The 45909-nt window shown below is 68.7% G+C and carries 42 protein-coding genes and 1 tRNA gene (1 of these 43 running past the window's edge); 28 read left to right on the top strand and 15 right to left on the bottom strand.

From position 1 onward, the window contains the following. Positions 1 to 247: 247 nt before the first annotated feature. From HNP48_RS29075 to HNP48_RS29060, 4 genes are read left to right on the top strand one after another with little or no spacing between them, the layout of a single operon-like run. Positions 248 to 724, top strand: coding sequence for a Spy/CpxP family protein refolding chaperone (locus tag HNP48_RS29075; protein WP_184863851.1), 477 nt, complete (start codon positions 248 to 250; stop codon positions 722 to 724). 16 nt (positions 725 to 740) lie between these two features. Next, the gene (locus HNP48_RS29070; RefSeq protein ID WP_184863849.1) at positions 741 to 1040 is read left to right on the top strand and encodes a hypothetical protein; all 300 of its coding nucleotides are present in this window, start codon (positions 741 to 743) and stop codon (positions 1038 to 1040) included. 17 nt (positions 1041 to 1057) lie between these two features. After that, the gene (locus HNP48_RS29065; protein ID WP_184863847.1) at positions 1058 to 1750 is read left to right on the top strand and encodes a response regulator transcription factor; all 693 of its coding nucleotides are present in this window, start codon (positions 1058 to 1060) and stop codon (positions 1748 to 1750) included. Further along, on the top strand, positions 1747 to 3240 hold the full coding sequence (locus HNP48_RS29060; RefSeq protein WP_184863845.1) for a HAMP domain-containing sensor histidine kinase: 1494 nt from the start codon (positions 1747 to 1749) through the stop codon (positions 3238 to 3240). Before HNP48_RS29065 ends, HNP48_RS29060 begins: the two co-directional genes overlap by 4 nt. Before the next feature lies 1 nt (position 3241). On the opposite strand, the gene HNP48_RS29055 is transcribed toward HNP48_RS29060, so the two are convergent. Further along, positions 3242 to 4174, bottom strand: coding sequence for a LysR substrate-binding domain-containing protein (locus tag HNP48_RS29055; protein WP_184863843.1), 933 nt, complete (start codon positions 4172 to 4174; stop codon positions 3242 to 3244). Positions 4175 to 4270: 96 nt separating this feature from the next. Here HNP48_RS29055 and HNP48_RS29050 point away from each other — a divergent pair, with 96 nt between their 5' ends. The 15 genes from HNP48_RS29050 (at position 4271) to hutG (ending at position 21289) form a co-directional block, all read left to right on the top strand. Beyond that, positions 4271 to 5494 (top strand): CaiB/BaiF CoA-transferase family protein, encoded by a 1224-nt coding sequence (locus HNP48_RS29050; protein ID WP_184863841.1) that lies wholly within the window; start codon positions 4271 to 4273, stop codon positions 5492 to 5494. A gap of 18 nt (positions 5495 to 5512) precedes the next feature. Further along, on the top strand, positions 5513 to 6661 hold the full coding sequence (locus HNP48_RS29045) for an acyl-CoA dehydrogenase family protein (protein ID WP_184863839.1): 1149 nt from the start codon (positions 5513 to 5515) through the stop codon (positions 6659 to 6661). Between the two features lie 298 nt (positions 6662 to 6959). Continuing rightward, positions 6960 to 7925 (top strand): ABC transporter substrate-binding protein, encoded by a 966-nt coding sequence (locus HNP48_RS29040; protein ID WP_184863837.1) that lies wholly within the window; start codon positions 6960 to 6962, stop codon positions 7923 to 7925. 28 nt (positions 7926 to 7953) lie between these two features. After that, positions 7954 to 8790, top strand: coding sequence for an ABC transporter permease (locus HNP48_RS29035; protein WP_184863835.1), 837 nt, complete (start codon positions 7954 to 7956; stop codon positions 8788 to 8790). Continuing rightward, the gene (locus HNP48_RS29030; protein WP_184863833.1) at positions 8787 to 9569 is read left to right on the top strand and encodes an ABC transporter ATP-binding protein; all 783 of its coding nucleotides are present in this window, start codon (positions 8787 to 8789) and stop codon (positions 9567 to 9569) included. The genes HNP48_RS29035 and HNP48_RS29030 overlap by 4 nt, the downstream gene beginning before the upstream one ends. A gap of 23 nt (positions 9570 to 9592) precedes the next feature. Then, the gene (gene hutC, locus HNP48_RS29025; RefSeq protein ID WP_184863831.1) at positions 9593 to 10387 is read left to right on the top strand and encodes a histidine utilization repressor; all 795 of its coding nucleotides are present in this window, start codon (positions 9593 to 9595) and stop codon (positions 10385 to 10387) included. Between the two features lie 62 nt (positions 10388 to 10449). Beyond that, positions 10450 to 12024, top strand: coding sequence for a histidine ammonia-lyase (gene hutH, locus HNP48_RS29020; protein ID WP_184863829.1), 1575 nt, complete (start codon positions 10450 to 10452; stop codon positions 12022 to 12024). A 51-nt stretch (positions 12025 to 12075) separates the two neighbouring features. Then, the gene (gene hutU, locus HNP48_RS29015; protein WP_184863827.1) at positions 12076 to 13809 is read left to right on the top strand and encodes a urocanate hydratase; all 1734 of its coding nucleotides are present in this window, start codon (positions 12076 to 12078) and stop codon (positions 13807 to 13809) included. Between the two features lie 19 nt (positions 13810 to 13828). Next, positions 13829 to 14587 (top strand): IclR family transcriptional regulator, encoded by a 759-nt coding sequence (locus tag HNP48_RS29010; protein WP_184863825.1) that lies wholly within the window; start codon positions 13829 to 13831, stop codon positions 14585 to 14587. Between the two features lie 66 nt (positions 14588 to 14653). After that, positions 14654 to 15250 carry a HutD family protein gene (locus tag HNP48_RS29005; protein ID WP_184863823.1) on the top strand — a complete coding sequence of 199 codons (597 nt, stop codon included), beginning with the start codon at positions 14654 to 14656 and terminating at the stop codon, positions 15248 to 15250. 12 nt (positions 15251 to 15262) lie between these two features. Next, on the top strand, positions 15263 to 16525 hold the full coding sequence (gene hutI / locus HNP48_RS29000) for an imidazolonepropionase (RefSeq protein WP_184863821.1): 1263 nt from the start codon (positions 15263 to 15265) through the stop codon (positions 16523 to 16525). 4 nt (positions 16526 to 16529) lie between these two features. Beyond that, positions 16530 to 17921, top strand: a complete 1392-nt coding sequence (locus tag HNP48_RS28995) for an FAD-binding oxidoreductase (protein ID WP_184863819.1) — start codon at positions 16530 to 16532, stop codon at positions 17919 to 17921. Continuing rightward, positions 17918 to 19054, top strand: a complete 1137-nt coding sequence (locus HNP48_RS28990; RefSeq protein WP_184863817.1) for a histidinol-phosphate transaminase — start codon at positions 17918 to 17920, stop codon at positions 19052 to 19054. Before HNP48_RS28995 ends, HNP48_RS28990 begins: the two co-directional genes overlap by 4 nt. Further along, positions 19051 to 20436: a formimidoylglutamate deiminase gene (locus tag HNP48_RS28985; RefSeq protein WP_184863815.1), complete on the top strand. Its 1386-nt coding sequence runs from the start codon at positions 19051 to 19053 to the stop codon at positions 20434 to 20436. The genes HNP48_RS28990 and HNP48_RS28985 overlap by 4 nt, the downstream gene beginning before the upstream one ends. A gap of 34 nt (positions 20437 to 20470) precedes the next feature. Continuing rightward, positions 20471 to 21289, top strand: coding sequence for an N-formylglutamate deformylase (gene hutG / locus HNP48_RS28980; RefSeq protein ID WP_184863813.1), 819 nt, complete (start codon positions 20471 to 20473; stop codon positions 21287 to 21289). A gap of 8 nt (positions 21290 to 21297) precedes the next feature. Here the strand turns inward: hutG and asd are convergent, their stop codons facing one another. The 8 genes from asd to HNP48_RS28940 form a co-directional block, all read right to left on the bottom strand. Next, positions 21298 to 22146, bottom strand: a complete 849-nt coding sequence (gene asd, locus HNP48_RS28975) for an archaetidylserine decarboxylase (protein WP_184863811.1) — start codon at positions 22144 to 22146, stop codon at positions 21298 to 21300. Positions 22147 to 22198: 52 nt separating this feature from the next. Beyond that, entirely contained in the window at positions 22199 to 23413 is a 1215-nt protein-coding gene (locus tag HNP48_RS28970) for a hypothetical protein (RefSeq protein WP_184863809.1), read from the bottom strand. Between the two features lie 106 nt (positions 23414 to 23519). Continuing rightward, a complete protein-coding gene (locus HNP48_RS28965; protein ID WP_184863808.1) occupies positions 23520 to 24245 on the bottom strand; it encodes an ABC transporter ATP-binding protein in 726 nt (241 codons plus the stop codon). 1 nt (position 24246) lies between these two features. Then, positions 24247 to 25032, bottom strand: a complete 786-nt coding sequence (locus HNP48_RS28960; RefSeq protein ID WP_184863806.1) for an ABC transporter ATP-binding protein — start codon at positions 25030 to 25032, stop codon at positions 24247 to 24249. Beyond that, positions 25025 to 26017 carry a branched-chain amino acid ABC transporter permease gene (locus HNP48_RS28955; protein WP_184863804.1) on the bottom strand — a complete coding sequence of 331 codons (993 nt, stop codon included), beginning with the start codon at positions 26015 to 26017 and terminating at the stop codon, positions 25025 to 25027. Before HNP48_RS28955 ends, HNP48_RS28960 begins: the two co-directional genes overlap by 8 nt. Before the next feature lie 55 nt (positions 26018 to 26072). Then, entirely contained in the window at positions 26073 to 26936 is an 864-nt protein-coding gene (locus tag HNP48_RS28950) for a branched-chain amino acid ABC transporter permease (RefSeq protein WP_184863802.1), read from the bottom strand. Between the two features lie 31 nt (positions 26937 to 26967). Continuing rightward, positions 26968 to 27606 (bottom strand): LysE family translocator, encoded by a 639-nt coding sequence (locus HNP48_RS28945; protein ID WP_184863800.1) that lies wholly within the window; start codon positions 27604 to 27606, stop codon positions 26968 to 26970. A 140-nt stretch (positions 27607 to 27746) separates the two neighbouring features. Then, positions 27747 to 28934 carry an ABC transporter substrate-binding protein gene (locus tag HNP48_RS28940; RefSeq protein WP_184863798.1) on the bottom strand — a complete coding sequence of 396 codons (1188 nt, stop codon included), beginning with the start codon at positions 28932 to 28934 and terminating at the stop codon, positions 27747 to 27749. Positions 28935 to 29436: 502 nt separating this feature from the next. Between HNP48_RS28940 and HNP48_RS28935 the strand changes: the two genes are divergently transcribed. The 6 genes from HNP48_RS28935 to HNP48_RS28910 all read left to right on the top strand — a co-directional run bounded on the left by HNP48_RS28935 (position 29437) and on the right by HNP48_RS28910 (position 37304). Then, positions 29437 to 30585, top strand: coding sequence for an HPP family protein (locus HNP48_RS28935; RefSeq protein ID WP_311773871.1), 1149 nt, complete (start codon positions 29437 to 29439; stop codon positions 30583 to 30585). Between the two features lie 277 nt (positions 30586 to 30862). Then, on the top strand, positions 30863 to 31111 hold the full coding sequence (infA, locus tag HNP48_RS28930; protein ID WP_184863794.1) for a translation initiation factor IF-1: 249 nt from the start codon (positions 30863 to 30865) through the stop codon (positions 31109 to 31111). A 247-nt stretch (positions 31112 to 31358) separates the two neighbouring features. Next, positions 31359 to 31435, top strand: a tRNA-Pro gene (locus HNP48_RS28925). Positions 31436 to 31738: 303 nt separating this feature from the next. Next, positions 31739 to 32584, top strand: a complete 846-nt coding sequence (gene imuA / locus HNP48_RS28920; RefSeq protein ID WP_184863791.1) for a translesion DNA synthesis-associated protein ImuA — start codon at positions 31739 to 31741, stop codon at positions 32582 to 32584. Next, entirely contained in the window at positions 32544 to 34025 is a 1482-nt protein-coding gene (locus HNP48_RS28915) for a DNA polymerase Y family protein (RefSeq protein WP_184863789.1), read from the top strand. Before imuA ends, HNP48_RS28915 begins: the two co-directional genes overlap by 41 nt. A gap of 12 nt (positions 34026 to 34037) precedes the next feature. Continuing rightward, on the top strand, positions 34038 to 37304 hold the full coding sequence (locus tag HNP48_RS28910) for an error-prone DNA polymerase (RefSeq protein ID WP_184863787.1): 3267 nt from the start codon (positions 34038 to 34040) through the stop codon (positions 37302 to 37304). Positions 37305 to 37316: 12 nt separating this feature from the next. Here HNP48_RS28910 and HNP48_RS28905 read toward each other — a convergent pair whose 3' ends face one another. The 3 genes from HNP48_RS28905 to HNP48_RS28895 form a co-directional block, all read right to left on the bottom strand. After that, positions 37317 to 37832, bottom strand: a complete 516-nt coding sequence (locus tag HNP48_RS28905; RefSeq protein ID WP_184863785.1) for a M23 family metallopeptidase — start codon at positions 37830 to 37832, stop codon at positions 37317 to 37319. 82 nt (positions 37833 to 37914) lie between these two features. Further along, complete coding sequence (locus HNP48_RS28900; protein ID WP_184863784.1) at positions 37915 to 40332, bottom strand: AsmA family protein; 2418 nt, start codon at positions 40330 to 40332, stop codon at positions 37915 to 37917. A 120-nt stretch (positions 40333 to 40452) separates the two neighbouring features. Beyond that, entirely contained in the window at positions 40453 to 41427 is a 975-nt protein-coding gene (locus HNP48_RS28895) for a YafY family protein (protein WP_184863782.1), read from the bottom strand. Positions 41428 to 41540: 113 nt separating this feature from the next. On the opposite strand from HNP48_RS28895, the gene HNP48_RS28890 reads away from it, so the two are divergent. Both HNP48_RS28890 and HNP48_RS28885 read left to right on the top strand, forming a co-directional pair. Continuing rightward, positions 41541 to 42191, top strand: a complete 651-nt coding sequence (locus HNP48_RS28890; RefSeq protein WP_260420419.1) for a LysE family translocator — start codon at positions 41541 to 41543, stop codon at positions 42189 to 42191. 17 nt (positions 42192 to 42208) lie between these two features. Continuing rightward, positions 42209 to 43120, top strand: a complete 912-nt coding sequence (locus tag HNP48_RS28885) for an RluA family pseudouridine synthase (protein ID WP_184863778.1) — start codon at positions 42209 to 42211, stop codon at positions 43118 to 43120. On the opposite strand, the gene HNP48_RS28880 is transcribed toward HNP48_RS28885, so the two are convergent. From HNP48_RS28880 to HNP48_RS28870, 3 genes are read right to left on the bottom strand one after another with little or no spacing between them, the layout of a single operon-like run. Continuing rightward, on the bottom strand, positions 43117 to 43797 hold the full coding sequence (locus HNP48_RS28880; RefSeq protein WP_184863776.1) for a GntR family transcriptional regulator: 681 nt from the start codon (positions 43795 to 43797) through the stop codon (positions 43117 to 43119). The two genes, HNP48_RS28885 and HNP48_RS28880, sit on opposite strands and share 4 nt — an antisense overlap. Positions 43798 to 43847: 50 nt before the next feature. After that, entirely contained in the window at positions 43848 to 44621 is a 774-nt protein-coding gene (locus tag HNP48_RS28875) for a glutathione S-transferase family protein (protein WP_184863774.1), read from the bottom strand. Positions 44622 to 44642: 21 nt separating this feature from the next. After that, on the bottom strand, positions 44643 to 45626 hold the full coding sequence (locus tag HNP48_RS28870; protein WP_184863772.1) for a quinone oxidoreductase: 984 nt from the start codon (positions 45624 to 45626) through the stop codon (positions 44643 to 44645). Positions 45627 to 45757: 131 nt separating this feature from the next. Between HNP48_RS28870 and HNP48_RS28865 the strand changes: the two genes are divergently transcribed. Further along, positions 45758 to 45909, top strand: partial view of an extracellular solute-binding protein gene (locus tag HNP48_RS28865; protein WP_184863770.1) — the beginning only. 892 nt of this gene lie beyond the right edge of the window; only the first 152 of its 1044 coding nucleotides appear in the window; the start codon lies at positions 45758 to 45760; the stop codon falls past the right edge of the window.

Below are 45909 nucleotides of genomic sequence, written 5' to 3'. Positions count from 1 at the left end.
ACGGGCAGCGGGGTCGTCTTTTCTTGGCCTACCTTCTTTTGACGAAGCAAAAGAAGGTAGGTGCGCCGCCGGGCGCACATCCCGGCTCCCGCCCTCGGCAAAGGCATGCAGCAGGCACGGAAAGCATGGGTGGGCAGGCCCCATAGATACATTCTGAAATAAACCGAAACTGCCCCGAGACCCCCCCAAACCCGCCCAGGCGCACCATAAGACCCATGTTCAACACCGTCCATGAAAGGACTGCACCATGAAACCCTGGATCCAAAAAACCCTGGCCGGCGTGTTCGGCGCCACCATCGTCCTGGGCGGTCTGACCGCGTGCGCTGGCGGCCACCGCCACGGCGAGATGGGCCCCGAGAAGATCGCCGAGATCCGTGGCAAGGTCGTCAACCGGGTGAGCAGCAAGCTGGACCTCGATGATGCGCAAAAGGCCAAGCTCAATGCTCTGGCCGATACCCTGCAGGCCCAGCGCGCCGCGTTCAAGGGCAAGACCCCTGACCCGCGCGCCGAGGCGAAGGCCATTGTCGCGGGCGAGAAATTCGACCGTGCACGCGCCCAGGCCCTGATGGAAGAGAAGACCCGCGCCGTGCAGACCGCCAGCCCCGAGGTGATCGCGGCCCTGGCCGATTTCTACGACAGCCTGAACCCCGCGCAGCAGCAGAAGGTGCGTGAGATGATGGACAAGCGCGGCCGCCACGGCGGCGGCTGGATGTCCCGCGGCTGAGCGCAGGGAGCCACGCATGTCCCCCGCACTGCAACCCATCCACACGCTGACCGAGCGCGTGCGCCTGCACGGCCCCCAATTGCTGGCGGGCCTGCCGGATCCCCATGACGAGCTGATGTCGCTGGTCTGGGGGCCCCGGTTCGACCGCGAGCATGCCATGGGCCTGCTGGCGCGGCAGCCCGAGCACGCGGCCCTGACGCTGCCCGCGTTGCTCGATGCGGCCGACCGCTTCGACGCCCTGCACACCGGCGCCAAGCACCGCCTGCGCCAGCTGATCGTGCGCCACCGCGCCCTGGGCGGTGCTCTGGACAGCTGACCTTCTTAGAATCGGCCATGCACCGGATCCTGCTCATCGATGACGACGCCCAGCTCGGCCCCCCGCTGGCGGTCTATTTCCAGCGCTTCGAGCTGGAGCTTACGCATGCCCTCAGGCCCAGCGAGGGGCTGGCACAGCTCTCGGCGGGCGGCTTTGATGCCGCCATCCTGGACGTGATGCTGCCCGAGATGGATGGCTTCGAACTGTGCCGCACCATCCGCAAGCAGGGGGACCTGCCCATCGTCATGCTCACCGCGCGCGGTGACGTGATGGACCGGGTGGTGGGGCTGGAGCTGGGTGCCGACGATTACCTGCCCAAGCCGTTCGAACCGCGCGAATTGGTCGCGCGCTTGCAGACGGTGCTGCGCCGGCGGCGCAGCGACGGGCCGGGCCATGGGCAAGGCCAGGGGCCGCTGGAATTTGAAGGACTGCACATTGATGCCGCACGCCGCAGCGTGCTGCGCCAGGGGGTGGCGGTGGAGCTGACCGGCACCGAGTTCGATCTTTTGCACCTGCTGGCGCGCGAGCCGGGCCGCGTGTTCAGCCGCGACGACATCCTGAACCAGCTGCGCGGCCACGAGGCCGAGCTCTACACCCGTGCGGTGGACATCGTGGTCAGCCGCCTGCGCAAGAAGCTCGAGCCGCTGGACTGCATCAAGACGCTGCGCAACGCGGGCTATTCGCTGGCCCTGAGAAAGGCAGCACCATGAGGCGCTGGGGGCAGCAACGCGGCGCCGCCGACGTGACTGGCGCCCCGCCGCCCCCAGGCGGGCGCCGGGGCTGGTGGCGCCACCACCATCGCCACCATGGCGAGGATGGCCAGCCCTGTCCCTGGCACCGGCGCGCACGCGATGCGGTCGGGCACTCGCTGCGCATCCGCCTGGTGCTGCTGTTCCTGGTGCTGGCCTGCATGACCACCATCACCTTCGTGGGGGGGGTGCAAAAGGCCTTGTCGGTCGGCTGGCGCGAGGCGGCGCGGCCGCTGCTCATGGACTATGTGGACCGCCTGACCGGCGAGATCGGTACCCCGCCGAGCGTGGAGCGTGCCCAGGCCATCGTGCAGCGCCTTCCCATCCACCTTCGCATCGAGGGGCCTACCGTGAACTGGGTCTCGCACCCCGACATCCAGCGCCCGGACTGGATGCGCGACCGCAACCCGCGCAACCCCAAGGAGCGCTGGCTCGACGATGGTGACGAGGGCCACCGCCTGCTGCAGCGCACCACGGCCGATGGCCACTTCATCGAGTTCGGCCTGAACGCCATGACCTGGGAGCAAAAGCCCCGGGTGGCCTGGGTCACGCTGTCAGTGCTGCTGCTGCTCACCGGGCTGTCGTACGTCTATGTGCGCCACCTGCTGCGCCCGCTCGACGACATCCGCCGTGGGGCCCGGCGTTTCGGCGAAGGGGATTTCGGCGAGCCCATCCCCGTGCGCCACGCCCACCGGCCCGATGAGCTGGGCCAGCTGGCGGCCACCATCAACACCATGGGCGAGGACATCCACCAGATGCTGGAGGCCAAGCGTGCCCTGTTGCTGGCCATGAGCCATGAGCTGCGCAGCCCGCTCACGCGCGCCCGCCTGAACACCGAGCTGCTGCCCGAGAACCCCGACGTCGTGCCCCAGCGCGATGCGCTGATGCGCGACCTGGGCGAGATGGCGCACCTGATCTCCGACCTGCTGGAAAGCGAGCGCCTGGCGGGCCGGCACGCGGCCCTGCACCGCGAGCCGACCAACCTGCCCGAACTGGCGCGCGAGGTGATCACCGAGCTGGAGGCGCGGCACGACTGCGCCGGCGACATCGTGGTCATCGCCGACCCGGCCCTGCCCGTGCTGGCGCTGGACCGCGGGCGCCTGCGCCTGGTGCTGCGCAACCTGCTGGACAACAGCCTGCGCCACTGCGAGCCCACGGCATCGCCGCCCGAGCTGCACCTGCGCAGCACCCCCACGGGGGTGGAACTCGAGGTGCGCGACCATGGCCCCGGCGTGCCGCCCGAACACCTGGCGCGCATGGCACAGGCCTTCTACCGGCCCGATGTGGCGCGCCAGCGCGCCACCGGGGGCGTGGGTCTGGGCCTGTACCTGTGCCGCCTGGTGGCCCAGGCCCATGGCGGCCAGTTCGAGCTGCGCAATGCCTCGCCGGGTCTGTCGGTGCGCATCACCCTGCCGGCCGAGCCTGCACAGGTGGCACCCACCAAGGGCTGAGCTAGCGCGAAGCCGCTCCGGGCGTGGTCATATCGTCGCGCTGCTGGGCAAAGGCGGCCTTGGCGATGCGCGCGAACAGTGCCGAGCGCGGGTTCTCGTGCCCCTGCTGGCCGGGGGTGGCCATCACCACAGACTGCGCTGTGAGCGGCCCGCGCAGGCGCCGGCAGGCCACGCGCTTGCCGTCGTAGCTCCAGTCGCGCACCGGCCGTGTGGTGAGCAGCGACACCCCCAGGCCATTGGCCACCAGCGAGCGCACCATCTCGATCGACGGGGTCTCGTGCGCGATGCGCGGCGCCACGCCGGCCTGGCGGAACAGCGAAAGAAAATACTCGCGGCTGTGCGGCAGGTTGATCAGGATGAAGGGCTCCTGCGCCAGGGTGGACAGCGCGAGGCTGCTGCGCGCCGCCAACGCATGGCCGGCTGGCAGCAGCGCATAGGGCACGAAGGAGGTGACGGCCTCCAGGCGCACGGCGCGCGCCAGGCCCAGGTCGTAGAGCAGGGCGGTGTCCAGCGCTCCGCGCTCCAGCTGCTGCACCAGCGCCTCGGTGTCGGCCTCGTGCACTTCGATCTCCACCTGCGGGTGCTTGGCGCGCATGCGCACCAGGATCTCGGGCAGGTAGCGCGGCGCCAGAGTGGTCAGGCAGCCCACGCGCAGCAGGCCGGCTTCTTCCTCGCGCCGCGGGCCTTCGAGCGCGCGCGCCTTCTCCAGCAGCGCCTGGGCCTCGCGCTGGCGCAGTCGGCCCGCGGCCGTGAGGTCCAGGCCCCGCGCGTGGCGGCGCACGAAGAGCACCTCGTTCCACAGCGATTCCAGGTCGGCAATCGCCTTGGAGATGGAGGGCTGCGACACGCTGAGCGCGTGCGCGGCCCGCGCGGCCCCGCCGTGCTGGGCCGCGGCCACAAAGTATTCGAGCTGGCGCAGGCTGATATTGATCAAGATGGTTGATCCATTGCATCAAGATTGAATATTTTATTTTGATGCAGAGATGGGCAACCATGGGGTCTCTTGCCTACTTCCACGGAGATCCCTGCGATGACCGCAACCACCCGCCCGCTCGACGGCGTGCGCATCCTCGACTTCAGCCGCGTGCTCGCGGGCCCGCTGTCCACGGCGCTGCTGGCCGACCTGGGTGCCGAGGTCATCAAGGTCGAGCCGCCGACCGGCGACGACTACCGCCACATCGGCCCCATGCGCGAGGGCATGAGCAGCCTGTTCACGGCGCTCAACCGCAACAAGAAAAGCCTGGTGCTCGATCTCAAGCACCCCGATGCTGCGCAGACCATCGCGGCCCTGGCCGCCACGGCCGATGTGGTGGTCGAGAACTTCCGCCCCGGCGTGGCCGAGCGCCTGGGCGTGGGACCCGAAGCGCTGCGCCGCGTGAACCCGGGGTTGGTCTATGTGAGCGTGTCGGGCTTTGGCCAGACCGGGCCGCTGGCCCACCTGCCGGCCTACGACATCATCGTGCAGGCCATGAGCGGGCTGATGGAGTCCACGGGCGAGCCGGGTGGTGCGCCCACCATGGTGGGTGAGGCCGTGTCCGATGTGATCGCCGGCCTGTTCGCCTCGTGGGCCACGCTGGCCGCGCTGCTGCAGCAGCGCCGCACGGGTGAGGGCCAGCATGTGGACGTGGCCATGTTCGATGCCACGCTGGCCTTCCTCGTCACGGGCGTCGGGCGTTACCTCTTCACCGGGCAGAGCCCGCGGCGCAGCGGCAACCGGCATGCGTTTTCGGCGCCGTTCGGCGTGTACCGCGCGCAGGACGGGCATTTCGCCCTGGCCGTGCTCAACCACAAGCTGTTCGCCGCGCTTGCGCAGCTCATCGGCCAGCCTGGCTTTGCCACGGACGCGCGTTTTGCCAGCGACGAACTGCGCCATGCCAACGAGCCTGTGCTGGCCGCCGCCATCGAGGCCTGGGCCGGGCAACGGCCGGTGGCCGAGGTGGTGGCCGCGCTGGAGGCAGCGGGCGTGCCCGGTGGCCCGCTCTGGACCACGGCCCAGGCGCTCGAATCCGAGCAGGGCAGGGCGCGCGGCCTGCTGTGCGCGGTGCACGACCCGCGCCTGCCCGGCCTGCGCGTGCCCACCCAGCCCGTCAAGTTCGGCGGCGCGGCGCCCAACCTTGCCGAGCCCGCGCCTGCGCTGGGTGAGCACACCGATGAGCTCATGGCCGCACTGCTGCACTGTGGTGGCGAGCGGCTGGCCGCGTTGCGCGAAGCCGGGCTGTTCGGCCCGGCACACGCCTCTGTCCCATCCCATTGAATCCCAAGGAGCTTTGCCATGACCACCATCCACCGCCTGGGTGTGACCCCCGAGGACCAGGGCGTTGCCGACGCCGTGGCCCGTTTCGCCAGCGAGGTGCTGGCGCCGCGCGCCCGCGAGATCGACGAGGCGGGCCTGTCCGTCACCTGCCATGTGCCGCAGCTGGCCGCGCTGGGCGTGATGGGCATGAACCTGCCCGAGCACCTGGGCGGCGCCGGTGTCACGCCCACGGCCATGCTGCTGTCGCTGGTGGAGATATCGCGCGCCTGCGCGGCCACCTCGTCGATGATCGGCGCCCACTACCTGGGCACCGATGCACTGCTCATCGGCGGCAGCGCCGGGCAGCACCAGCGCTTTCTGCCGCGCGCGGCCAGCGGCGAATGGCTGGCAGGCTTTGCGCTCACCGAGCCGCGCGGTGGCTCGCACCCGGCCGACATGCGCACGCGGGCCGTGCGCGAGGGCAATCATTACCGCATCGACGGCGTCAAGCACTTCATCTCCAACGCACGCGAGGCGCAGTTCCTTGTGGTCTTTGCCAAGACCGACCCTGAGGCTGGGGCGCGCGGCGTCAGTGCCTTCGTGGTCGAGACCGGCACACCCGGCATCACCATCTCCTCGCCCGAGAAGCTCATGGGCATCCAGGGCGCGCATGCCTTCGAGGTCGCATTCGATGGTGTGCGCGTGCCGGCGGAGAATCTCCTGGGGGCAGAAGGTTCAGGCTTCAAGATCGCGATGAAGGTGCTGGACAACAGCCGCCTGGACGTGGCGGCCACGGCCCTGGGCATTGCCGAGGCGGCGATCGCCGACGCCACGCGCTGGATGAAGGAGCGCCTGGTCGGCGGCGAGCCTCTTGCCGGCAAGCAGGGCCTGCAGTGGATGCTGGCGGACATGAAGCTCAGGCTGGAGGCTTCCTGGGGCCTGACCCTGCAGGCCCTGGCGCTGCGCCAGGCGGGCCAGCCCTTCACGCTGCAGTCGGCCATGGCCAAGCTGCATGCTTCCGAGATGGTGGGCTTCGTCGCCGATGCGGCGCTGCAGATCCATGGCGGCTATGGCTACACGCGCGAGATGCCGCTGGAGCGCTATGTGCGCGATGCGCGCATCCTGCGCATCTACGAGGGTTCTTCGGAAGTGCAGCGCAACATCATTGCGCGCACCCTGCTGGGCTGATGGCTGGCCGCGCACCTTTCTGGTGCAAATTGGTGGGCCGGTACTGGCCCGCAATTTGCTAAATTCCCGGGCCGGTGAAGCACCGGCCAGCGCCCCGAGCGGGCCCGACCATGGGATGGCCCTCCGGGCGTTCCCAAGAGACGGGAAGCGGGGCGGTTTCTTGGGCCCTGGAGGTCGGTTTCCTAGCGTTAACCCTGTATAGACAGGTACGATAGAGCCACCATCATCGGCACCAGGAAGCACGGCCTGCTTCCCTCCGGATGAACAAAAGTACTTTTTTCCCCTACAGGAGCTGATGATGAGCCGAACGGTTGTGAAGATGGCGTCGCTGGCAGCGGCGGTTGCATGTGTGGTGGGGCTGGCCGCACCGGCCCAGGCCCAGGAAACCAAGATTGCCCTGGGCATGTCCGGCTGGACGGGCTTTGCCCCGCTGACGCTGGCAGACAAGGCCGGCATCTTCAAGAAGAACGGTCTGGACGTGGAACTCAAGATGATCCCCCAGAAGGACCGCCACCTGGCGCTGGCCTCCAAGGCCATCCAGTGCGCGGCCACCACGGTGGAGACCCACGTGGCCTGGAACACCAACGGCGTGCCCATCGTGCAGATCTTCCAGATGGACAAGTCCTACGGCGCCGACGGCCTGGCCGTGCGCAACGACGTCAAGAGCTTCGCCGACCTCAAGGGCAAGTCCATCGGCGTGAGCGCGCCGGGCACGGCCCCGTACTTCGGCCTGGCCTGGATGCTGTCCAAGAACGGCATGAGCCTCAAGGACGTGAAGATCGTCTCGCTGGAGCCCCAGCCCGCCGCCCAGGCCTTCGTGTCGGGCCAGAACGACGGTGCCATGACTTACGAGCCCTACCTGTCCACCGTGCGCGCCAACCCCGCCGCAGGCAAGATCCTGGCCACCACCATCGACTACCCCATGGTGATGGACACCGTGGGCTGCGACCCCACCTGGCTCAAGGCCAACGCCAAGGCCGCGCAGGCGCTGACCAACTCGTACTTCGAGGCGCTGGAGATGATCAAGGCCGACCCCGTCAAGTCCAACGAGATCATGGGCGCGGCCGTCAAGCAGACGGGCGAGGCCTTTGCCAAGTCGTCGGCCTTTCTGCGCTGGCAGGACAAGGCGGCCAACCAGAAGTTCTTTGCGGGTGAGCTCAGCGCGTTCATGAAGGACGCCGGTGCCATCCTGCTCGAAGCCGGTGTGATCCGCAAGGCGCCCGAGAACTTCCCTGCGATGTTCGACGACAGCTTCATCAAGTAAGCAGTAATAACCACCAAAGGATAGAACCATGAGTCGCGTGATGGGTGTTGCACCTTCGCTGGAGCCAGAGCGGCCGCGCCGCCGGGCCCTGGCCCCGCTAGAACCTGTGAGCACCCGCACGCGGCTGGTCCTGGGAGTGGCGTTTTTCATCCTGTTCTTCGCCGTCTGGGCCGTGTTCACGCTGGGGGGCTTCGTGTCGCCCACGTTCCTGGCCAGCCCCATCACCATGGCCAAGGAAGGCTGGCTGCTGTTCACCGAGTTCGGCTTTCTGCACGACATCGGCATGACCGTGTGGCGCGTGCTGGGCGGCTTCATCCTGGCGGCGGTCATTGCGGTGCCTCTGGGCATTGCGATGGGTGCACACAAGGGGGTGGAGGCCTTCCTCGAGCCCTTCGTCTCGTTCTGCCGCTACCTGCCGGCCTCGGCCTTCATCCCGCTGCTCATTCTGTGGGCGGGCCTGGGCGAGCTGCAAAAGCTGCTGGTGATCTTCATCGGCTCGGTGTTCCAGATCATCCTGATGGTGGCCGTCATCGTCGGCAATGCCCGCAAGGACCTGGTGGAGGCCGCGTACACGCTGGGCTCCAGCCCGACGGGCATCGTGCGCCGCGTGCTGATCCCCGGTGCCGCGCCCGACATTGCCGAAACCCTGCGCCTGGTGCTGGGCTGGGCCTGGACCTATGTGATCGTGGCCGAGCTGATCGGCTCGTCCTCGGGCATCGGCCACATGATCACCGACAGCCAGGCGCTGCTCAACACCGGCCAGATCATCTTCGGCATCATCATCATCGGCCTCATCGGGCTGGTGTCGGACACCGTCTTCAAATTCGTCAACCGCCGTCTGTTTGCCTGGAGTGCCCTGCGATGAGCCCGCTGCTGTCCATCCAAGGTGTCTCGCGCACCTTCGTCAGCCCCAAGGGGCAGACCACCCAGGCCCTGCTGCCCGTGGACTTCGATGTCGCCGAGAACGACTTCGTGACCATCCTGGGCCCCTCGGGCTGCGGCAAGTCGACCATGCTGCGCATCGTGGCCGGGCTCGACCACCCCACCTCGGGCCGCGTGCTGCTGGGCGGCCGCCCCGTGGAAGGCCCGGGCGCCGACCGCGGCATGGTGTTCCAGAGCTACACGCTGTTCCCCTGGCTCACCATCGAGCAGAACATCCGCTTCGGCCTGCGCGAGCGCGGCATGCCCGAGGCGCAGCAAAAGGAGCGTGCTGCCTACTTCATCGCCAAGGTGGGGCTGCGCGGCTTCGAGCAGCACTTTCCCAAGCAGCTGTCGGGTGGCATGCAGCAGCGCACGGCGATTGCCCGCGCGCTGGCCAACGACCCCAAGATCCTGCTCATGGACGAGCCCTTCGGCGCGCTGGACAACCAGACCCGCGTGCTCATGCAGGAGCTGCTCTTGGGCATCTGGGAAGCCGAGCGCAAGACCGTGATGTTCGTGACCCACGACATCGACGAAGCCATCTTCATGGCCAACCGCGTCGCGGTGTTCAGCGCACGCCCAGGCCGCATCAAGACCGAGCTGGCGGTGGACCTGCCGCACCCGCGCCATTACACGATCAAGACCTCGCCCGAGTTCATGGACCTCAAGGCGCGCCTCACGGAAGAGATCCGCGCCGAATCCATGGCCGCGGACGCCCACTGAGCCGGCCCATCCGACCGTTCACCATGCCCGCTGCCTCCCCCGCCCGCGCACCCCGTTCCAAGGCTTCGCCGCCCCCCGCGGTGCAGCCCGAAACGTCTGCGCTGGCGCTGTACCAGCAGATCAAGGACCACATCGCGCGCAAGATCCAGGACGGCTCCTGGAAGGCCGGCGACCGCCTGCCGTCCGAGAACGACCTGGTGACCCAGTTCGGCATGTCGCGCATGACCGTGAACCGCGCGCTGCGCGAGCTGGCCGAGCAGGGCCGCATCGTGCGCGTGGCCGGTGTGGGCAGCTTCGTGGCCGAGGACAAGCCCCAGTCCACGCTGCTGCAGATCGCCAACCTGGCCAGCGAGATCCGCCAGCGCGGCCATGACTACCGCTGCAAAGTGCTCACGGTGGAGCGCGTCTCGGCCACCATGGAGGTGGCCGCGGCGCTCGACATGCGCACCGGCGAGTCGGTGTTCCACGCCGTCTGCGTGCACCTGGAGGACGGGCTGCCCGTGCAGCTCGAAGACCGCTATGTGAACCCGCGCGTCGTGCCGCAGTTCGCGCAGCAGGATTTCACCCAGCTGCAGCCCTCCGAGTTCCTGGTGCGCAACGTGCCCTTCGACCAGGTCGAGCATGTGGTGGACGCCGTGCTGCCCACCATCGACCAGGCCCAGCTGCTGGAGATGGACCCGGCCCAGCCCTGCCTGCTGCTCACGCGGCGCACCTGGAGCCGGGGTGTGCCCGTGACCATGGTGCGCTGCCTGCACCCCTCGTCGCGCTACCGATTGGGCAGCCGCTTCCGAGCGGACGGCAACCCCGTTTTCGAGTGAGGTCTGCCCTGGCAGCCTTCCATTTTTTCGCTTGTGCCAACTTGTATATACAGGACTAACCAATGACCACTGCAAACTCCAACACCCTGGTGCTGCGCCCCGGCCACGTGAGCCTGGCCGAGCTGCGGCGCGTGAGCGCCGGCGGCGTGCGCCTGTCGCTCGACCCCTCGGCCCTGGCCGGCATGCAGGAATCCGAAGCCACGGTGCAGCGCATCGTGGACGAGGACCAGGTGGTCTACGGCATCAACACCGGTTTCGGCAAGCTGGCGAGCACCAAGATCGCCCATGACCGCCTGGCTGAGCTGCAGCGCAACCTGGTGCTCTCGCACAGCGTGGGCACGGGTGAGGCGCTGCCCGACCCGGTGGTGCGCATGGTGCTGGCCACCAAGGCCGTGAGCCTGGCGCGCGGCCATTCGGGTGTGCGCCCCGCGCTGGTCGATGCGCTGCTGGCCCTGGCCAATGCCGATGTGCTGCCCGTGATCCCGGCCAAGGGCTCGGTCGGCGCCTCCGGCGACCTGGCGCCGCTGGCCCACCTGGCCTGCGTGCTGATCGGCGAGGGCCAGGCCAAGGTCGATGGCAAGGTGGTCTCGGGCCGCGAGGCCATGGCCGCCGTGGGCCTGGCGCCCTTCGTGCTGGGCCCCAAGGAAGGACTGGCGCTGCTCAACGGCACCCAGGTCTCCACCGCGCTGGCGCTGGCCGGCCTGTTCGGGGCCGAGAGCGTGCTGGCCGCCGGCCTGACCTCGGGCGCGCTGTCGCTCGAAGCCATCAAGGGCTCGGTCAAGCCTTTCGATGCGCGCATCCACGAGGCGCGCGGCCAGGCCGGCCAGATCGCCGTGGCGGCCGCCGTGCGCGCGCTGCTCGAAGGCAGCGAGATCGACCCCTCGCACCCCCACTGCGGCCGCGTGCAGGACCCGTATTCCATCCGCTGCGTGCCCCAGGTCATGGGCGCCTGCCTGGACAACCTCACGCATGCCGCGCGCGTGCTGCGCATCGAGGCCAATGCCGCGTCCGACAATCCGCTGGTCTTCACCGACACGGGCGAGGTGATCTCGGGCGGCAACTTCCATGCCGAACCCGTGGCCTTTGCCGCCGACATCATCGCGCTGGCGGTGTCCGAGATCGGCGCCATCTCCGAGCGCCGCCTGGCGCTGCTGCTCGATACGGGCCTGTCGGGCCTGCCGGCCTTTTTGATCCGCGACAGCGGCGTGAACTCGGGCTTCATGATCGCCCAGGTCACGGCCGCGGCGCTGGCCGCCGAGAACCAGTGCCTGGCCCACCCGAGCAGCGTGACCAGCCTGCCCACCTCGGCCAACCAGGAGGACCATGTCTCCATGGCCACCTACGGCGCGCGCCGCCTGGCCGACATGGTGCGCAACACCGCGGTCATCGTGGGCATCGAGGCCATGGCCGCGGCCCAGGGCATCGACTTCGAGCGCGTGCCGGCCCCAGGCGCTGCAGCCACCCCGTGGCTCAAGAGTTCGGCGCTGGTCGAGGCGCAGCTCGCCGCCATCCGCCAGCGCGTGGCCTTCCTGGAGCAGGACCGCTACCTGGCACCCGACATCGAAGCCATGCGCCTGTGGGCGCTGGAATCGGCCTGGCCCGCGGCGCTGACCCAGTGCCTGCCCAGCCACATCTGAGTTTGTCCCTATCCCTCCGTTTTCTTCGCACCCATTGACCAGGAGATCACTATGAACGCCAACGACGCCATCATCGCTGCCGCCTCCGCTGCTTCTGCCGCCGACCCCCGCCACGACGCCTCGCGCGTGATCCGCGCGCCGCGCGGCACCGAACTCACCTGCAAGAACTGGCTCTCCGAGGCCGCCTACCGCATGATCCAGAACAACCTGGACCCCGAGGTGGCCGAGCGCCCGCAGGACCTGGTGGTCTACGGCGGCATCGGCCGCGCTGCGCGCAACTGGGAATGCTTCGACCAGATCCTGGCCTCGCTCAAGGACCTCAACGAGGACGAGACCCTGCTCGTGCAGTCGGGCAAGCCTGTGGGCGTGTTCAAGACCCACGCCAACGCACCGCGCGTGCTGCTGGCCAATTCCAACCTGGTGCCCAAGTGGGCCAACTGGGAGCATTTCAACGAACTGGACCAGAAGGGCCTGTTCATGTACGGCCAGATGACGGCCGGTAGCTGGATCTACATCGGCAGCCAGGGCATCGTGCAGGGCACCTTCGAGACCTTTGTCGAAGCCGGCCGCCAGCACTACGGCAACGACCTGTCGGGCAAGTGGATCCTGACCGCCGGCCTGGGCGGCATGGGCGGCGCCCAGCCCCTGGCCGCCACGCTGGCCGGCGCCGTTTCGCTCAACATCGAGTGCCAACAAAGCAGCATCGACTTCCGCCTGCGCACGCGCTACGTGGACAAGCAGGCCAAGGACATCGATGACGCCATCGCCCTGATCCAGCACCACACCGAGCGCAAGGAAGCCGTCTCCATCGCCCTGCTGGGCAACGCGGCCGACGTGCTGCCCGAGCTGGTGCGCCGCGCCCAGGCCGGCGGCATCAAGCCCGACCTGGTGACCGACCAGACCTCGGCCCACGACCTGGTCAACGGCTACCTGCCCAGCGGCTGGACCGTGCCCGAGTGGCAGGCCGCCATGAAGGACCCGGCGCGCCACGCCGCCCTGAAGGCCGCCGCCGCCAAGAGCTGCGCCGTGCACGTGCAGGCCATGCTCGACTTCCAGGCCATGGGCATCCCCACGGTGGACTACGGCAACAACATCCGCCAGGTGGCCTTCGACGAAGGCGTGAAGAACGCCTTCGACTTCCCGGGCTTTGTGCCGGCCTACATCCGCCCCCTGTTCTGTGAAGGCAAGGGCCCGTTCCGCTGGGTGGCGCTCTCGGGTGATCCGGAAGACATCTACAAGACCGACGCCAAGATCAAGGAACTGTTCCCCCACAACAAGCATACGCACCGCTGGCTGGACATGGCGCGCGAGCGCATCAGCTTCCAGGGCCTGCCCGCGCGCATCTGCTGGCTGGGCCTGGGCGAGCGCCATCTGGCGGGTCTGGCCTTCAACGAGATGGTGAAGAACGGCGAGCTCAAGGCCCCCATCGTGATCGGCCGCGACCACCTGGACACGGGCTCCGTGGCCAGCCCCAACCGCGAAACCGAAAGCATGAAGGACGGCACCGACGCCGTGAGCGACTGGCCGCTGCTCAACGCGCTGCTCAACACCTCGGGCGGCGCCACCTGGGTCAGCCTGCACCACGGTGGTGGTGTGGGCATGGGCTATTCGCAGCACTCGGGCATGGTCATCGTGGCCGACGGCACCGATGCCGCGGCCGAGCGCCTGGCGCGCGTGCTGGTCAACGACAGCGGCAGCGGCGTGATGCGCCATGCCGACGCCGGCTACGAGCTGGCCGTGGCCACCGCGAAGAAGCAGGGCCTGAAGCTGCCCATGGTGCGCTGATCGACTGAAGGCCTGCGAGATGCCCCGGAGCGCACCCCCGACGACCCCTGCGGCCGTGCCCACGGCCGACCGGGTGCTGCAGGTGCTGGCCGTGCTGGCCCAGCAGGGCAAGGCCCTGTCGGCGGCCGAGCTCATGGAGCGCACGGGCCTGGCGCGCAGCACGCTGTACCGCCAGCTCGCGCGCCTCAAGCGCTGGGGCTTCGTGCTCGAAAGCGACGGCTTCTACGCGCCCGGTCCGCTGAGCCTGCAGCTGGCGCTGGGGTTCGACCTGGCCTCGCACCTGGTGCGCCAGGCCCGGCCCGACATGGTGGACCTGGCCCAGCAGTCGCAGGAAAGCGTGGGCCTGATCGTGGCCGTGAACGACCAGGCCATCTGCCTGGACATGGTGGAGAGCCAGCATTCGCTGCGCTGCTCGTTCGAGAAGGGGCGCAGCGTGCCCCTGCGCGCGGGCGCTTCGGCCAAGTGCGTGCTGGCCCACCTGCCCGAAGGCGTGCGCTCCGCCGTGCTTGACGGGTTGTGGGGTGCGGGCACGCCCGAGCGCCAGGCCGCGCAGCAAGAGACCGATGCCATCCGCAAGGCCGGCTTTGCCACCAGTGCCGGCGAGGTGGACGCGGGCGTGTGGGGCTGCAGCGTGCCCCTGTTCGGCGCCTCGCGCCAGTCCGTGGGCGCCATCACGCTGATGGCACCGATCGTGCGTGCCAGCGGGCAGGAAGAGGCCCTGATCCGCATGGCCGTGGTGGCCGCGGCACGCATTTCGCGCCAATTGGTATTGCATTGACTGAGGGTGATTTTCGATGACAGCGATGGTTTCTGTGCTGGCTGTTCCGGCAAGGGGGTACTGAACATGGTGCAATTCTTTGACCTGGCTTCCACCCCCAGCGTGCCCTGGAAGAATGGCGGTGGCAGCACGCGCGAGCTGGCCTGCTGGCCGCAGGGAGCGGGCATGGATGGCTTCGAGTGGCGCGTGAGCGTGGCCACGATTGCCGCGCCGGGCCCGTTCTCGGCCTTTCCGGGTGTGGACCGGCAGATCATGCTGCTCGACGGCGATGGCGTGCACCTGCGCTCGGACGATGGGCAGCTTGACCACGATCTGGACCAGCCCTGGCGGCCGCTGGCCTTCAGGGGCGACGTGCGGGTGGATTGCGCCATGCTGGGCGGCACCTCGACCGACTTCAACCTCATGGTGCGCCGGGGCCGCTGGCACGGCGGCCTGCAGGTGACCGGCCATGCGCGTGTGGCTGGCCGTGCGCGTGCCGGCCTGTGCATGGTGCTGCGCGGGCGCTGGCGCTGCGGTGAGGAAGTGCTGGAGCCGGGTCAGGGCCTGTGGTGGAGCGAGGAGGGCGCGTCGGAAAATACGCTCGAACCCCTCGACTCCGCTGCGCAAGGTCAGCCCGATCCCGCTGTCGCCTGGATCGACCTGGACATGGAACCTTCTGACTGACCCCGTTTGCCCATGACAACCACCACCATCCCCGCCCCTCAAAGTCATCCCTCTGCCGACGGCATCTGGATCGGCCTGCGCCCGGCCCCTGGCCTGTGTGTGCCCGATGTACCCGTGCCCGAAGGCGCGACCACCTGCGTGGTGGTGCAGGGCGGCTCTGTGCAATGGGTGGGGCCGGAAGGGGCCTGGCCAGCGGCCTGGAATGCCTTGCCGCGCCATGGTGCACAGGGTGCCCTGGCCACGCCCGGCCTGGTGGATTGCCATACGCACCTGGTCTATGGTGGCCAGCGTGCCAATGAATTCGCCATGCGCCTGGCGGGCGCCACCTACGAAGAGGTGGCCCGGGCCGGGGGCGGCATCGTCTCGTCGGTGCGTGCCACGCGCGAGGCCAGCGAGGACGGGCTTTTCGCCCTGGCCCTGCCGCGCCTGCAGGCGCTGCTGGACGAGGGCGTGTGCGCCATCGAGATCAAGTCGGGCTACGGCCTGGCGCTGGAGCATGAACGCAAGCAACTGCGCGTGGCGCGCCGCCTGGGCGAAGCCCTGGGCGTGACCGTGCGCACCACCTTCCTGGGCGCGCATGCGCTGCCGCCCGAGTATGCGGGCCGCAGCCAGGATTACACCGACCTGGTCTGCAATGAGATGCTGCCCGCTTTGGCGGTCGAGGGCCTGGTGGATGCGGTGGATGTGTTTTGCGAACGCATCGCCTTCACGCTGGCCGAGACGGAGCAGGTGTTCCAGGCCGCACAGCGGCTGGGCATTCCCGTCAAGCTGCATGCCGAGCAGCTGTCGGACATGGGGGGCTCAGCACTGGCCGCACGCTATGGCGCGCTCTCTTGCGACCATATCGAGCACCTGTCGCAGGCCGGCATCGACGCCATGAAGCAGGCCGGCACCGTGGCCGTGCTGCTGCCCGGCGCCTACTACACGCTGCGCGATACGCACCTGCCGCCGATTGCCGCGCTGCGCGAGGCCGGCGTGCCCATGGCCGTGTCCACCGACCACAACCCCGGCACCTCGCCCGCGCTGAGCCTGCTGCTCATGGCCAACATGGCCTGCACCCTGTTCCGCCTGACGGTGCCCGAGGCGCTGGCCGGCATCACCACGCATGCGGCGCGCGCGCTGGGCCTGCAGGACACGCACGGCCTCATTGCATCGGGCCGGCCGGCCAACTTCGTGCTCTGGCCGTTCGCCGAAGCGGCGGAGCTGGCGTACTGGTTTGGCCACAAGCCCGCGCACACCATCGTGCGCCAGGGGCGCATCGTGAAGCAGGGCTGACCCCATGGCCACGTACAGCGAATTCCTCGCGGCGCTGGTCGAAGCGCTCGGTGCCGACCGCGTGCAGGTGGGCGATGCCGTGCCCCCGCGCCACCATACCGATTGGAGCGGCACGGCCCCCGTGCCCCCGCTGGCGCTGGTGCGCCCGCGCAGCACCGAAGAGGTCTCGGCCCTGCTGCTCCTGTGCCATGCCCACCGCGTGCCCGTGGTGCCGCAGGGCGGCCTCACGGGCCTGGCCGGTGCGGCCGTGCCCTGCGCGGGCGGCGTGGCGCTGTCGCTGGAGCGCATGAACGCCATCGAGGCGGTGGATGCGCGCTCGGCCACGCTCACGGTGCAGGCCGGCGCCACCGTGCAGGCGGTGCAGGAGGCCGCGCTCGCCGTGGGCCTGCAGTTCGGCGTGGATTTTGGCGCGCGCGGCTCGGCCCAGGTGGGCGGCGCCGTCTCCACCAATGCGGGTGGCAATGGTGTGCTGCAGTACGGCATGGTGCGCGAGCAGGTGCTGGGCCTGGAGGTGGTGCTGGCCGACGGCACGGTGTTGCCCATGCTGCGGCCCATGCTCAAGAACAACACGGGCTACGACCTCAAGCAGTGCTTCATCGGCGCCGAGGGCACGTTGGGCGTGGTCACGCGCGCGCTGCTGCGCCTGCGGCCGCTGCCGCGTGCCAAGGCCACGGCCCTGGTGGCGCTGCCTGATTTCGATGCGGCGCTGGCGCTGCTGGCCCGGCTGCAGGGGCGCTTTCCGGGCGCACTGTCGGCCTTCGAACTCATGTGGCGCGATTTCATCGAGGCCTCGCTGCGCTGGCAGACGCTGCGCGAACCCTTCGAGGCGCCGCACCCGTTTGCTGCGCTCATCGACGTGGGCGGGCAGGACGAAGCCGGCCTGCGCGACGCGTTGGAAGAGGTTTTGGGCGAAGCCATGGAAGCCGGCGAAGCCGTGGATGCCGCCATTGCCCAGTCCGAGGCCCAGGCCCGCGCGCTGTGGAAGATCCGCGAGGCCACGGCCGAGCTGCCCGCCAACATGCACCCGCCCATCAACTTCGATGTGAGCCTGCCGCAGGCCGACATCGGCCGGTTTGCGCAGGAATGCCGCGCCGCGCTCTCCGCACGCTGGCCCGGGCACCTGTCGGTGTTCTTCGGGCACATCGGCGACGGCAACCTGCACCTGTCCACCGATGCCTCCACCGTGAACGGGGAGGAGGGCGCGGTCGAGGAATTGGTGTATGCCCAGGTGGCAGCCTTTGGCGGCAGCGTCTCGGCCGAGCATGGCATCGGCCTGCACAAGAAGCCCTACCTGGGCGCCAGCCGCACCCCGGCCGAGCTGGCCGCCATGCGCGCCATCAAACAGGCGCTCGATCCCCTCCACCTCATGAACCCCGGCAAGGTATTCGACCTATGAACGCTGCTGTTGTTTCCGCCACCCTGGCCCTGGCCCGCCCCGAAGTGGCGCCGCTGCCCGCCTACAACGCAGGCCTCTCGTCCGAGGCCGTGCGCCAGCGCTACGGCGTGACCGAGATCGCGCGCCTGGCCAGCAACGAGAACCCCTATGGCGCCAGCCCCGCCGTGGCCCGCGCCCTGGTGGACCTGGCGGCGCGCGTGGGCACCTACCCCGACGCGAACTGCACTGCGCTGCGCGCCGCCATCGGCGAACGCACCGGCGTGGCGCCGGAGTGCATCGCCGTGGGCAATGGCTCTGAAGACATCTTGCAGATGCTGTGCCAGGCCTTTCTCTCGCAGGGCGACCGCGTGCTCACGCAGCGCCCGGCCTTCGGCCTGCACGAGATCTACCCGCGCATGATGGGTGCGCAGGTCGAGCTGCTGGCGCTCACGCCCGGGCTGGGCTTCGACGTGGACGCCTGGTGCGAGGCGCTGGCGCGCGGCCCCAAGATCGCGATGCTGGCCAACCCCTCCAACCCCGTCGGCTGCATGTTCACGGCGCAGGAGTTCGAGCGCCTGCTGGCTGCCGCGCCCGCGCACACGCTGCTGGTGGTGGACGAGGCCTACTATGAATATGCCTGCCACGCCGACGGCTACCCCGACGTGCTGGCCCTGCTGCAGGGCCGCGCCATGCCCTGGATCGTGCTGCGCACCTTCTCCAAGGCCTGGGGCTTGGCGGGCCTGCGCGTGGGCTATGGCCTGGCCAGCGATGCGGCGCTGGTGCAACTGCTCGACCGCGTGCGCACACCCTTCAACGTGAACCATGCGGCCCAGGCTGCGGCCCTGGCCGCCTGGGGCGACGAGGCCTTCATGCGCCAAGGGGTTGCCGAGACGGTGCGCCTGCGCGGCGTGCTGGTGCAGCGCCTGCAGGCCCTGCGGGGCGTGCGCATCGCGCCCTCGGCCACCAACTTCCTGTTCCTGGACATCGGCCGGCCCAACGGTCCGGTGAACGAGGCGCTGCTGGCCCAAGGCCTCATCACCAAGCCCTGGAAGGAGCCGGGCTTCGAGAGCTTCATCCGCGTCTCCATCGGCACCGAGGCGGAGAACACACGCTTCGCCGACGCGTTGGCCGTGATCCTGGAGGTGGCCGCATGAGCACCACCATGCTGTTTGCCGAAAACGCCCTGCTGCCCGGTGGCTGGGCGCGCGATGTGCTGCTGCAGTGGGACGCTGCGGGCCGGCTGCAGTCCGTGGCAGCGGGCGCTGTGGCCGGCAGCGCGCCCCGCGCCGCAGGCCCCGTGATCCCGGGCATGCCCAATCTGCATTCGCATGCCTTCCAGCGCGCCTTTGCGGGCCTCACCGAGTACCGTGGCGAAAGCCAGGACAGTTTCTGGAGCTGGCGCAACCTGATGTACCGCTTTGCGGCGCAGATCACGCCCGAGTCGCTCGAAGCCATCGCCACCTGGCTCTATGTGGAGATGTTGGAGGCGGGCTACACCTCGGTCTGCGAATTCCACTACGTGCATCACGACCGCGATGGCCGGCCCTATGCCGATGATGCCACGCTGTCGCTGGCGCTGCTGCGCGCGGCGCGCAATGCGGGCATTGGCATCACCTTGCTGCCCGTGCTCTACCAGACCAGCGGTTTTGGCGCCAAGCCCCCGCGTGCCGACCAGGCGCGCTTCATCCGCAGCACCGACAACATGCTGGCCCTGCTGGAGCGCCTGGCACCGCTGGCCCGGGCCCAGTGCGCGGGCCTGGGGCTGGCACCGCATTCGCTGCGCGCCGTGCCGCCCGACAGCCTGGCTGCCGCCGTGCAGGGGCTCACCGCCATCGATGCGCGCGCGCCCATCCATATCCATATCGCCGAGCAGACCCAGGAGGTGGACGACTGCGTGGCCTGGAGCGGCCAACGCCCCGTGCAGTGGCTCCTGGAGAATGCCCCCGTGGATGCACGCTGGTGCCTGGTGCATGCCACGCACATGACGCCGCAGGAGTATGCCGATGCCGCGCGCAGGGGCGCCGTGGCCGGCATCTGCCCCACCACCGAGGCCAATCTGGGCGACGGCATCTTCGACATGCCGCGCTGGCAAAGCCATGGCGGCGCCTGGGGCGTGGGCTCGGACAGCCATGCCTGCGTGAATGCTGCCGAGGAACTGCTGGCGCTGGAGTACAGCCAGCGCCTGTCGCTGCGCCAGCGCAATGTGCTGGCCAGCGCGGCACAGCCCCAGGTGGGCACGGCCCTGTGGCTTGCCTCTGTGCAGGGCGGGGCGCAGGCTGCGGGCCGGCCCATTGGCGGCCTGGCCGTGGGCCAGCAGGCAGACTTTGCGGTGCTGGATGCGGCGCACATCGCCCTGGCCGGGCTGCCGGTGGAGTCGCTGCTGTCGGCCCATGTGTTCGGCAGCCACCGCACCAGTGCGCTGCGGGACCTGTGGGTGGGCGGCGTGCAGCGCGTTGCCGCTGGCCGCCATGCCCTGCATGAGAGTGCGGCCGCTGCCTTTGTGCAGGCCCGTGCGGCAACCATCGCGCCACAATGAGCATACGTTGACAAGCGTCCCTTCGAGACTCTCCATGACTGTTACCACCCAACCCGCCTTCACCTTCCACCAGGGCACTGCGCCGCTGCTGATCTCCATGCCGCATGTGGGCACCTACGTGCCGCCGGCCATCGCCGCGCGCTTCACCGACGAATGCCGCCAGGTGCCCGATACCGACTGGCACCTGGAGCGCCTGTACGACTTTGCCAAGGGCATGGGCGCCTCCATCCTCGCGGCCACGCATTCGCGCTATGTGGTGGACCTGAACCGCCCGCCTGACGGCGCCAGCCTCTACCCCGGGCAGAGCGTGACCGGCCTGTGCCCGGTGGACACCTTCGACGACACGCCCATCTACGCCCGCGGCGACGTGCCCGACGATGCCGAGGTCGCGGCGCGCCGTGATGCCGTGTGGGCGCCGTACCACGCGCAACTGCGCACGGAGCTCGACCGCATCCGCGCTGCGCATGGTGTGGCCGTGCTCTGGGATGCGCACTCCATCCGCTCGGTGCTGCCGCGTTTCTTCGAAGGCAAGCTGCCCGACCTGAACCTGGGCACGGCCAACGGCGAGAGCTGCGATCCTGCGCTTGCGCAGCAGCTGCTGGCGATTGCCAAGGATGCGCCGGGCTACACCGCTGTGCTCAACGGCCGTTTCAAGGGCGGGCACATCACGCGCCACTACGGCCAGCCTGCGCAGAACGTGCATGCCGTGCAGCTGGAGATGACGCAGTGCAGCTACATGCAGGAGGCGTTGCCGTTCGACTATCTGCCCGAGGTGGCCGCGGGCGTGCAGCCGCACCTCAAGCGCATGCTGGAGGCGGTGCTGGCTTTCGCTGGCGCAAACGCCCGGCGCTGAGTGGGCTATCAGGCCTGGTACTGCGCCATGGCCTCGCCCAGGCGCACCGGGCGGGCAGGCGCCCATTCGGTGTTGAACCGGAAGGGGCCCTTGGGGAACAGCATCACCACGGTGGAGCCGAGCAGGAAGCGGCCCATCTCCTCGCCCTGCTGCAGCGACACCTGGCCGGGCGCGTAGTCCCAGTGGCGCAGCACGCCGGTGCGCGGCGGGTTCACTTGGCCGTGCCACACGGTGGCCATGCTGCCCACGATGGTGGCGCCCACCAGCACCAGCACGAAGGGGCCGTGGGCCGAATCGAAGAAGCACACCACGCGCTCGTTGCGCGCGAACAGGCCGGGCACGCCGCGCGCCGTGGTCGGGTTGACCGAGAACAGGTCGCCCGGCACATGCACCATGCGCGTGAGCTGGCCCGCGCAGGGCATGTGGATGCGGTGGTAGTCGCGCGGGCTCAGGTACAGCGTGGCGAAGTAGCCGTCCTCGAAGCGCGCGGCCAGCGTCGAATCGCCGCCCACCAGGGCCGTGGTCGAGTAGGAGTGGCCCTTGGCCTGGAAGATCTGGTCCTTCTCGATCGGGCCGAACTGGCTGATCGCGCCGTCCACCGGGCAGATGAGGTCGGCCTGCGCCAGCGGCCGGGCATCGGGCTTCAGGGCCCGGGTGAAGAAGTCGTTGAACGAGGCATAGGCAGCGATGTCCGGATTGGCCGCCTCCGCCATGTTCACCTTGTAGCGGGCCACGAAGCCGCGGATCACCGATGTGGTCAGCCCTCCGAGCTGGGCCGAGGCGAATTTGCCCGCCAGGGCGGTCATGGCCTGCTTGGGCATCAGGTACTGGGGGAGAACGGCGAGGCGGTCAGACACTGTTGGAAGATCCTGCGAAAAGGGTGCGGGCCATTCTACTGATGCCATCCACTCAAAAATGTAGGTGTGCAGCCTGTTGTGCTCGTTGTGTGCTCCAGGTATGGGGGCGGGGTGTCCAGTCCTCGGAGGACTGCACCAGCGTGCCGACATAGGCGCCCAGGTCGATGCCCAGGGCGCTGGAGGCGGCTTCGGCACCGGCATCGCTGCGCCGGGCGCTGGTGGCAAAACGGCTGAAGGCAGGCCAGTCGCTCGCCAGTTGCGCCACGGCGATGCGGGCCAGGTCATAGGACAGCTGGTTGCCCTCGTCCGTGCGCTGGAACGAATCGCCCGACCAGAATTCCTGCATGCGCTCGGCATTCCAGAACGCCTGGTGGCGCTGGTGCATGGCCTGGGCGGACTGGGCCGGGCGGCCGGCACCGGCGATGCGGTGCTCGGTGTTCACGGCCAGGCCCTCGTCGAGCCAGGTGGGCAGGCGCAGGTACGACAGCGCGCTGTGCGTGAGCTCGTGCGCGATCACGGGCTCGATGGCAGACAGGTCGGCCTGCACGACCACGAAATGCGGGCAGCCATCGTGGATGAACATGCCGCCGCTGAAGGCGAACTCGCCGCCATCGGGGTAGAACTGGCCCACGTAGTGGTAATACAGCTCCTCGCTTTCGAGCACCAGCAGCACGCTTTTCTCGCCGGGCTGAAAGCGCGCCACGCCGTCGAGCACGCGCGCGATGCGCTGGCGCGTCTTGCCCACATAGCCGGCCATGGCCTGCACGACCGATGGCTCCAGTGGCGACAGGATGAGCACGTCCTGGCCCTCGTGCAGGTGCATGTGCGGGCCGATGGTATCGCGCAGGTGCAGCAGCCAGGCGCGGCGCCCTTGTTCAATGGCCTCGGTGGCCGTCGCGGGGCTCTCGGCCTGGCCGGCCCATGCGCCGAGTGCCTGCCAGTCCATGCGCGGCAGGTCGGCGGGGGCGCTCAGGTGGTCCAGCAGCTCGAAGGGTGGCAGGCCGGCGATGCGCAGCACCTCGGGCGCCGGGGGCTGCTCGCCGTCGTGGCCGGGCAGGGAGTCTGGCGCAGGCGCAGAATCCACCGGCGGTGCAAACTGGTAGCGTGCCATGAAGGCCCCCAGGAAGGGCAGGATCCAGATGCCCATCACCATCAGGGCCTTGCGGTTGCCGAACTCCGCGCTGCGCAGCACACGCCGCGTGGCCCAGGTGTTGAGCAGCACCAGGGCCGCGAGGATAGAGAGAAAGATGGCGAGGGCAGGGGGCATGGTGGCCGGATGCTAAGGCAATGCAGCCCTGCCCGGGCGCCACCTAGCGTGCTCACCGGCCCTGGCCGAGAAACTGTTCACGTTTCCCTGCGGGATCGCGGGGTGCCTACACGCCCAGGTACTGCTCCAGCAACTGGGGCTGGGCGCACAAGGTCTCCGAACTGCCTTCGAACACCACCTGGCCCTTGACCAGGATGACGTTGCGGTCGGTGATCTGCGTGACGTGCTTCCAGTTCTTGTCCACGATCACGCTGCTGATGCCGCTGGCCTTGATGAGGCTGCAGATGCGCCAGATCTCGCGTGCGATCAGCGGGGCCAGGCCCTCGGTGGCCTCGTCGAGGATGAGCACGTCGGGGTTGGTCATCAGCGCACGGCCGATGGTCAGCATCTGCTGCTCGCCGCCGCTCAGTTGCTGGCCGCCATGCCCCAGGCGCTCCTTGAGGCGCGGAAAGGTCTCCAGCACGCGCTCGTAGGTCCAGTCGCGCTGGCCGCGCGTGCCGGCGCGCGCGGCCATCTGCAGGTTCTCGACCACGCTCAGGTTGCCGAAGATGCCGCGCCCTTCGGGCACATAGGCAATCCCCAGGCGCGCCACCTCGTAGGGCGGGCGGCCCGTGGTCTCGCGCCCGGCCACGCTCACACTGCCCGAGCGCGGCTTGACCAGGCCCATCACGGACTTGAGCAGCGTGCTCTTGCCCATGCCGTTGCGGCCCATGAGGCCGATGGTCTCGGCCCGGCCCACGGTGAAGTCCACGCCGTGCAGGATGTGGCTGGCGCCGTAGAAGGTGTTGAGGCCGCGGGCCTCGATGAGGGGAGGGTGCTGCTGCTGAGCCATGTCAGTGTTCCTCGCCGAGGTAGGCCGATTGCACTTTCGCGTCGGCGCGCACTTCGGGCGGTGTGCCGCTGGCGATGGCCTCGCCGTTGACCATCACCGTCAGGTGGTCGGCCAAGGCGAACACGGCGTCCATGTCGTGCTCCACCAGCATCATCGCGTGGCCGGGCTTGATGCGCAGCAAGAGCTGCACCATGCGCTCGGCTTCGGCCACACCCATGCCGGCCAGGGGTTCGTCGAGCAGCAGCACCTGGGGCTCGGTCGCCAGGGTCATGGCGATCTCGAGCTGGCGCTGCTCGCCATGGCTCATGGTGCCGGCGATGGCATCGCGCCGCGCCTCAAGGCCCGCCAGTTCGATGGCCCGGTCCACGCGCTCGCTGCTGGCACGGTTGTGTGCGCCGGCGCGGCGCGTGTCGCGCCACCAGCGCAGCGGGTTCCAGGGCTGCTGCGCATCGCGCGACTGGGCGGCCAGGCGCACGTTCTCGTGCACGCTGAAGGGCAGGAAGATATTGGTCTTTTGGTAGCTGCGGCCGAGGCCCTGGCGCGAGATGCGCTCGGAGGCCCAGCCCGTCACGTCGGTGCTGCCCAGGTGGATCGCGCCGTCGGAGGGTGGCAGGTCGCCCGAGAGCAGGTTGGTCAGCGTGGACTTGCCCGCGCCGTTGGGCCCGATCACCGCGTGGATGCGGCCGCGCCACAGGTCCACCGAGACGCCGTTCACGGCGGCCAGGCCGCCGAAGCGCTTGGTGATCTTGCGGGCCGACAGCAGGACTTCGTGGGGGGTATCAGCCATGATTGGCTCCTCCCTTGGCTGCGCGCAGGCGCACCAGCAACCCCAGCAGGCCGCGCGGTGCCACCAGCACCACCAGCACGATGAAGCTGCCCATCAGCAACTGCCAGTGCTTGGTGATGTCCTTGAACACATGCAGCAGGTACTCAAACGCGAAGGCCCCGACGATGGCGCCTGCGAAGTTGCCCATGCCGCCCAGGATGACCATCATGATGGCGTGTGCACTCATGTGAAAGCCCATCAGCTCGGGGTTCACATAGCCCGTCTGTGCACCCCAGAGGTAGCCTGCCAGCCCTGCCAGGGCACCGGCCACCGTGAAGGCGGTGAGCTTGTAGCCGAAGGTGGAAAAGCCCATGGCGCGCATGCGGTGCTCGTTGACGCGGATGCCCGACAACGCCCGGCCCAGGGGGCTCCACAGCAGGCGGCGCAGGCCTGCGTAGACCAGCACCACCATGGCCAGCGTGAAGTAGTAGAAGGTGCGGCGCCCCTCCAGGTCGAACGGCAGCCAGCCGAACACCGAGGCATCGGGGCGGAAGTTGATGTAGATGCCGTCCGAGCCGCCCAGGGGCTTGTTGTCGAAGAACAGGTAGAACAGCATCTGCGCGAACGCCATGGTCACCATGATGAAGTAGATGCCGTGCGTGCGGACCACGAAGAAGCCGATGACCAGGGCCACCAGGGCCGAGCCCGCCACCGCGGCCGGCAGTGTCCACCACAGGCTCACCGGCGCATCGGCCGGCGTGAGGAAGGCCAGCGCATAGCCCGCCACGCCGAAGTAGGCCGCATGGCCCAGCGAAACCAGGCCGGTCACGCCCTGCAGCAGGTCCAGGCTCATTGCGAAGATCGCCATGATCATCATGCGCGTGACCATCTGCACATAGAAATCGCTGCCCACGAAGGGAAAGGCCAGCAGGGCCACCAGGCCGAGCACGAGCACGAACTGCACGCTGCGCGGCAGCACCTCCAGGTTGGTGCGGGGGGCGCTCATGCGGTGGCCCCTTTCTTCGGGCAGGGCGCGGGGCGCATCGTTGGGTAAGTCGTCATCATTGCTTGAACAGGCCTTCGGGTTTCCAGAGCAGCACGGCGGCCATCAGCATGTAGACCAGCATGCCGGCCACAGAGGGCAGCAGCACCTTACCGAAGGTGTCCACCAGGCCCACCAGCAGCGCCGCGATGAGGGCTCCGCGCACCGATCCGATGCCACCGATGACCACCACCACGAAGCACATGATGAGCACCGAGGAGCCCATGTTGGGGTAGACGCTGGAAACCGGCGCGGCCACCATGCCGGCCATGGCCGCCAGGCCCACGCCCAGAGCGAACACGATGGCATGGATGAGCTTGATGTTGACGCCCAGCGATTCGGCCATGTCGCGGTTGAAGGCGCCCGCGCGGATCTTCATGCCCAGCCGGGTCTTGGAGATGAGCAGATACAGGGCCACCGCCAGCACGATGCACACGCCCGAGATGAACAGGCGGTAGACCGGGTAGGACAGGGTGTCTGTGAGCGGAATGGACCAGTCCAGCAGCTTCGGAATGGCCACGCCGTGCACATCGTCGCCCCAGAGGATGGAGCGCAGCTCCTCGAAGATGTAGATCAGCCCGAAGGTCAGCAGCACCTGGTCCAGGTGGTCGCGGTGGTAGAAGTGGCGAAACAGCAGCCATTCGAGCGCCAGGCCGAAGGCCACGGCCAGCACGGCCCCGCCCAGGATGGCCAGCGTGAGGCTGCCGAAGTGCCCCGACAGCGAATACGCCAGGTAGGCGCCCAGCATGTAGAAGCTGCCGTGCGCCAGGTTCACCACGCCCATGATGCCGAAGATCAGCGTGAGACCGGCCGCCAGCATGAACAGCAGAAGGCCGTACTGCACGCCGTTGAGCAACTGGATCAAAAAGGTGGCGAAGTCCATGGTGGCGTGCAAAGAATGGCGATGGTGGGTTTCAGGCCGCCCGGCGCGTGACCAGCAGCAGCGATCCCATCAGGGTGAACAGCCCGCCCGAGATGCGGTTGAACCAGCGCATGCGGTTGCCCGAGCGCAGGGCCGGAGCCAGCCGGGCCACGCCCAGGGCGCACAGCGTGAGCACCGTGAACTCGAAGGCCACGAAGGTCGCGGCCAGGATGGCGAACTGCGGCGCAAAGGACAGCGCAGGGTTCAGGAACTGCGGGAAGAAGGCGGTGAAGAACAGGATGGCCTTGGGGTTGCTGCCGCCCACGATCAGACCCTGCACGAACAGCCGGTGGGCAGGCACGGCGGGCGCCGCCGTGGCGCCCTCGGGCATCTGGTCGAACACGGTGCCCTGGCTGCGGAAGGTCTTGATACCGAGCCAGATCAGGTAGGCCGCGCCCGCGGCCTTGAGGATCCAGAAGGCGGTTTCGGACGCAGCGAGCAGGGCACCCAGCCCCAGGGCCGACAGCAGCATGGTGCCCAGCACCGCGCTGACGCTGCCCGCCGCGGCGGCCATGGCCTTGCGCGGGCCGTGCTGCAGCGAGGTGGTCATGCACATCAGCATGGTCGGGCCGGGCGAGAGTACGAGCAGGGCCACGGCGGCCAGGTAGAGCAGGTAGGTACTGAGGGTCATGGAGGGATGAATCCAGAGGGTGGCCGCAAAGTCCGGGCGCACGAAGGACTGGCCTGCCATACCGACAGGCAATTCCATTGTGTCAAATCCCGCAGGGCCAAGGCGGCGCAGGCAGGTGCCTGTCGCCAGCGGCCACCGTGTTACGCCATGCGGCAGCCTGCTCCGCTGTCAGAGAGGGCCTTGGCGGCCACGCCGACCACCTTGTTTTCCTTGTTCTCGACCACGCGCAGGTAGATGTCCTGCACGGGGTTGTGGGCCTTGCTCATGGTCCACTTGCCGCGCGGGCTGTCGATCACGGCGCTCTCCAGCGCCTTGTACAGCGCGGGCTTGGCGGCCATATCACCCTTGACGGCATTGGCGCCCTGCACCAGCAGCAGGCCGGTGTCATAGCCCTGCACGGCATACACATCGGGCTGGCTGCGGAAGGTCTTGGCGTATTCCAGGCGGAACTGCTTGTTGCGCGGCGTCTCCAGCGAGTCGCTGTAGTGCATGGTGGTGATGATGCCGTCGGCCGCCGGGCCGGCCGCATCCAGCACGCCTTCGGTCAGGAAGCCCGAGCCGTACAGCGGGATCTTGTCCTTGAGGCCGGCGGCCGCATAGTCCTTGATGAACTTGGCCGCGCCGCCACCGGCGAAGAAGCAGGCCACGGCATCGGGCTTGAGGGCCGCGATCTCGGTCAGCAGTGCCTGGAACTCCACGTTGGGGAAAGGCAGGCCCAACTCCTTCACGATGGTGCCGCCCGCAGCTGTGTAGCTTTGCTTGAAGCCTTCGAAGGCCTCGTCGCCGGCAGCGTACTTCCAGGTGATCCAGACGGCCTTCTTGTGGCCCTTCTCGACCATGGCCTTGCCCAGCGCCAGCGTGGGCTGGGAGTTGCTGAACGAGGTGCGGAACACGTTGGGGGCGCACAGCGCGCGCGTGGCGGCATGCACGCCGGCATTGGGAATCAGGTTGAGCACACCGGTGTCGCGCGCCACCTTCTGGATGCCCATCTGCACGCCCGAGTGCACGGTGCCGATCAGCACATCCACCTTGTCACGCTGCACCAGCTTGCTGGCGTTTTCCACGCCCTTGCTGGGTTCGGACTCATCGTCCACCTTGAACCACTCGATCTCGCGCCCGCCGAGCTTGCCGCCCTGCTGGTCGATGGCCATGCGCACACCGTTCTCGATGGCCACACCCAACTGGGCAAAGGTGCCCGTATAAGGCAGCATGAAGCCCACGCGCACCTTGCCGCTCTGGGCCCGCACGATGGAGGGCAGCAGCAGGCCCGTGGAGGCGGCGCCGACAAGGGCTGCGCTGCGGCTGATGACAAGGCGGCGAGTGGTCATGGGGAGTGTCTCCTTTGTTTAGGCTTAAAGTAATTTAACTCCAAGCCCCTGTACTGAAAACCTATGGCTTACCCGTACCGGTGCAGGCATGCAGAGGTCCTTTCGGGGCCGCGAGAGCCATGTTTGATGGCGCTGATGGCTCCAGAAGTGAGATGAAGTAAACTGCATTTACATCGGTGTGCATGCAGTATAGATCATGTTTTTGAGGCCTTGGGTGGCTGTTTGCCCCCGGGAGCTAGGTAGTTTCGAGCATAGGGCGAGCGGCTTCTTGCCCATCCTGCCATGGCTGGCTTGCACCCGCTTGGTGCATGGCGGGCCAGTCCCCGGCAAAATGGAGGGCTGCATGCAGCATGGCATGTGTTCGGCATCCTGGGCGGCAGGGGCCGTGCCTGCCCGTGTGTGAATGTTCCGTCCCATGTCTGCACCATCGCCCCAGCCACCCCTGCCTTCTGCTCCTGCACCGGAGTCCGATCCACCCCCATCCCCGACCCCGCGGGCCCCAGTGCCCCGCTTGCCGGCGCGCGTGCGCATCGTGCGCTGGCTGCGCCACTTCTGGCCGGCCCCGCTGGGTATCGATGGCCGCGAGCATCTGCGCTTCATCGTGGGGGCGGTGCTGGGCATCTTCCTGACGGCAGTGCTCAGCCGCTGGTGGGTGGGTGGAGGCCATGCCCATGGGCCCTGGATGCTGGGCGCGCTGGGCGCCAGCGCCGTGCTGGTGTTTGGCATGCCCTCGAGCCCGCTGGCCCAGCCCTGGCCGGTGCTGGGCGGCAGCACCCTGTCGGCCCTGGTGGGGGCCGGGTGTGCCGCGCTGGTGCCCGACCCGGCCGTGGCGGGCGCGCTGGCCGTGGGCCTGGCCATTGCGCTCATGGTGCCACTGCGCTGCCTGCACCCGCCCGGCGGTTCCATGGCGCTGTACGTGGTGCTGACGGCCAGCGATGGCCTGCACCTGGCGGTGTTTCCGGTCCTCTTCAACGTGCTGGTGCTGCTGCTGGCGGGGGTGGTCTACAACAGCCTGACCGGGCGCCGCTACCCGCACCCGCAGCAGTCGCCGGCGCGCACGGCCGTGGCCAAGGGGGCTTTTGCGGCATCGGACGTGGATGCGGCCCTCGCGCACTACAACCAGGTGCTGGATGTGAGCCGCGCCGACCTGGAGGGGCTGCTGGAGCTGGCGGGCCGTGCCGCCTTCCAGCGCACGCTGGGCGATGTGCGCTGCGTGGACATCATGTCCCGGCCGGCCATGGCGGTGGAGCAGGGGGTGTCGCTCAAGGAGGCATGGACCTTGATGCGCCTGGAGAAGATCAAGGCCCTGCCCGTGGTGGATGCGGATCGGCAGGTGGTGGGCATTGTCACGGTGGCCGACTTCATGCGCCTGGCCAACCTCGACCTGCACGAAGGCCTGGGCCAGCGCCTGCGCGCCCTCGTCAAGGGCCGCGGCGGCCAGCCGTCCCGCGTGGGCGAGATCATGTCGCACCCTGTGCAGGTGGCGCGCGTGGCCCAGCACGCCATGGACCTGGTGCCGCTGTTCTCGCAGGGCGGGCACCACCACATCCCCATCGTCGACGAGGGCGGGCATCTGGTGGGCATCATCACCCAGACCGACCTGGTGCGCACGCTGGAAGTGGCCGTGCAGGGCCGGGATCCCGCGGCCTGACGGCCCCCTGGTGCCGCGCCGCGACACTGCGGCGCCTGCGCCATAGGCAAGGGCGGGTACATCGCGGTACAATCGACAGGCTCTGCACAGCGCTCTGCCTGTCCATTGAAGCCGTCTCCCCGGCCCTCTGCCTGATCTGCGCCCCGGGTGCAGCGACTCCCACCGCCCGCAACGCACCGTGTGTCGAGCCCGACCACGCTGCATCGGCCGTGGTGGATGCCCCCAGCGTTCAGGTGCCGATCACCAGATTTTTTGATTTTTGAAAAGACAAGAGAACATGGCCAAAGAAGAACTGATTGAAATGCAAGGCTCCGTGACCGAAGTGTTGCCCGACTCGCGCTTTCGCGTGACGCTGGACAACGGTCACCAGCTGATTGCCTACACCGGCGGCAAGATGCGCAAGCACCACATCCGCATCCTGGCGGGCGACAAGGTCTCGCTGGAAATGTCGCCCTACGACCTGACCAAGGGCCGCATCACCTTCCGCCACCTGGCCGGCCGTGGCCCAGGCCCGACCAGCCGCTGAAGGCGGGCATGCCATCGGGCCGCAGCACATGTGCTTGCTGCCCGCGCAGATCGCTGGCCCGGCGCTGCGCAGTGTTGTCGTAAAAAGAGAGTTGGTTGAGTTTGCCCCATCGCGCAGTCTGCATCGCCCCTGGATGCAGGACAGCACTGCCGATGGAACCCTGGTCCGGTGCAGTCGCTGCAAAAAATTCAAAAAAAGCGCGCATTTGGCCAGAACCCGAAATTTCCCGGGTTAGAATACGAGCTGTCGGAGCGTAGCGCAGCCTGGTAGCGCATCTGCTTTGGGAGCAGAGGGTCGCGAGTTCGAATCCCGCCGCTCCGACCATTATTGGCAAGGCCTGCAGAAGCAATTCTGCAGGCCTTTTGTCATTTCGGGGCCTGCACTGCGCAGGCCTTTTCTTTTGGCCCATGGCCAACGGCGCCCCCTTTTTTGGGCATGGCGGCCAATGCCCCGCAGGAATGCTCTGAAAAGCAGCCGCGGGCAGCGGAATAGGGGTACGATAACTGTATGAAAATACAGTATTTCATCGCCCCCCCAGCCCTGCTGCGCAGGATGCCCCGAGGTTGGGTGCGCAAGCCGCACCTTTGTGCCTGACCCTGTGCATGTCCATCCCGGGTTGCCTCGCTCATGTCCGCCGTCCCCCTCCGTTCCGTTCCCGCCGGTGCCCCGCCCCGGCTGGCAGGCGTGTGGCTGGCCGACCAATTGGGCACATCCACCGCAACGCGGGTGCAGGCCACGGGGCATGCCGGGCTCGATGCGCAGTTGCCCGGCGGGGGTTGGCCCCTGGGGGCCATGACGGAAGTGCTCCAGCCGGCCACGGGCCTGCATGTGTGGCAACTGGTGCTGCCAGCCCTGGCCCAGGCCACGGCTGCACGGCCAGGGGCCGTGGTGCTGGTGGCACCGCCCTATGAACCCTTTGCCCCCGCCTTGCGCGCGGGCGGGCTGGATGCAGCGCGGCTGTGCCGCGTGCAGGCCGCCTCTGCAGCGCAGGCGCTCTGGGCGGCCGAGCAGGCCCTGCGCTGCCGCGATGTGCAGGCGGTGCTGGCCTGGTTGCCACAGGCCGCACCCGAGTCGCTGCGGCGGCTGCAACTGGCGGCCGCGCAGATGGGGCAGTTGCTGTGGGTGTTTCGCTCGGCCAAGGTGCGCCAGCAGGCATCGCCTGCGCCGCTGCGGCTGTGGGTCGAGGCGGTGGCCGCATCGGGTGGCGCCGAGCTGCAGGTGCAGGTACTCAAGCGCCGTGGCCCGCCCATGGAGCAGCCCCTGGTGCTGCCGGCCAGCAACGCGGCGCTGGCCCGGGTGCTGGCTGCATCGGCGGCGCGTGGACAGGGGCGGCGTGCGCTGCCGTCGCCGCAGCCGCAACAGCCAGCGCGGCCTGCCGTCGTACTGCCAGTGGCGGCCTGGCTGGATCGCCTGCCTGCAGGAGGTGTGCTGCATGCACTGGATCGCATGGCCGTTGCCGCCCACCCCCACTGACGAAGGGCCCCATCCTGGCCGCGCCGCGCCGGCCGCTGCCGGGCCGCGCCAGCCCTTGCCGCAGGCGCCGCACGAACACTGGTGGGCGCTGCAGTTCACCCCGCGCGTGGCGCGGGTGGAGGACGAGGCTTTGCTGCTCGAAGTGTCCGCCACCGAGCGCCTGTGGGGCGGGCGCGAAGCCCTGCTGGCGCAGTTGCAGCTGCGCAGTCCGCCCTGGTTGGTGGATGCGGTCGCCCCATCGCCAGAGCCATCCGCTTGCGGCACGCAGCCCACACCCTTTGCCCAAGCCCCCACCTCACTGCAGGCCCTGGCCCTGCTGCGCCTGCGCCTGGCGGGGCAGCCCGTGCCCCGGCACCTGCCCGATGGCCTGCCGCTGCACACGCTGACGGCCTTGCACCCGCACCTGCCCAGCCTGGCGCGCATGGGCTGTCGCACCTGGGGGGCTTTGCGCGCGCTGCCGCGCGATGGCGTGGCCCGGCGGCTGGGGGCGGCCGTGCTGCTGGCGCTGGACCGGGCCTACGGCCACATCGCGCACAACCACACCTGGGTGGAGCTGCCCGAGCGCTTCGAGCTGACGGCCGAACTGCCCGCGCTGGCCACCTCGGCCGATGCGCTGCTGTGGTCGGCCAGCCGCCTGCTGTCGGCCCTGCAGGCCTGGCTGCAGGCGCGCCAGCAGGGCGTGCTGGCGCTGGAGCTGGCCTGGCGCCACGACCTGCGCCGGGTGGATGGCGTGGCCATCGCCCCCTGGCATGCCTTGCCTGTGCGCACGGCCCAGCCGACGCACGAACTGGCCCATCTGCGCCGCCTGCTGGCCGAGAACCTGGCGCGCACACCCCTGGCCGCGCCCGCCAACCAGATCACGCTGCGCGCGCTGGAGACCGCGCCCCTGCCGCATGCCAGCGCCCACCTGCTGCCGCCCGACGGGTCGTCGGCCGCCGGGGACCAGGAGGGTGAGGCCTGGCACCAACTGGTCGAGCGCCTGTCGGCCCGCCTGGGCGCGGATGCGGTGCAGTCCGTCACCTTGCTGGCGGACCACCGGCCCGAATGCATGCAGCGCTGGCAGCCCATGGCCGGTGCAGGCCCGGTGCCTGCATCGAAGGTGCAGCAGGGAGAGCACGCACCCGAGGCCGTGCTGTGGCCCACCTGGCTGCTGCGCACGCCGCAGCGCCTGGCCATGCAGGGCCACCGGCCGTGCTACCAGGGGCATTTGGGCCTGCTGGCTGGGCCGCACCGGTTTGATGCGGCCTGGTGGGAGGAGGGAGGCAGCAAACCAGAGGCCGACGAGAACGGGCCTGGCGAGCGCAGTGGCCTGGTGCAGCGCGATTATTTCGTGGCCCTGAGCCCTGGGGCCGGCCGTGTCTGGATCTTTCGTGAGCGCTTGGCGCATGCGCCTGCCGGGGCGTCGCGGGACCGCTGGTTCCTGCAGGGCCTGTACGCGTGAGAGGTCCGTGCAATGACCCACACCATTCCTGATCGCGCGTCGGCCATACCCGCCCCATCGCTGGCGCTGCCGGACTATGCCGAGCTGCACTGCATCTCCAACTTCAGCTTCCAGCGCGGCGCCTCGCAGCCCCAGGACCTGGTGGCGCGTGCGGCCCAGTTGGGTTACCGCGCTCTGGCGCTGACGGATGAATGCTCGGTCGCTGGCGTGGTGCGCGCCCACGGCCCGGCCAAGGCGTTGGGCCTGCAGTTCATACCGGGCAGCGAGTTCGCCTATCCCGGATTCCGGCTGATTGCATTGCCGCGCAATGTCGAGGGCTGGGGCAACCTGTGCGAGTTCATCAGCGCTGCACGTCGCACCGCCCCCAAAGGCACCTACGAGCTGGGCCCCGTGTCCGACGTGGCCCGGTTGCAGGACTGCGAGCTGCTGCTTATGCCGGACCGCAGCGTGCAGCATGCCATGGACACCAGCGCGCTGCTGGCCTGCGTGCAAGAGGCGCTGGCCCACTTCGGCCAGCGTTTCTGGCTGGGTGTGGAGCTGCTGCTCGGCCCCGACGACGACCTGTGGCTGGCCACGCTGCAGCAGGTATCGCGCCAGACCGGTGTGCCCCTGGTGGCTGCGGGCGATGTGCACATGCATCGGCGTTCGCACAAGCCGCTGCAGGACGTGATCACTGCCGTGCGCCAGGGCTGCACCGTGGCCGAATGCGGTTTTGCGCTGCAGCCCAATGCGGAGCGCCATTTGCGCCAGCGCGTGCGCCTGGCTGGCATCTACCCGCCAGAACTGCTTGCGGCCACGTTGGAGATCGCGGCGCGCTGCACCTTCAGCCTTGATGAGATCAAGTACCAGTACCCACTGGAGGCCGTGCCTGAGGGGATGACCCCTGCACGGGGACTGGCTGCGTTGACCTGGAGAGGGGCCCAAGGCCGCTATCGCAAAAAGATACCCAAAAAGGTGAAAAGGCAGATCAGGCGTGAACTCGCGCTGATCGCCGAGTGCAAGTACGAGATGTACTTTCTTACTGTGCACGACATCGTCCGCTTTGCGCGCAGCAAGAGAATTCTCTGCCAGGGCCGTGGTTCAGCCGCCAACTCGGCCGTCTGCTACTGCCTGGGCATCACTGCGGTGGACCCTCAACGCAGCGACCTGCTGTTCGAGCGTTTCATCAGCAAGGAGCGCAAGGAGCCGCCCGATATCGACGTGGATTTCGAGCACGACCGGCGCGAGGAGGTGATCCAGTACGTCTACGACAAATACGGTCGCAACCGCGCCGCCATTGCTGCCGTGGTCACCACCTACCGCACTCGCAGCGTGCTGCGCGACGTGGGCAAGGCGCTGGGCGTGCCTGCGGCGCTGGTTGATTCCTTCGCGAAAGACCACCACTGGTTCGATGAGGAATTCGCAGCGCATCGCCTGCAAGAAATGGCGCAGGACATGGGCGAACACTTGAGCCTGCACACTGCAGAGTTGTGGCTACAACTGTCTGGGCAACTCAAGGGCTTTCCGCGCCACCTGAGCCAGCATGTGGGCGGATTTGTGCTTACGCAGGGGTTGCTCACGCGCATCGTGCCGGTGGAAAACGCGGCCATGGTGGACCGCTCCATCATCCAGTGGGACAAGGACGACCTGGATGAAATGCATCTGATGAAGGTGGATGTTCTGGCCCTTGGCATGCTGAGCGCCTTGCGCCGCTGCCTGGACCTGCGTGCAGGACTGCGCGGAGAGCGTTGGGCCCTTGCCCAGATTCCGGACAAGGACCCTGCCACCTACGACATGATCTGCGCCGCCGACACCGTAGGCGTGTTCCAGATCGAAAGCCGGGCCCAGATGAGCATGCTGCCGCGCCTGCGGCCGCGCAAGTTCTATGACCTGGTCGTGGAGGTCGCCATCGTGCGACCTGGGCCTATCCAGGGTGGGATGGTGCACCCGTATCTGCAAGCGCGCGAGCGGCAGCGCAAGGGCGAGTCGCTGGTGCTTGAGAAGAAGGAACTGGAAGAAGCGCTCAAGCGGACCTTGGGTATTCCGATCTTCCAGGAGCAGGTGATGCAGATCGCGATGATCGCTGCCAAGTTTTCCGCGTCGGAAGCGGATGCGCTGCGCCGGTCCATGGCCGCGTGGAAACGAACGGGCGGGGTGCACCACTTCGAGAAGCGGCTTATCGATGGCATGGTGGACAATGACTACAAGCCCGAGTTTGCCAAGCGCGTTTTCAAGCAGATGCTGGGCTTCGGCGAATATGGCTTCCCCGAAAGCCATGCCTACAGCTTTGCCCTGCTGGCCTACAGCAGCAGCTGGCTCAAGTGCCATGAACCTGCCTGCTTTCTTACGGCGCTGCTCAATTCGCTGCCCATGGGTTTCTACACCGCCTCGCAACTGGTGCAGGACGCGCGCCGCCACGGTGTGCGCGTGCTGCCCATCGACGTCACCCGCAGCGACCTGGACTGCACGCTGGAAGGCACGCCCGAGATGCTGCGGCCCGACAAGGGCCTGCCTGTGCCGCCCTTGCCCCAGCCCGCGGTGCGCCTGGGCCTGTGCTTGGTCGGCAGTTTGGAGCGGGGCGCGGCCGAGCGCCTGGTCGCAGCCCGTGCGCAGGGAGGTCCCTTTGCCAGCACCGAAGACCTGGCCCTGCGCGCGCGCCTGAACCAGCAGGACATGCAGGTGCTGGCCGCGGCCGATGCGCTGGCCAGCCTGTCAGGCCACCGGCGCCAGCAGATGTGGGATGCGTCTGCCCAGCATGCCGCCCCCATCCTGCTGCGCGACGTGCCAGTGAACGAGGCCCCGCTGCAACTGCCCGAAGCGCCCGAGGGCGAGGAGATTTTGTTCGACTATGCGGCCACCGGCCTGACCCTGCGCCGCCACCCGCTGGCGCTGCTGCGCGGCCGGCTCGATCGCTGGCGCCTGCTCACCGCGCTGCAACTGCGCACCGTGCCCGATGGCCGGCTGGTGCGTGCCTGCGGCATCGTCACCGTGCGCCAGCGGCCCGGCTCGGCCAAGGGCACCATGTTCGTGACGCTGGAGGACGAGACCGGCCCCGTCAACGTCATCGTCTGGCCCGCCATGGTGGAGCAGTGGCGCGACGCCATCCTGCGTTCACGCCTGCTGGCCGTGCAGGGCCTGTGGCAGTGCAGCCGGCATGGCGAGGATGGGGAAAAAGGGGCAGCCGCGGGTCCCGGGGAAGCCTTTGTGGTGCGCCACCTGGTGGCCCAGCGCTTCAAGGACCTGACGCCGTTGCTCGGCCGCATGGCCGGGGCGCTGGATGGTAGTCGTGACTTCCATTGAAAGCGGGTGGTCTCACGGCTCCTGCAGGTACGCGCTGGGGTCGATGAAGAAGGCCTTCTTGTACCCCTGGGGCGCCCCGTCGATCTTCCACGGCGCGGGCAATAGTCGCACGATGGAATAGTGCAGGTGCGGCGGCTTGCCCTGTGCATTGCCGCTGGCGCCCACCGTGCCGATGGCGCTGCCCGAGGCCACCGGCGCCAGCACCTGGGTGGTGATGCGGTCCAGGTGCGCGAAGTAGTGCACGCGCCAGCGCGGCCCGAGCACCAGCACCACCTTGCCGCCCTTGGCGATCTCGCCTGTGAAGAGCACGATGCCATCGGTGGTGCTGAGCACGGGTGTGCCCAGCTTGCCGAAGATATCGATGCCCTTGTGCACGCCCGAGCTGCCCCAGGGCTCGAACCAGAAGGAGCGGGCATTCCAGTCCCGCGTGCTGGCCCCGGCCACGGGGATGCGGATGCGTTCCGGCATGGCCAGGCCCAGGGCGAGCACCACCACGGCGGCGAGGGCCAGGTACTTGAGAGACTTCATGGACAGGAAAGAAGCGCTGCCCGGGGCGCGCGCTCGGAGTGGCGACGGGTGCGATTATTCCCGCACCCTTGTCCCCTTCCTTTCAGCGCGCGGTGGCCGGCTTGCTGGCCGCGCGCCGTGCAGGCTCGGTCGCGGTGCCTGCCGCACCCTCGGCGCCCGGCTTCACCGGCGCCTTGCCCAGGTCCAGCAGCGGCTTGCAGTAGGTGTCGTCATCGGCCGCAGGCACCGTCACGGGCACCAGGGCCAGCGCGGCCGGGGCCGCCACGGCGGCCACCACCGCAGCACCTGCGCGCAGCAGCAGCGGGCCGGGCTCCACGCCCACATCGGGGTTGCCGAAGGTGCCTTTCACATACAGCGGCGTGCGCAGCGAGAAGAACTTCCACTCCAGCGACTCGGGCTTGATGCGCATGTTCATGGCCTCGGTGCCCAGGTCGATGGTGCCCGTGGCCTCGATCACCGCATCGTCGGTGCTCATCTTCACCACGCGGCTCTGGGCTATGCCGTCGACCACGGTGAAATCGGCCACGGCACAGCGCAGGTTCACCTCCTTGGTGTCGCCAAAGAGTTTGCCCACGATGATGCTGCCCACGTTGAGGGCCGCCAGGTCCAGCATCTGCTTGCTCAGCGTGCCTTCGCGCACGTACAGCCGTGCCTCGCCCGTGCCCTTGCCCAAGAGGCCTGCCACGCTGTTGCCCTGGCTCTGCAGGGCCACTGCGCCGTCCATGCGGCCAAAGCTCTTCTTCATGAGTTCCACCTTGGGGAACAGGGCCGAGAGCTTGAGCCCCTCGACCTTGCCGTGGATGCGCGCCTTGAGCGGCGGTGCGCGCCCGTCGATGGCGACCTCGGATTCGATCTTGCCCTCGGCCACGCCGAAGGTCAGCGGCGCCAGCCGGAGCTGGGCGTTGTCCATCACGGCGCGCATGCTCAGGTCTTCGAGCGGCAGGCTCTCGGGGCGGACGATGTTCTTGCCTTTGAACAAAATGTCCATGTCCATGGCATTCCAGCGCTGGGCTGCAAATGGGGCGTCCGGCAGCACCTTGCCCTTGTCCTTACCGTCGCCCTTGCCATCACTTTTGCCGCGGTGGGTGTTGTCGCTCTTGTTGGTGCCCAGCGAGGGGCCCAGGTCGGCCAGGCGCAGCTGGTTCGAGGTCATGCTGCCCGTGAGCCTGGGCCGCGGCTTGCCCGAGGTGTATTTCAGGTCGCCATGCAGGTCGCTCTGGCCCACCTTGCCGTGGAAGTCGCTGTAGCTCCACACCGCGCGCTCGGGCTCCAGGCTGCCGGTGAGGTGGCCGCGCGTCTCGAAGGGCGGTGTGTTGGGCAGCACCAGGCCTGTTGCCTCGTACAGGTCGCCCATGCTGTCGGCTTTGAGCATCACGTCGAAGTCCATGCCCGAGAGCGATCCCGGGTTGGCCAGGATGCCCTCGGCCGACAGGGCCGCACTGCCTGCCGTGGCGTCGATCTTGATCGGGTAGTTGACCACCTTGTCGCGCAGGCTGATCACCTGGCCCGCCAGGCCACTGCCCTCGACCTTGGCCTTGGCGATGCGGCCCTGCAGCTCGAACTTCAGGCCATAGGGCACAGGGGCGCCACTGTTGCCGCGCTGGCTGGCGGTCACGTCTCGCGACGCCGCGGCCTCGGCCGACGAGGCTGCGGCCGAGGCGGGCAGGACGACCGGCTTGGCCGCCTTGGCGTTCGTGACCTGGGATGGATCGATGGGCTCCGTGGTGTTGACCCGGGCCTGCATGTCCACATCCTTCATGGCATCGGCGTAGGCCAGCAGGCCCTGGTTGACCACCAGCCGGTCCACATCGAAGGTCCAGGGGCTCTTGGGCTTGTCTTCGTCGCGGGGCTTGAAGGTCCAGTTGTTGGTGCCATCCCTGGTGCGGGCCAGCGCCACTTCGGGGTCGGTCAGCGCCACCGTGTCGACGGCCAGGTGGCGCCTGAGCAGCGGCAGCAGGCTGATGGAAGCGCTGGCACTGCCGATGCTGGCCATGGTGGCCGTGCCCGGCAGGGTGGCGGTGGTCGGCGCGGTGGAGGCCGATGCCGAGCCCACCGATGCGGCGCTGGCCGCCTCCCGTGCGGCCGTGGCGGCGTGGGGCTTTCTGCTGCCCTTGCCCTTTTTCTCGCCGTCGCCGCTGAACGGGGGCTCGAACCCGGCGGGGTTGTCCATCACCAGGCGCTCGGCCTTCACCGTCACACCGGGCACCCAGCGGCGCCAGCCTTCTTCCAGCGGCTGGGGCCAGCGCCAGGCGGCGGACAGGTCGCCCTCGATTGCGAAGCGCCGGCCCGTGGCCTCGCTGACCTTGTCATTGACCCAGGGCTTGTAGCGGTTCAGGTCCATCAGTGCCAGCAGCACTCCGACCAGGAGCAGCAGGCCCACGACAAGGCCCAGCACCACCAGTGCCCATTTCAGCACGCGGCCCAGGGGGACGCGCCGGGCAGGGGGCTGGACTGCCGGAGGCTTGGGCAGGTCGGTCGATGGCGTGGTGGCAGTTGTCATCAAAAAGCGCGGAGATCGGTGCACTTGCCGTGGATCGGCAAGCTCTTGGCTGTGGTTGCGGCCATGCTAGCCCGCAACCCCGCCGGCAGGGCCTGCGTGTGCCCAACTGCCGCCCTTGTCCTACAGCCCCGGTGCAGCCCTGGCCGGCCCCGCCTTGCGCAGCAGGGCCTGGGCACACTCGACGAGTGCATCGCGCAGCGCGGGCGGGTGCAGCACCTCGAAATCGAAGGACAGGCGCGCCAGCTGCCGCGCATACCAAGCAAGGTCGTCCACCTGGCTGTGCAGCAGCACACCGCCTCCGTCCTGCGGTGCAAACAGGCCGATGGCATCGAACAGCTCCTCGCGTGCCGTGGCCAGGTCGGTGCGCAGCAGCACCTGCACGCTGAAGGCGCGCGGCAGCGAGGCCACGCCCAGCGCCAGGTGGCGCACGGCATCGAAATCCTCGGGCACGCCGAACGATGCGGGCAGGGGTTGCACGCTGAGCACCCGGTCGAGCCGGAACGAGCGCAGCCCGCCGCGCAGGTGGCAATGCCCCACGGCATACCAGCGCCCGCCGCGCCAGGCCAGGCCATAGGTGTCGAAGGCGCGCTCGCTGGCCTCGCCCTGCGGTGTGCGGTAGGCCAGTTGCACGCGCTGGCGCGCATGGGCCGCGGCGCTCAGCGTGAACAGGGCCCGGTTGTCCGCAGGCGCGTCGGGGTGGGCCAGGTCCAGCTGCACCGTGTCGCCCAGGGCGCGGGTGCGGCGCTGCAGGGGCTCGGGCATCACGCGTTCGAGCTTGGCGCGGGCGCTTTCCACGGCCGGTGCTGCCTCGGCCAGGCCCAGGCGGCGCGCAGCCAGCAGGCCTACCGACAGGGCCAGGGCCTCGTCGTCGGTGAACACCATGGGCGGCAGCTTGAAGCCCGGCATCAGCCGGTACGCGCCGTAGCGCCCACGCTCCGCCACCACCGGAATGCCCAGGTCTTCGAGCTTGCGGATGTACCTGCGCAGCGTGCGGCCGTCCACCTCCAGCCGCTGGGCCAGCTCGGTGCCGCTCATGGCGCCACGCGCCTGCAGCAGTTCCAGCACGCTGAGCACGCGGGTGGTGGGCGAGGTCATGGCGCCATCATGCACCCGAATCAGGGCCGATTGTGTCCTGATTCATCCCTACATTGCCTCCAGGCGGCCCCACATCCGGGGCCGGATGGAAAGGATGAACGATGGAATGGGCAATGGATTCCCTGGCGCTGCAGCACACGGCGCACCTGTGGCTGTTCTTTGTGCTGCTGCTGGGCGTGGTGGCCCTGCCGGGGCTGGACATGGCCTTCGTCATGGCCAGCGCGCTCGTGGGTGGGCGCCGCGCCGGCCTGGGGGCGGTCGCCGGCATCGTGGCCGGCGGGGCCTGCCACACGGCCATGGGGGCACTGGGTGTGGGCGTGGTGCTCAAGCTGTTTCCCGCGGCCTTCAACGCCTTGCTGCTGGCCGGGGCGGCCTATGTGGCCTGGATGGGCGTGGCGCTGCTGCGCAGCCGCTCGGCCTTCGATGGCGCCGCGGTACACACGCGCCAGCGCCCCCTGGCCGCCACCTTCGGCAAGGCCGTGCTCACCTGCCTGATGAACCCCAAGGCCTATGTCTTCATGCTGGCGGTGTTTCCGCAGTTCCTGCGGCCCGAGCATGGCCCCATCTGGGCCCAGGCCGTGGTGATGGGGCTCATCATCGCGGCCACCCAGGCGGGGGTCTATGGCCTGGTGGCGCTGGGCGCCGTCCGGGCGCAGCGCAGCCTGCAGGGCAACCCGCAGGCCAGCGTGTGGACGGCGCGGGCCGTCGGGCTGCTGCTGTTGCTGGCATCGGCCTGGACGGCGTGGGAAGGCTGGCGACTGTAGCCCTAGAATCGCGCCCCATGCACAACGCCCACCACCCCTTCGCCCCGCCCATGCGCGACGGCGTGGGGCCGAGCTGTGTGGTGCTGCCTACCCATGGCCAGGGCAGCATGCTGGACTTTCTGGCGGAGCGCCTGCCCGCCGTGGACCGCGCCGGCTGGCTGGCGCGCATGCAGGCCGGCGACGTGGTGGACGAGCGCGGTGCACCCGTGGCGCCGGATCGGCCCTTCGAGCCCGGGCTGCGCCTGTACTACTACCGCCACCTCGCTGACGAGCCCGAGATCCCGTTCACCGAGACCGTGCTCCACCAGGACGAGCACCTGCTGGTCGCCGACAAGCCGCACTTCATGCCGGTCACGCCCTCGGGCCGCTACCTGCAGCACACGCTATTGGTGCGCCTCAAGCGCCGCCTGGGCTTGCCCGAGCTGTCGCCCCTGCACCGCATCGACCGCGACACGGCCGGGCTGGTGCTGTTCTCGGTGCAGCAGCGCACGCGCGGCGCCTACCAAGCCCTGTTCCGCGATCGCAGCATCACCAAGCACTACGAAGCCGTGGCCCCCTGGCGCGCGGACCTGGTCTTTCCGCGTGAGCACATGAGCCGCATGGAGGAAAGCCCGCAGTTCTTTCGCATGCACGAGGTGCCTGGAACGCCCAACAGCCACACGCACATGGAGGTGCTGGAGGTGCGCGGCGACTGGGCGCGCTACCGGCTCTCGCCCATCAGCGGCAAGCGCCACCAGTTGCGCGTGCACATGGCGGCGCTGGGCTTGCCGCTGCGCAACGATGCCTTCTACCCCGAGGTCAACGACCCGCCCGAGGGCGATTACTCGCGCCCGCTGCAGTTGCTGGCGCGCTCGCTGGCGTTCACCGACCCGCTCAGCGGCGAGCACCGGCAGTTCGAAAGCCGGCTGCAGCTGCAGCCGCTTCCTTAGCCACGCGGCACGCTGCCGCGGGCTACCGCATCCACATAGACATTGCCGCCGCTGGAGATATGCCGGCACATGTGGCGGTCGGCTGCATCCTCGTCGCCATCGAGGATGGCCTTCATGATGTCCTGGTGCTCGGCCAGCGAGTTGCGCACGCGGTTCGGTCGGTCGAACAGCGAGCGCTGCGGGTGCCGCATGCGCAGGCGCATCTGGCGCAGCTGGCGCGCCAGTACCTCGTTGAGGCTGCCGTCGTAGATGGTCTGGTGGAACCAGCGGTTGGCCTCTTCGTAGGCCACCGAGTCGTCCTTGGCGGCTGCGGCTTCGCAGGCCTGGAAGGAGGCCTGCAGGTCTCGCCGCAGGGCCGCCGGCATGCGCCGTGCCGACAGGCGGGCGGCCAGGCCTTCGAGCTCGGTCAGCATCTCCAGCATGGCCACGTATTCGGTGAGCGAGAGCGTGGCGACCACGGCGCCGTGGCGCGGCACCATCTCCACCAGGCCGGCCGTGGCCAGTTGCTGGATGGCCTCGCGCGCCGGGGTGCGCGAGACGTCGAAGCGCTCCATCAGCCCCTGCTCGTCGATGCTGCAGCCGGCATAGAGCTTGCCGGAGATGATCTCTTCTTCCAGGGCTTCGCGGATCTTGTCGCTCAGGTTGACGCGGGGTGGGGTCGTGCTAGTGGTGGCCATGTTCGTAGTGGCCGAATGATAATGCGCGGGCGCTCGCATCGCTCTCGTGCTCAGTGCGGGGTGGCGGTACTGCGCAGGCGCTCCTGCAGCACCTCGCCGAACAGCTGCAGGCGCGCTGTGGCGAACGCCGGGCGCTGCTGGATGGCCTGCCACCAGCGGTGCACGCGCGGGTGGGCGGTCTCTGCCAGCGCTGCGGGCGCTATCTCGGCGATGCGCGCGATGAAGGGCGCCGCTGCGATGTCCGCGAGCGAGTAGGCGCCGCCGATCAGCCAGGTGGACGGGACCTCAGAAGCGCCGAGCATGTCTTCCATCCGTTCCACCAGGAGCAGCAGCTTGCGCAAGGCCTCGGCCTTCTCCTCTTCGGTATAGGGCTTGCGGGCAATGCGCACCCAGGCCTCGCGCCGCTCGGCCGTGGGGATGCGCGCCAGCTTGTCCTCAAGCTCCTGGTCGCTCCATTGCTGGGCAGTGGGCTGGAGCATCAGGCTCCAGTTGAGGATGAGCAGGTGGGGCAGCGATTTCTCGTCGGTCCAGCGCACGAAGTTGCGCATCTGCGCCAGCGCATAGGGGTCTGCGGGCCGCAGCGGGGGCTCGGGCACGGTGTCGTCCAGGTATTCGCAGATCGTCGAGCTCTCGTGCAGGAAACGGCCGGGCGCGATCTCCAGCGCCGGCACCACGCCGTTGGGGTTCATGGCCAGGAACTCCGGCGCGTGCTGCTCCTGTTTGCTCAGGTCCACGGCCACGCTCTCGTAGGCGATGTTCTTTTCGGCAAGGCACAGGCGCACGCGGCGCGAGGCGCTGGACAGCCAGGCATGGAAGAGTCTCATGGTGGTGCAGGGTGATGAAGGTCAGGGAATGAGGACGGGGGCGCCGGTGGTGGCGCGGCTCTCCAGGTCGCAGTGCGCGCGCTGCACCTCCGCCAGCGGGTAGCGCTGGCCTATGCCCAGCTTCACATGGCCGTCGCGCACGGCATCGAAGAAGGCCTGGGCCGACGCGCGCAGCTCCACCGGGTCGGCCACAAAGCTGCGCAGGGTAGGGCGGCACACGCTGAGCGACTTGGCGTGCAGGATCTGCAGGTCGAAGGCCTCCACATCACCCGACGCCGTGCCGTAATTGACCGCCAGCCCGCGCGGGCGCAGGCACTGCAGCGAGGGCAGGAACACATCCTTGCCCACCGCGTCGTACACCACGGCCACCCCCACACCACCGGTGAATTCCAGCGTGCGGGCCACGAAGTCTTCGCGGCGGTAGTCGATCACGTGGTGGCAGCCGTGCGCCAGCGCCACCTCGGCCTTGGCGGCCGAGCCCACCGTGCCGATCACCGTGGCGCCCAGCGCGCACGCCCACTGCGACAGGATCAGTCCCATGCCGCCTGCAGCCGCATGCACCAGCACCGCATCGCCAGGCTTCACCACATACAGCCGCCGCAGCAGGTACTCGGCCGTGAGGCCGCGCAGCAGGTTGGCACCGGCCATGTCCTCGCCGATCCAGCTGGGCAGCGCCACTACGCGGTGTGCCGGCACATTGCGCGTGACCTGGTAGGCGCCCGGGTGCAGGTAGGCCACCGACTGCCCTGGCGCGAAGGCCGTGACGCCCGGTCCCACGGCCTCCACCACGCCTGCGCCCTGCGCACCCGGGGTGACAGGGAAGGGCGTGGCCGCATGGGGCCCGTGGCCGCCGCGGCGCTGGTAGATGTCCGCGAAGTTCAGGCCGATGGCCGTCTGGCGTATCTGCACTTCGCCCGCTGCAGGCGCGGGAACGTCGATGTCCACGGCTTCGAGCACGTCGGCCTCGCCGTGGCGGTGGAAATGGATGGAGGGGCTTTTTGTCATGGCAGCGCCATTAGAGAGCCTGACCAGGTCTTAAAAAATACATATAAACCATTAGTGTATTTTTATAAATGCTATGCGCATACTTAAAAAAGGCCGACACCGATCGGTCCCCAACGATCAGGAGACAACCCATGTTCTTGCGCAGACGAGAGTTCGGTGTGATGGCGGCCAGCGCCCTGGCCTTTCCCGCGATAGTCCGCGCCCAGGCCGCAAGCCTGGGCGCCCTGCACGACGCCGCCCGCAAGGAGGGCGAACTCACCTGGTACACCGTGCCCCAGACCTC

It is taken from the genome of Acidovorax soli (assembly GCF_014207955.1).
Lineage (GTDB): Bacteria > Pseudomonadota > Gammaproteobacteria > Burkholderiales > Burkholderiaceae_C > Acidovorax > Acidovorax soli_A.
Note: the sequence above shows the minus strand (reverse complement) of the source record. Positions and strands in the feature narration are given on the sequence as shown.

Coding starts and splice junctions, on each gene's coding strand:
- HNP48_RS28900 (WP_184863784.1), bottom strand. CDS start 40,332: ATGACAACTGCCACCACGCCATCGACCGACCTGCCCAAGCCTCCGGCA.
- HNP48_RS29050 (WP_184863841.1), top strand. CDS start 4,271: ATGACCGCAACCACCCGCCCGCTCGACGGCGTGCGCATCCTCGACTTC.
- HNP48_RS28905 (WP_184863785.1), bottom strand. CDS start 37,832: ATGAAGTCTCTCAAGTACCTGGCCCTCGCCGCCGTGGTGGTGCTCGCC.
- HNP48_RS28945 (WP_184863800.1), bottom strand. CDS start 27,606: ATGACCCTCAGTACCTACCTGCTCTACCTGGCCGCCGTGGCCCTGCTC.
- HNP48_RS28940 (WP_184863798.1), bottom strand. CDS start 28,934: ATGACCACTCGCCGCCTTGTCATCAGCCGCAGCGCAGCCCTTGTCGGC.
- HNP48_RS28915 (WP_184863789.1), top strand. CDS start 32,544: ATGCACTGGATCGCATGGCCGTTGCCGCCCACCCCCACTGACGAAGGG.
- HNP48_RS28870 (WP_184863772.1), bottom strand. CDS start 45,626: ATGACAAAAAGCCCCTCCATCCATTTCCACCGCCACGGCGAGGCCGAC.
- HNP48_RS29070 (WP_184863849.1), top strand. CDS start 741: ATGTCCCCCGCACTGCAACCCATCCACACGCTGACCGAGCGCGTGCGC.
- HNP48_RS29035 (WP_184863835.1), top strand. CDS start 7,954: ATGAGTCGCGTGATGGGTGTTGCACCTTCGCTGGAGCCAGAGCGGCCG.
- HNP48_RS28960 (WP_184863806.1), bottom strand. CDS start 25,032: ATGGCTGATACCCCCCACGAAGTCCTGCTGTCGGCCCGCAAGATCACC.
- HNP48_RS28965 (WP_184863808.1), bottom strand. CDS start 24,245: ATGGCTCAGCAGCAGCACCCTCCCCTCATCGAGGCCCGCGGCCTCAAC.
- HNP48_RS28995 (WP_184863819.1), top strand. CDS start 16,530: ATGGCCACGTACAGCGAATTCCTCGCGGCGCTGGTCGAAGCGCTCGGT.
- HNP48_RS29005 (WP_184863823.1), top strand. CDS start 14,654: ATGGTGCAATTCTTTGACCTGGCTTCCACCCCCAGCGTGCCCTGGAAG.
- HNP48_RS29045 (WP_184863839.1), top strand. CDS start 5,513: ATGACCACCATCCACCGCCTGGGTGTGACCCCCGAGGACCAGGGCGTT.
- hutI (WP_184863821.1), top strand. CDS start 15,263: ATGACAACCACCACCATCCCCGCCCCTCAAAGTCATCCCTCTGCCGAC.
- hutH (WP_184863829.1), top strand. CDS start 10,450: ATGACCACTGCAAACTCCAACACCCTGGTGCTGCGCCCCGGCCACGTG.
- HNP48_RS29010 (WP_184863825.1), top strand. CDS start 13,829: ATGCCCCGGAGCGCACCCCCGACGACCCCTGCGGCCGTGCCCACGGCC.
- HNP48_RS28990 (WP_184863817.1), top strand. CDS start 17,918: ATGAACGCTGCTGTTGTTTCCGCCACCCTGGCCCTGGCCCGCCCCGAA.
- hutG (WP_184863813.1), top strand. CDS start 20,471: ATGACTGTTACCACCCAACCCGCCTTCACCTTCCACCAGGGCACTGCG.
- HNP48_RS28875 (WP_184863774.1), bottom strand. CDS start 44,621: ATGAGACTCTTCCATGCCTGGCTGTCCAGCGCCTCGCGCCGCGTGCGC.
- HNP48_RS29040 (WP_184863837.1), top strand. CDS start 6,960: ATGAGCCGAACGGTTGTGAAGATGGCGTCGCTGGCAGCGGCGGTTGCA.
- HNP48_RS29030 (WP_184863833.1), top strand. CDS start 8,787: ATGAGCCCGCTGCTGTCCATCCAAGGTGTCTCGCGCACCTTCGTCAGC.
- HNP48_RS28970 (WP_184863809.1), bottom strand. CDS start 23,413: ATGCCCCCTGCCCTCGCCATCTTTCTCTCTATCCTCGCGGCCCTGGTG.
- HNP48_RS29065 (WP_184863847.1), top strand. CDS start 1,058: ATGCACCGGATCCTGCTCATCGATGACGACGCCCAGCTCGGCCCCCCG.
- HNP48_RS28950 (WP_184863802.1), bottom strand. CDS start 26,936: ATGGACTTCGCCACCTTTTTGATCCAGTTGCTCAACGGCGTGCAGTAC.
- HNP48_RS28895 (WP_184863782.1), bottom strand. CDS start 41,427: ATGACCTCGCCCACCACCCGCGTGCTCAGCGTGCTGGAACTGCTGCAG.
- hutU (WP_184863827.1), top strand. CDS start 12,076: ATGAACGCCAACGACGCCATCATCGCTGCCGCCTCCGCTGCTTCTGCC.
- infA (WP_184863794.1), top strand. CDS start 30,863: ATGGCCAAAGAAGAACTGATTGAAATGCAAGGCTCCGTGACCGAAGTG.
- hutC (WP_184863831.1), top strand. CDS start 9,593: ATGCCCGCTGCCTCCCCCGCCCGCGCACCCCGTTCCAAGGCTTCGCCG.
- HNP48_RS28890 (WP_260420419.1), top strand. CDS start 41,541: ATGGATTCCCTGGCGCTGCAGCACACGGCGCACCTGTGGCTGTTCTTT.
- HNP48_RS28880 (WP_184863776.1), bottom strand. CDS start 43,797: ATGGCCACCACTAGCACGACCCCACCCCGCGTCAACCTGAGCGACAAG.
- HNP48_RS28985 (WP_184863815.1), top strand. CDS start 19,051: ATGAGCACCACCATGCTGTTTGCCGAAAACGCCCTGCTGCCCGGTGGC.
- HNP48_RS28910 (WP_184863787.1), top strand. CDS start 34,038: ATGACCCACACCATTCCTGATCGCGCGTCGGCCATACCCGCCCCATCG.
- imuA (WP_184863791.1), top strand. CDS start 31,739: ATGTCCGCCGTCCCCCTCCGTTCCGTTCCCGCCGGTGCCCCGCCCCGG.
- HNP48_RS29060 (WP_184863845.1), top strand. CDS start 1,747: ATGAGGCGCTGGGGGCAGCAACGCGGCGCCGCCGACGTGACTGGCGCC.
- HNP48_RS28955 (WP_184863804.1), bottom strand. CDS start 26,017: ATGAGCGCCCCCCGCACCAACCTGGAGGTGCTGCCGCGCAGCGTGCAG.
- HNP48_RS28885 (WP_184863778.1), top strand. CDS start 42,209: ATGCACAACGCCCACCACCCCTTCGCCCCGCCCATGCGCGACGGCGTG.
- HNP48_RS29075 (WP_184863851.1), top strand. CDS start 248: ATGAAACCCTGGATCCAAAAAACCCTGGCCGGCGTGTTCGGCGCCACC.